The following is a 42792-nucleotide window of genomic DNA, read 5'->3' on the forward strand; positions in this document are numbered from 1 at the left end:
AACAACAATTGCAAACCTCCGAAGAGAAGTTCGCCAAGGCTTTCCACGCTTCGCCCGACGGTTTGCTGCTGTCCCGACAAAGCGACGGCCTGCTGATCGAAGTCAACGAAGGCTTCAGCCGTATCACCGGTTTCAACAGCGCCCTGTCGGTGGACCGCTCCACCCTGGACCTGGGGATCTGGGTCAATCTCAACGAACGCAAACAGATGCTCGACCTGCTGCAACGTGACGGTTATGTCAGGGACTTCAGCTGCCACATCCGGCGCAACGATGGGCAGATACGGCTCTGCGAAGTCTCCAGTCGCCCGCTGCCCATCGGCAATGAAGACTGCATGCTGACCATCGCCCGGGACATCACCGAACGCCATCTGATGCAGGAAAAACTGCAACAGGCCGCCACCGTGTTCGAAAGCACGGCCGAAGGCGTGCTGATCACCGATACGCAACAGCACATCAGCGCCGTGAACCGCGCCTTTAGCGAAATCACCGGCTATAGCGAAACCGAAGCCTTGGGCCATACGCCACGCCTGCTGGCTTCCGGCTTGCACGACAGCGCATTCTACGCCGCGATGTGGCACCAGTTGACGGCAGAGGGGCATTGGCAGGGGGAAATCTCCAATCGCCGCAAGAACGGCGAGCTGTACCCCAGTTGGCTGACCATCAGCGCGGTGCGCAACCGTGATCAGCAAATCACCCATTTCGTCGCCGTCTTCGCCGATATCTCCAGTCTCAAACACGCCCAGGCCAAGCTCGACTACCAGGCTCACCACGATCCACTCACCGGCCTGCCCAATCGCACGCTGTTCGAAAGCCGCTTGCTGACGGCCCTCAACAACCAGCAGGAAAACGGTGGGCAAGGTGCGGTACTTTTCCTGGACCTGGACCGCTTCAAGCACATCAACGACAGCCTGGGACACCCGGTCGGCGACCTGCTGCTCAAGGGCATCGCCGTGCGTCTGCGGGAGCAGCTGCGTGATATCGACACCGTGGCGCGGCTGGGCGGTGACGAGTTCATCATCCTGCTGCCTGGCCTGCAGCAGCCCAGCGACGCCGAACACATCGCCCTGAAGCTGCTGAACTGTTTCGCCGCCCCCTTCCAGGCCGGCGAACACGAGTTCTTCATCAGCGCCAGCATCGGCACCAGCCTCTACCCTCAGGATGGCTGCGACGTCGCCACGCTGGTCAAGAACGCCGATGCGGCGATGTACCGCTCCAAGGCCAAGGGCCGCAACCGGGTGGAAAGCTACACCCGCGACCTCACCGCCCAGGCCAGCGAGCGCGTGGCCATGGAATACGAACTGCGCAGAGCGATTGAACGTAACGAGCTGTCACTGTCTTTCCAACCGAAAATCAGCCTCACCGATAACCGGCTGGTAGGCGCCGAGGCCCTGATTCGCTGGACCCACCCGACGTTTGGCGACGTGCCACCGGAACACTTCATTCCACTGGCGGAAGAAAATGGCATGATCCTGCAGATCGGCGATTGGGTCCTCGAACACGCCTGCCGGCAGTTACACGAATGGAACAACGCCTACGAAAGCTTCGGTCCGCTGTCGGTCAACCTGGCCGGGGCGCAACTTCGCCAACCAAACTTGCTGGTACGTATCGAACAACTCCTGCGAGAGAACCATCTCAGGCCTGGTCTATTGCAACTGGAAATTACCGAAAACTTCATCATGAGCCAGGCCGAAGAAGCCCTGACGGTGCTGCATCAACTCAAGAAGCTCGGCGTGCAACTGGCCATCGACGACTTCGGCACGGGCTACTCCTCCCTGAGCTACCTCAAGCGCCTGCCGCTGGACATCCTCAAGATCGACCAGTCCTTCGTCCGCGGCCTCCCCGACGACCCCCATGATGTGGCCATCGTGCGGGCAATCATTGCCCTGGGCCGCAGCATGCAATTCACCATCATCGCCGAGGGCGTCGAAACCCTGGCCCAACAGCAATTCCTGGCCGAAGAAGGCTGCGAACAGATCCAGGGCTACATCGTCAGCCTGCCCCTGTGCGCCGACGAATTCGCCGCGACGTTTCTGCGTATGACCGTATCGGATTTTTCGGATAGCACAGCCGAGAAACCGTCGCTATAATCCGCGGCCTACTGAGGGCCTATAGCTCAGTCGGTTAGAGCAGAGGACTCATAATCCTTTGGTCCACGGTTCGAGTCCGTGTGGGCCCACCACCTTCAAAGCCGCGCAATGCGCGGCTTTCGTCTATCTGGAAAACACAAAATGGACATTTCACAGACGGTAAACGTCCACAATTCGTCCACATCACGATACTAACGGTTCAACCGATAGGTGTATTTCCTAGAGATCCAGCCTTCTACACCGTCCTCGCCAACCACCGAAACATGCAGCCAATCACGATTACTTAGATCCAACACTTCAAGCACTGCCTTATCAGGCAGGGTGATTGGGATAACCGCAGACTTGGTGCTGGGGCCTTCACGCAGTCGAACACCGACACCATCTACTAAACGGAATCCTTGGAGCATTTCAGCAGGCAAATCCGCTTCACACAGAAACTGTCTAACAGCCTTCCCCGCCTGATTAGCCGTTAGCCCCGGCAGAATCTTAGGCTGAAAGAAACACAGTTCCTGCCGAACGGCACCTTGGTTGCCAAGGTAAATCAGCCAGGCGATGAAAAGACTAATCACCCAATTGAGATAGTTTCGTTGTTCCCGGGGAAGACTTTCAGGGGAATCCCCACGCTGCAGGCACGCAACGATTTCACGCTCAAGCACAACCTCTTGCTTGGTAATGACCTTGGCATTACCGGACACAACAGCCGATAGCTGCACATCCCCCGAAACCTCCAGCAAACGCCCAAGATCACCAGTGCGCACGGATGCTAGGTATTCAACAAGCGGCGACTGCATCCGCTCAATAGATTGAGCCATGCCCCTGACAGCTCGAATTGCTCTTAGCGTTTCAGGAGATAGAAACAGTTCAGGAAGTTCCTGGAAGACACGCTGATAACTAGTGATCGAGTCACGCACACGCTGCATGGCCTTGACGGCGGGTGACTCCGAAATCATCCGCATTTGCTTAACCACATCCGAGTTCTGGATCTGGCGGAAAGCCTCAATCAGCTCGGGGCTAATCAAGCTTTCAACGAATGCCGCCTGAATTTTTCCGTTTTCAAACATAGTCCTTCGCTGCTCAGTAACCGAAGACACCTTTTCTTCCGCGCCCCCATTCTGCTCAGTTTCAGATGCTGATTTATCAATAGACTCGCTCATAGCTCCCTCTCTTTCACAAGCACTCACCGCTTTGCCAGCGGGTTGAGATTCACCACATCAGCCAGGTGCCCCGGGCTGAAATGCGCGTACTTCTGCGTCATCGCCAGGGTGGTGTGGCCCAGGACGCGCTGCAGGGTCAGGATGTCGCCGCCGTTCATCATGTAGTGGCTGGCGAAGGTGTGGCGCAGGACGTGGGTCAGCTGGCCGTCTGGAAGATCCAGCCCGATCTGTTCCACCACTTTGCGGAAAAAGTTGTAGCCAGGCCGAAACGGCAGCGCCGCCTGCAGCGCTTCCTGCAGATCCTTGGTGATCGGCACGGATCTGTTTTTGCTGCTTTTCGTCTTGCTGTAGTGGATCAACCCACTGCGCACCTGGCGCGGCTGCAGCGCTTCCGCTTCGCCCCAGCGGGCACCCGTGGCCAGGCACACCTGGGCGATCAGCCCAGCATCGGATTCAGTGGCCGCCAGGGCCGTCAGCAGCGTGTCTATCTGGTCGCCCGACAGGTATGCCATTTCGGCTTCATCGAACTTCAACGCCCGCACCTTCTCCAGCGGGTTTTCCCCTGACCATTCGCCCAAGCGCTCCAGCTCATTGAACACCGCACGCAGGTAGGCCAGTTCGTGGTTCAGCATGTTGGCGCTGATCGGCTTCGGCTTTTCGTCCGCCTTGCTTAGCCCGCGCCCTGGCTTCGCCCTGGTGTGCTTACCCTCGGCCCGCTCCGCGCGGTAGGTGGCAAAGTGGTTTGCGGTGAACTTGAACACCTTCGGGTCGCCCATCCGCTTGGCCATGGCCAGCAGCAGGGCCAGACGTTGCTCGCCCGTTTTGAGGTTCTGCCCGTGCAGGGTGTACCAGCGTTCGATCAGCTCAGACAGGCGGCGCTCGTCCAGCTTTGGTTTTTTCTCGAACTCACCTTTTGCACCATCACCCATGGTGCGATTGAAGAACACCTGGGCTTCGTTTTTGGTGCGGAACTTCCGGCGGATCCGGGGCCCGCTTCTGCCTTCTGGCCTGCAGTCAACTAGCCACCGCCCGTCTGGCTGCTTTTCGATGGACAAGGTGCTAAACCGGGCTGATCTGCCCGGCCTCCGGGGCGGTCTGGTCGGCCATCATCCACAGGGTGTATTTGCTGAACCGTGGGTGGGAGGTGACTTTGATCAGTTCCAGGGCGCTGATATCGCGCCGGCGGGCCAGTTCGTAGTTTTTGTAGGTATCCAGGCTGATGGCCACGGTGCTGGCCATATCGGATTGGGTCAGCTGCTCGGCCCGGCGGATCTGGCGCAGCTTTTCGCCCAGCGTCATTGCCCGATCACCGGGCTGATCTGGCCGCACTCCGGGGCCACTTCATCGGTGACCAGCCACAGCGCGTACTTCTTGAAGCGCGGGTGCATGGTGACTTTCAGCAGCTCAATCGAGCTGACAGATGCACGGCGGCCGTACTCGTAACCCTTCCATGTTTCGAGCTTGATCCCGGTGATATCGCATATCTCAGTCTGAGTGAGGCGCTCAGTCAGACGTACTTCCTTGAGTTTTAAGCCCAGCTCCATTCCCTTCTCCCCTTGACAATGTGCGTACGCACATAGAGCATGTGCATATGCCACACATTCAGGCATATACAGACACTGGAGCTTATCAAATGCACATCACCATCGACACGCCTTATGCATCAATCAAAGAGGCAGCACGTCGCACAGGAATGTCAGAGAGCTGGATTCGCAAAGCAATCAAGCAAGGAAAGCTGCTGATTCGCCAGAAGGACGAAAGCTCCGCCGAGGCGGTTCTGGTCAACATGATTCACCTGACGATGGAAGCTGCAGAGCAGGCCGAGCGCGTCCGCGCCGAGCAGGGCAGCCGCAAGTCCGGCACGCGCTAAGGGGGCCGGCACATGCAATTCGAGGATATCTATCGTCTGGAAGTGGTCGCCGCGCTCGAACACGACCACCAGCTGGACTTCAAGGACATTGGCGACAAGTACCTGCAGAAAGGGGTTTGCCCGGGCTGTGGTGAACGCACGCTGTACATCGCCCGCAAGCAGCCTTACCAGCTCAAGTGCAACCGGCTGAACGAATGCCAGTTCGAGGAAAAAACCCGCGAGCGTTACAGCTACCTGTTCGAGAACCTGAGCGAGCGTTTCCCGCGCACCGAGCTGAACCCCAATGCCACCGCCGACGCCTACCTGCAGCGCAACCGTGGCTTTGATATCAGCAAGCTGGCGGGCTGGTATGAGCAGGCCAAGCGCAGGGTAAAGCCCGGCGACTACCTGGCCGACACCGTGCGCTTTCCGCTGTGCGACGGGTACTGGGAACGCATCATTGACGCCAAGGCCGTGGCCGATAACGGCGGCGACAAAGCCGGCATCAAGTTCGGCATGAGCTACAAGGGCAACGGCTGGACGCCGCCTGGCCAGACCATCGAAAAGAGCGACCGCGTGTACATCGTGGAAGGCATCTTCCACGCAATCGCCCTGCACCTGGCCGGCTACAAGGTGATTGCCAGCATCAGCTGCAACAACTTCCCGTGGGCGCTGATCGAGGCCAACAAGGGGAAGCTGGTCACCTGGGTGATTGCCCTGGACGACGACAAGGCCGGTCGGTCGGTGATCCCCAAGTACCTGACCATGATCCGCAGCATGAAGGAAATCGGCTGGGTGGCCCTGGCCGGTGAACGCGACTGGGACGACGTGTACCGCGACGGCCAGCTGAACGACGAATTCATGGAAGAAGCCTGCTATCAGGGCCGCCTGTTCAGTGCCACCAGCGCGATGAAAAAGGCCTACCTGCTGTACACCAAAAAGCCCCGGGGCTTCTTTCTGGTGGAGTTCGGCAGCCGCTTGTTTTCCGCCCGCGTCAACCTGACCGAGCTGCAGAAGGATCTGGACGGCGACGACGTGGAAGGCCACCAGCCAGAGTTTGCCAAGCACACCACCATCACCCAGGTGGCCAACTGTGTGCCGAAGTTTGAGTACATCGAGAAGGACGCCACCACCAGCGAGCAGCGCTACTTCTTCCAGTTCAACTTCCCCAACGCCCGGCAGACCTGCAAGGAACCCCTAACACCCAGCGCCATTACCGACCCCCGCGGCTTCGCCAAGGCGATGTTCGAGCGCACCCCCGGCGGCATGTTTGAAGGCGGCGAGCGCGTGCTGACCATGCTGAAAAGTGAATGGTTCAAGGACGTGCGCACCGTCCGCACGCTGCCCTTTGTCGGCTATGACGACGTGAGCGGGGCCTACTGCTACCCCGGGTTCGGTTTCCACAAGGGCAACGAAGTGTTGGTGAACGACCACGGTTTTCTGGACGTGGGGGCCGACGGCTTGAAGACCTCGACCCGCAGCTACCCGGTGGTGCGCGGCAAGGACTTCGACCCCAGCTGGTTTGCCGACTTCCTGGCGGTGTTCTCCCTGAACGGCCTGGCCATGCTCGCCTGGTGGACGGGCACCCTGTTTGCCGAGCAGATCCGCGCCAAGCATGCCAGCTGGCCTTTCATGGAGCTGACCGGCGTGGCCGGATCCGGCAAGTCCACCCTGCTGCGTTTCCTGTGGCGCTTGGTCGGCCGCAAAGACGAGGAAGGCATTAAGCCAAGCGGCAGCGGTGCGAGCGCCATCGGCCTGCTGCGTGCGCTGGCCGGCGTCAGCAACCTGCCAGTGGTGCTGCTGGAGTCCGACAAGGAAACCATCGACGCCCACGGGCGGATCCTGACCGTGCAGTACAACTGGGACGAAATCAAACCCCTGTTCGACTACAAGGCCAAGCTGCGGGTGATGGGCGTCAAGAGCGCCAACAGCGACACCGAATCGCTGATTTTCCGGGGTGCGGTGTGCATTTCGCAGAACACCAGCGTGGACGGATCCGAAGCCATCCTGACCCGCATCACCTACCTGCACATGACCCTGGAACACCACAGCGCGGATCTGAAACCCCTGGCCGACCGCCTGAAAGCCATGGAAGTGGAAGACCTGGCCGGCTACCTGCGCGCGGTGCTGAACCGTGAAAAGGAGTGGCTGCAGCACTACTTCGAGGCCTTCCGGACGTATGAGCAACGCTTTCAGGCGCTGGGTGGCGTTACCCACAGCCGCATTGTGTTGTGCCACGCCCAGGTGATGGCCGCCGCCAAGGCCACCCAGGCGCTGTTCCCTGGCTGGACTGACCGCAAGCTGGAAGAACTGGCCAGGCACATGGAAAGCCGCGCCCTGGAGCGTCAGCAGCGCTGCAGCGCCGAGCATCCGACCGCCGCCCAGTTCTGGCAGATCTACCACTACCTGAACGAACAGGTGGTGACGATCACCGACGCCGACGGCACCCGCGAAGAGATCCGCGAAACGCTGAACCACAGCACCGATCGAGACGTGATTGCCATCAACCTCAACCACTTCCAGCAGGTATGCAAACAGGCCGGGCAGGAAGTGATCCCCAACGTGCTGCTGCAGCGCGCCCTGCGCCAGAGCCGCACACACCCCTTTATCGAAAGTAGGAAGGCCCACTCGAAGATCGAGCGCCGGAGCATCAACTGCTGGCTGTTTAAGAGGAAAGCCTGAGCAGTGGAATTCGTGGGGGTTCACCGGGGCCTGGGTGGGTTTCAAGCGGTAAGGCTCTGTTTCTGTGTAATCCCTTCATCTGTCTGGAATATCTGGAAGGTTTATAGGTAACCCAATGAATACAAGCACTTACAGCTGTTCAGCAACTCTTATGCCACTGGAAGGCGCTGGAAGGTTTTTCCTTCCACCACCTTCCACCGACCTTCCACTTTTTGCTTTTTCGGCTGAATCCGCTGAAAGCCACGCAGCACTAGGCGTCCAGAGCTTCCGCGCTGCGGCGACCTTCCACCACCTTCCACCCCAGGTGGAAGGCCGTGAAAAAAACCTGAGCCAGCAACCACGCGGGCTCCAGCGCACCACGACTACCGACCTTCCACTTATTCCAGACATGCAGGGGGACTTCCCGCCGCATTCCTTTTTTTGGGGGTGGCCATGGCCGAACTGAACCCCGACGACGAGCACCGCCGCGAGTGTCTGGCGCGCCACATGCTCCGCAACTGGACGTTCGACGAGATCCGCGACTGGCTGAAAAAGCCCAAGAGAACCGAGGCCTACCGCGAAGACATGCGGGCCAGGCTGAACCGACTGAAACAGGAGAACCGCAAACGATGAACGCAATCACCCAAGCCCCACAGCGGTGCCCGCTGGATGCCGAGGCAGCCCTGGACTTTCCCCGCTGGTGGCAGCGCGCTGCCGAACTGGTGGAGCTGCCGCTGGGCCAGCGCGGCCTGGACGTGGCCGGCACCGGCCTGGCGCAGTTGCTCAAGCGCCTGCAGGCCCTGGACACCCCGCGCCGCGCCCTGCTGCTGACCATGGCCTGCATGGCCAACCCACAGCGCGCCGACTGGCTGCAGGCCGAAGTCGGCATGCACGTCGGCCAACTGACCGCCGCCGACCTGGGCCCCGAGGTGTTCCAGACGCTGGTCGGCCTGCTGGCCACTTTCAAACCCGCCCCAAGCAACTGAAAAGGAGCCTCACCCCATGAATGAATTCAACCTGCGTGACCAGCTCGCCAAGCAGCAGGCCTATAAGGCGCAACGCCAGGCCCTGATCACCGTCGGCCTGCAGGCGCTTAACCGCCTGATCACCGTGGCGGTGCGCCCCACCGGCCAGGGCCGTGTGATCGGTCGCTTCCTGCTGGGCCTGTACAACGGGCCGGAGTACCCCTTTGACCTGACCGAGCTGCGCGGCCTTGACCTGGCCCTGTTCGAGGACTGCCTGCGGGTGCTGATGATGGATTACAGCCCCGAGGTGGAGATTCACGAACGGGTGCCGAACGGCTTCGCCATCTGGGCCGAGCTGGTGGCCATGTGGGCACCGAAGGGGGCGCGGGCGTGATCGTCTACTTCTGCGCGAACGGCATCAGCTCCGAGATGGGGCTGCCGTCTGTATATCTGGAGAACGCCCGGGCCGAGGATCTGGCCGAGCTGGCCGCCGGCATGTTCTGGCGTGAGCGCCAGGGCGAAGCCCCGTCGCTGGTGACGCTGATCCACCTGCAGGACGTGGACGGCAAAGACCTGGGGATTTTCGAGGTTCGGCGCGATATGCGCCCGATATTCACCGCCACGGCACTGCCGGCGGCGTGAAGGAACGGCGTCGAGGAACGGCGTCGAGGAACGGCAATTCCCCGACGCCAACCACCACTTAGGAGATACGTGAATGCAAGCACAAACCCTTAGCAGCAGCGCGGTGAAGGCTACCACAACCGCCTTTATCGGCCGTGCCCTGATTGGCTACCAACTGCAGCGCAGCCCCGCCGCGCGGATCCGCCTGGAGACTGCCGCCGACCTGGCCCGCCACCTGGGCCAGTTGAGCGACGGCGACGCCGCAGTGATAGCCGAGCAGCTGGCAAAGCCCTGCCGCCACCAATCCACCCCCGTCAATGAGGTTTCCCATGGCTAACCGCTTTCTCCGTGGTTGCGGCGAGGATCTGAAACGCCTGGTCAGCTTCGCCCAGTCGGCTGGCTGGGCCGTGCAGCAGACCCGGAAACTGCACCTGAAATTCACCAAGCCAGGCCGCCAGCCGGTGTTCACCAGCGGCACACCCAGCGACCGCCGCGCCTGGCTCAACGCCAAGGCGCAGCTGAGCCAGGCCGACAAGCTGGCAGGGGGTGCAGCGTGCTGATGCTGAACGGCCACGACGTGAGGGTGTGCGAGGCGCGGCTGCGCCAGGCACGTGCCCAGCTGGCGGTGCCGGCGACCTTCGACATGGTGGAGGCCACCCAGGTGGTGGAGCTGTACACCAGCTTCGGGGTGGTGCAGGTGCCGCTGCCTGCGGGGGAGTTCATCGTGGGGATGGAGGATCCAGCCGGGGTGCGCCGCTTTGGGGTGGTGCGTTTCGAGGGGATTCCAGACGACGAAGGCTGGCACGTCGACTAGGTTTAGCGGCTAAATTTCGGGGCGCAGATGCGCCCCTTTTTTATTGCCGCAATTAAGATACCAAACCCAATATTGGGATTTAATAAGCACGATATTAAAACACTATATCGAATATATTCCTGATCACTTAATCAGACTTCACACCTCTGCAACCCTTGCAAACCCTGAATTGTCCTTTTGTTCCTTTGTACTTATGTACTCGGTACAATAACTAATTACTTAATTATTTAACCGCTCGTCATTTCGCTATTTCGTTAATTAGCGATTCAGCTAAATTGACAACCCAACTTAGGAATTCAGAAAAGCCCTAGAAGCCCCACCTAGCAAGGGCTCAAACCCTAAGTTTGGAATTCAAAACCTTTCATTCCCTCACATCTGCAATCAAACGCGAAAGATAAAAAAAGTGCTTGACCGCACAAATTTTTAATAAGTAAAGTTCGCCCCGATTGAATCTGCCCAGCATGGAGTAAGCGGCAATGGACGAACAAAAAAACAGCGTTATAAATCCACGTGATGAAGTCGAGGAAGTGGCCCAGGTTATAAGTTTTCTTGGGCGCGTGATCGGCGCTGTTGCACTGGATGATTATGAGCGGGTGGGGGCGCAGGTGGTGGCCGAGTGGTCAGCCGAGCGGCTGCGGAATTGCTCCGCAGCGATGGGTCAGGCGGGCAGCGCGCCCAGTTGATCGAAAAGCTGGCGCTGTTGTGCCGGCGGGAGTTGGCGGAGGCGGTCGAACAGCAACTGGTCGATGGCCCCCGCAGCAGGCCGAAGGGCATGCGAGTAGGTGAGATTCATCACGAAGGTGTGCCCACACTTAGGGTCAAGGCACTGGCAGTACAGGCGGGCAAATTCCACCGACAGTTCGTCGCGTGACCCGATCCGGGCTTTCCCCTGACATTCCTTGCAGTAGATCCGCAACGTATCTCCCTCCCCCGAAGGTGTTCGCACGGACACTATTCTGCCACAACATCTAGTGGCTAACTGCATCAGCGAACCCAACCCGTCGATCTTGGCGCAGTACGGCATTGACCTGCAGGAACAGCTGGCAGATCGGCCGAATCTCGTTGTTGGTGTACACCCTGTCGATCTTTTCGATATCGCCAAAGCCCCCGGCATTCTCCGGCATGATCCCCGCCAGGGCGGGATTCATGCGCCAGGCCGCGATCACGTCCGCCCGGGTGATGTTCTTCACCCGCTCGAATTCGTCTTTGGTGGCCACGTCGCCCACGGGGATGATCTGAATGGCTTTCTCGCCGCCGTTGGGGATGTTGACGAACATCGAGCGGAAATTGCCCACGCCCTTGCTCGCGCTGATCTGCGCTTTCAGGGCGTCCTCGTCTTCTTCAGATAGGTCGGGATCGTTGGTGTAGAAGATGAACCCAGCGTGCGCGCCGTTGTTGTAGTACCGGCGACGGAACAGGGTGGCGGACTCATTCAGCAGCAGCGAATGCAGGCCGCCCAGGTAGTCGGGCACGCCGTACACGTCCTGTTCCACGTCGTAGTCCATGACGTGTTCCACCTCGTCTTCGGCAAAGTGCAGTTCCTGCCCGTTGGGCAGCAGCATCACGAAACCGCCACCCACTTTGCGCCGCATGTTGATTGCCGGCAGGTGCCGCAGCTCAAGCACCTGGCCGATGATGTTGCGCAGGCGCTGAAAGTACGCCTCACCGAACACCATAAAGTCGAGCGCGGCGCGCCCCATCGTCTGCGCGCTGCAGCCGGCCGATGGGATGAAGTCACGCAGCAGCAGGTTGCGCTTGAAGCGCGGAATGGTGCCGTGGTGGGCGTTGGCGCGCAGTAGCCTGGCCAGCCCGGTGCGTGACACCGGGGGCGTGTAAATGCGCCCGTCGTCGCTGGCGAACACGCCCAGGTACTCGCCCATGTTGCTGGCCAGTACCGATTCCGGAGCCCCGAACGTGAAGGCCCGCACGTGCTTGGATGGTTGCGCCTGATGTTGCTGCGTTTGCTCTGCCATGGCTGCCCTGTTCGAGTGTCGAGTAGCGGCTGCGACGCCGCTTGTTGGTGTTTAGGGGTTCGTGTGCCAGCGCGTGCATCACAGCCCAGGCCACGTCGGCATGGCCGGTGGCATCGGTGCGTGACGCGCTGTAGGTGATCTGGCCGCTGGCCGTGGCCCCGCGCTTGATCGTGAGGAAGGCGGCAGCGATATCGTTCCAGCCGGCGTCCCATTCGATGCGGCTGCCCTGGATCGTGTCCTGTGCTTTCAGTACCAGCGTGTTTTTGGTTTCGAGGCTGTAGTGGATCGGCGTGGCGCGCGGGAAGAAGTCGCGCACCAGATCGAACACCCCATAGCCCACCCCGGTGATGTCGATCCCGATGTGCTGCACGTTGAAGCGCTCGCACAGCTTCTTGACCTGGGCGGCCTGGTAGGTGAACGAATGCCCCCGCCAGCTGTGCTTCTCCAGAATCCGGAACCGCGCCCCGGGCTCCAAAGGCGGGGCCACCACCACGCAGGTGGCATCGTCGCGGGTGCGGCTGGGATCGTAGCCAAGCCACACCGGGCTGTTGCCGAAAGGCCGCTCTGCCTTCGGATCCGGATCGTAGTCAGCCCACAGGCTCTGGTCTGAGTAGCAGCGTTCGAGGTCGGCCAGGGTGAAGACGCTTTGCGTGCTGTCGATGAATTTGCACATGTACAGCTGGTCGAAGCGGTCTTCGTCGTTTTCGAGGCGCAGCCGGTCGATATCGAACAGATCACAGCCGCCGGCTGCCGCGTCTTCGATGGTGATTTTCTTGCGCCACTGGCCATCCGGACACAGCGCGCCCTTGTGAATGGCGGCCTCGCTCGGCCAGTCCTGCCCCAACTTTTTGCCGCGCTTGCTGTTGCGGAATTCCTCGCCCGTCCAGAACGGGTACGCCTGGTGGGTGACGGCGCTGGGGGTGGAAAAGTAGGTTTTGCGCCACTTCTTGTGCGAGGCCATGGCCCCGGCCAGGTTGTTCAGCTTCTCGAAATCGCGGATCCAGAAATATTCGTCAATGTAGACGTGGCCATGGTGGCCCTGGGCGGTGCTGCTGTTGGTGGAGAGAAAACGCAGCTCGGCCCAGGGCTTGCCGTCTTTGCTGAGCACGATGGGATTACCGGTCAGCTGCAGGCCGAACCATTCAGCGGCAAAGGCAATGATGTAGCTGCGGAAAATCTCGGACTGGGCGCGACTGGCGGACAGGAACATCTGGTTGTCACCGGTCAGCACCGCGTCCATAAACGCTTCGGCGGCGAAGTAGTAGGTCAGGCCCACCTGCCGGCTTTTTAGGATGTTGCGGATCCGTGCGGTAAGCGGGTTTTTCTTCGCCTCGAACAGCTCCAGCTGATAGCCGAACATCTTGCTGGTGAACTTCTCCAGAAAGTCCACTTCGCCCAGGCCGGTGACGTCGTTCTTCGGTTTCTTCTCCCGGCGCTGTTCGCCCCGCTCGCCCTTGTTACGGCGTCCACCGCGCTGCCCTTCGCCACCCTCGCCCCGCTCTGGCTGCGCCTCACTGGCGGCCGGGTGGGCAGGCTTGGCGCTCTGTTTCAGCAGCCGCTCGCGGATGGTGGTCAGGCGGTCGAGTTCGTCCAACTCGCCTTTGGCCAGGGTGCCCTGCTTTTCCAGCAGCAGGGTGATGCGCCGGCTGACGGCGGTCACCGGTTCCTCGTCCGTCAGCATCTCGTCCCAACCGCCACGGGCGATCCAGTAGTAGACGATCCGGACGTTGGGCAGCTTGAGCTGTGCCTGAATTTCGCGCGGTTTGCAGCGGCGCAGGTACAGACGCTTGGCGGTTTCTTTGACTTCGACTGAGTAAGGCATGGGCCGCAGTCTAAGCGGCAAAAAGGCCCGCAACGCGGCCTGTTATTCCTGACTATTCCTATTTTTATCAGCTAGTTATAGATCAATGTTAAAGCGTTTGTTTAGGTGATGGGCGATGCCTATGGTGGGGGCATCTGAACCCACACCAAGCGAACAGACGCCTATGCCCCGCTCCCTTGTATCTGATTGGAAACGTGTCGCCACCAGTGGAAAAACCATCGACGGCCGCACTATCGAAGTGCAGGAACTGCGCGATATGGCCGACACCTACGACCCGGCCACCTACACAGCGACGATCTGGTACGAGCACATCCGCTACATGGGTAGCCTGGGCACCGTCGCTGCCCTGAAAGCCGAGGACGTGGACGGCGGCAAGGTCGCTCTGTTCGCCCAGCTAAAGCCCAATGACCGCCTGCTGCAGCTGAACAAGGAAGCGCAAAAGCTGTTCAGCAGCGTGGAGATCAAGCCGAACTTCGCCGACAGCGGCAAGGCCTACCTGTCCGGCCTGGCCGTGACGGACGAGCCGGCCAGTCTGGGCACCGAAGAACTGCACTTTTCCCGCCGTGCCGGTGCTGGGAACCACTTCGGCAACCTCGAACCGCTGGGCGATTTGGCCCCAGTCGATTCCGACGAAGCCGCCGCCGTGTCCCTTCTTGCCCGCTTGTTTAGCGCCTTGGGCAAAGGCCCGACCGAATCCCCCGCAACCCCCAAAGACGAGAGCACCCCAATGGATCCGAAAACCGTAGAGGCCTTCACGGCTGCGGTGGACAAGCTCGAAACCGCCGCCACCAGCCTGGCAACGAGCGCCGCCACCTTTGCAGCCAAGCCGGCCACACCCGCACCGGCTGCAACCCCAGCCGCTGAGCCGGCCAAGGTCGAAGGCGAGCAAGCCCAGACCGTCAGCGCTGAGCAGTTCGCCACGCTGCAGAAAGGCCTGGAAAGCCTCACCACTATGTTCAACACCGCGCTGAATCAGGGCCAAGGCAAAGATGTGCCGGCAACCACTGGTGCAGTCGACGCCGATAAAGAGGTTGTTTACTGATGAGCCTGAGCACAGCAGCGCGCTTGCGTTTTAGCACCCTGGCATTGGCCATTGCGTCCACCTATGCCGTGGAATCCGTTCGTGAAGAGTTCAACGTCTCGCCGACCCACGCGCAGACCCTGAACGAAAAAATCACCCTCAGTTCGTCCTTCCTGCAGCGGATCAACGTGATCCCGGTCAGCGAGATCAAGGGCGAAAAAGTCATGCTGGGCGTCAATGGCTCAGTCACCGGTCGCACCAACACGACCAACGCCGACCGCGTAGCACGCAACGTGCTGGGCCTGGACGGCAACGGCTATGAGCTGTTCGAAACCCACAGCGACGTGGGGCTGAAATACGCCACCATCGACGCCTGGGCGAAGTTCAAAGACTTTGCCCAGCGCTATGCAGCCGCCGTTCAGAAACAGATCGGCCTCGACCGCATCATGATCGGCTGGAACGGCACCAGTGTGGCCGCCACCACTGACCGCGTGGCCAACCCGCTGCTGCAGGACGTGAACAAGGGCTGGCTGCAGATTGCCCGCGAACAGGCCCCGGAACAGGTGATGGCCCAGGGCACCAAGGCTGCCGGCAAGATCCAGATCGGCGCGACGGGTGATTACGCCAACCTCGACGCCCTGGTGTTCGACGTGTCGCTGATGATCGAAGAGGAATTCCGCGACGGTGGCGACTTGATTGCCATCGTAGGCCGCGACCTGTTGGCATACGACAAGGGCAAGCTGTACGCCAACCAAGGCGGAAAACCGACCGAGAAAGAGCGCCTCGAAATGGCCCAGGTGATTGCCACTTATGGCGGCCTGCCGACCTTCACCTGCCCGCACTTCCCAAGCAAGGGCGTAGTGGTCACCAGCTGGGACAACCTGTCTATCTACTTTCAGGACAGCAGCTGGCGTCGCCAGATCGTAGAGAACCCGAAGCGCTCGCAGGTTGAGGATTACAACAGCCGCAACGAAGGCTACGTGATCGAGCAGCTGGGCAAGTTCGCGGCTATCGAAGCCGCCGCCGTGGAGTTCGTATAACCATGATGAGCCCGGCACTTGCCCACAAGCAGCGCATGCTTGAGCAAGGCCGGTCTGCCAACCGCGCGGTGGCGTACAGCCCCGCAGCGGCCCTGGCAGGCCCGGCCAACGCGCAGAAACACCTGGCGCTGATGACTTCGGCCCTAGCCGAGGATCTGGCGCGCCTTTCCGATATGAATTCGATGGGCGACCGCCAGACCCTCAAGCGGGACGAGCTGCTGCCCAAGTACCTGGACTATGTGCAGCGCTACCGCGAGTCGGGCCTGAACCACCCCAATCAGGTGCTGATGCAGGTGCTGGTCTGGCTGTTCGACACCGAGCAGTTCGAGGCAGGCCTGGATCTGGCGCTGTTCGCCATCGAGCAAGGCCAGGAAATGCCCGAACGCTTCAAGCGCGACGTGCCCACCTTTGTGGCTGATGCGCTGATCGACTGGGCCGAAGCCGAGCACAAGGCCAAGCGCAGCCCCGAGCCGTACCTGTCGCAGCTGATGCCCTACGTGGACGGCTACTGGGCCGAGATCACCGCCGAAGAAGGCACCCAGCTGCCGACGCCCTGGAAGCTGTTCGAGCGCATCCCGGCGCGCTTCCACAAGCTGCTGGGGATCCTCGCCATGGAAACCGAGCAGTGGGCGGACGCCATCGACCACTTCGAGCGAGCGACCGCGCTTTATCCGGAAATCGGCGTGAAAACCCGTTCGGACGATGCCGCCAAGGCCCTGCGCAAGCAGCAAGCCGAGCAGGCCAAGGCCGACGAAAACCCGACCACCTAACCGACTACCCCCCCCAGCGGGGGCCTGCCGAAGCCATGGCCCTGTGCCAATGCCTGAAAGCAGCCACCCCCGCCCCTATTCGATGGACGGCCAGCAATGAGCTTTTCCGGCAAACCCACCACCCTGGTGGAACGCGCAATTCCCAACGACGGGTTCTGGCCCGACCTGGGCGTGAGCGAGTTCCAGACCGGCTACCGCCTGCCGGCGGAATACGTGGTGGATCTGCTGGCCGACGGGATCACCAACGCCATGGGCGAGGTGAACCGCGACCTGGCCAAGCGCAAAGCCGCCTGGCAGGCCGCTGGCATCAGCAACGTGGAAACCGCCGACACGCAGGTACTGCCGGAGCGCGCCTTCTACGCCGCCACCTACAAGCGCGCGGTGTACTGCCGCGCCAAGGCCCATCTGCTGCCGCAGTTCGCCACCATCAACCGCCGCGAATCCGCCGAGAACCTAGCCAAGGAAAGCACCGAAACCCGCGAGGTATTCCTGTCTTTCAGCCAGCAGGCGGTGCGCTTGATCCAAGGCCGTGGCCGCATCACGGCGGTGCTGCTGTGAACAAGCTGCGCGAACTCACCAGCCACCTGATCGAGCGCCGGCTAGTGCTGCCGGAACAGCTGGACAGCTGGGCCGAGCAGGTGACCCTGCCGCTGTACTGGAAGCACACCACGCAGGGCCTGCACATGGGCGACATGCGCTACCGCGCGGTGATCGTGCTGGAGCGCTTCGCCGACCACCCCGGCCGCCTGATGGCGCTGGTGGGTTCCTGGCTGGAAGCCAACGACCCAGGCCGAGAGGATGACGCGCTGCCGCCCCCCACTTTCGAGATTGACCAGTTGGACGCCGACACCGCCGACGTGGAGCTGCAGCTGGACTTCATCGAGCCGCAGCACCTGGCAGAGGATCCGGATGGCGAGATTGAAGCCTTCGGCAAGCGCTGGGCGTTCGTGCCGTTCGATCTGTGGATTGCCGACGACGGGAGGGTGACCGATGGCCGCACCGACCGTTGATTTTGACGTGCGCGGCATGCTGGACGCGCAGCAGACCATAGAGCTGTTGAGCCTGCCGGCGTCCAAGCGCCGCCGGCTGCTGAACAACGCCGCCAAGCGTGTGCGCACCCGCAACCGCAAACGCATTAGCGAGCAGCGCAACGTCGACGGGACGCCCTTCGAGGCGCGCAAGACAGGTGGCAAACGCAAGATGATGCGCGGCCTGGGCAAAACCCTGCAGGTGGTCAGTCTGACCGCCGACGAGGCGGTGCTGGGCTGGGGCAACCGGCTGGTGGCGCGCATTGCCGCCGACCACCAGCACGGCCGCCCGGAAACCATGAGTGCCGCGCGAATGCGCCGGCTGGGCAAAACCCCCGACTACAACGCCCCGGCCACCCGCCATCAGGCCCGCGCCCTGCTGAAAGCCGGCTACCGCATCCGCAACGGCAAGCGCTGGAAGCGCCCTTCCAACGGATGGATTCAGGAAAACCTCACCAGCGGCAGGGCGGGGCTGATCCTCGCCAAGCTGGCCGGCGACACCAAGAAACAGCGCTGGCAGATCGAACTGCCGGCCCGCGCCGTACTGGGCGCAGACACGCAGGACGTGCGCGAAACCGTGCGCACGGTGCTGCAGCAAACCCTCAACGCACCCCGATAGCGAGGCCTCGCATGGCTCAAGGCAAAGTCAGCGTCTACAACCTGAATCTGGGGCAAGGCCCAGTCACGGAAATTGAACGCTATTTCCTCTTTATTGGCCTGTCGGCGTCCAACGTCGGCGAGCTGATCCCTTTGAACACCCAGAGCGATCTGGACACCGAGCTGGGCGCAGCAGCCAGCGACCTGAAAACCCAGGTTGCTGCCGCTCGCCTGAACGGTGGCGATCGCTGGGCCTGCATGGCTCTGCCGATTGCCGCTGCAGCCGATTGGGAAACCGCGCTGGATGGCGCTATGCAGCAGGGCGTCACCGTGGAAGCGGTGGTGATCTGTTCGCCCGTGGCTACCGGTGCCGCGCTGGAAGCCCTGCACGCCAAGAGCGTGGCTATCAATAACCAGTATGGCCGCCGCCTGTTCATGATGGCCGCCACTGAGGGCATCGACGCGCTGCTGGACTGGAACGCCTATCTGGCAGAACAGCGCGCAATCACCAAGGACATTCTGGCCCCGCGTGTGCTGGTGGTGCCGCAACTGCATGGCAACGACCTGGGCGTGCTGGCTGGCCGCCTAGTCAATGCCGCCGTGAGCATTGCCGACAGCCCCATGCGCGTGGCCACGGGTGCCCTGCTGGGCCTCGGTGAAACCCCGGTGGACAAGGACGGTGTGCCGCTGCCATCGGCGATCCTGGCCGAGCTGGATAAAGCCCGCTTTTCGGTGCCGCAGACCTACCCGGATTACCCGGGCGTGTACTGGGGCGACGGCAACATGCTGGACGCGCCAGGCAGCGACTTTCAGGTGGTGGAATACCTGCGCATCACCGACAAGGCCGCCCGCCGCGTGCGGATCCTGCTGATCCAGCGCGTGGGCGACCGCCGTCTGAACAACACCCCCAACAGCATGGCCGCCAACAAGTCGGCACTGATGCGCCCGCTGCGGCAGATGGCGAAAACCGTGCTGTTCGCTGGCCAGCAGTTCCCCGGCGATATCGAGCCACCGAAAGACGACGACATCGTGCTGGTGTGGATGAGCAAAACCAAGGTTGAGGCCTACATCAAGTTGCGGCCGTACAACTGCCCCAAAGACCTGACCGCAAACATTGCCCTGGATCTTTCCAACGGCGACGAGGAGTAAGCACCCATGGCCCGAATCGGCGGCATGAACTTCGACGTGAACCTGGGCGATCTGCAGGTGCACATCGAGAAAGCGACCCTGGATATCACCGACAACACCGCAGTGGCACAGACCGGCGGTGTGCCGGATGGCCACGTGGATGGCGACGTTTCAGCCAGCGGCGAGTTCGAGCTGGACAGCTCCAACCTGTCGCTGCTGATCGAGGCGGCACGCCGCGCTGGCAGCTTCCGCAAGCTGGAACCATTCGACACGGTGTTTTTCGCCAAGGCTGGCGAGGACGAACTGCGCGTGGAGGCCTTCGGCTGCAAGCTGAAAGTGTCCAGCCTGCTGGATATCGACCCCAAGGGCGGCAGCAAGAGCACCCACAAGGTGCCGTTCGACGTCACCAGCCCGGACTTTATCCGCATCAACGGCGTGCCGTACCTCGACGCTAGCGAGATCGAGGGCCTGCGCTGATGGCTGACTGGGTAGACCGGGCGCTGGAGCGCGAGGAACTGGAACTGGAACGCGCCCTGGCCGCCCAGCTCGCCAGCGCCAAGCCTTCCGGCCCGAGCCTGCCCGAGTGCGCCGAATGCGGCGACGAGATCCCCGCCAAGCGGCAAGCGCTGGGAGGGGTTACCCGTTGCGTGCCATGCCAGACCACTTTCGAGAAAGGAACCCGCCGATGAAGACGAGCCCCTGGCCGAACTTCACCTACGCCGAATTGCGCTGCAAGTGCGGCAAATGTGGCAGCGATGGCAGCGAGATGGATCCGGCCTTTATGGCTGAGCTGCAGCAGCTGCGCACGCTCTACGGCAAGCCCATGGCGCTGAGCAGCGCCTACCGCTGCCCGCACCACCCAGCGGAGGCGAAGAAGCGCGAACCGGGCGAGCACACCACCGGCATGGCCGTGGACATTGCCTGCCGTGGTGCCGATGCGCTGCAGATCCTGCGCCTGGCCCTGACCCTGAAATTCACCCGCGTGGGCATCAGCCAGAAAGGTGCCGGGCGATTCATTCACCTTGGCACCGCGCCGGCCGGCGGACGCCTGCCCAGCCCGATGATCTGGAGCTACTGACATGCGCCGATCCACCGTTAATTCGCTGCTGTTGGTTGCCTTGTGCGGGGCCTGCATCTACACGCTGAGCGCCTGCAGCACCGCCAACACTGTGGGCACCGCAGCAGGCAGCCTGGTGCAGCGCTACTGCGACACGCCGAAGGCTGGCCGCGCGGTACTTCGCCACGCCATCGCCGCCAGCACCGCGCCGAACAAGATCCGCGTGGAGTGTGCCGCCGATGCCCTTTGAAAGTGATCTGGAGCTGCGCCACCACGCAGGGCAGGAACAGTGGGAGGTGATCCGCCCGCTGTTCTACGTCACCAAGGCCCGCCGCCGGGTAATTGTCCCGGTCGGCTACCGCACCGACCTGGCCAGCGTGCCGCGCTTCGCCTGGCGCATCGTGCCGCGCGATCACGAAGACGCGCGCCGGCCAGCCGTGGTGCATGACTACATCTACACCGACCTGACGCACCTTTACACCAAGGCAGAGGCTGACCGGATTTTCTACGAAGCCCTGCTGGAGGAAGGCATGCACAAGCCCATGGCTTGGCTCATGTGGTGCGCAGTCCGCATCGGCGGCCGTGGGAAATGGAGCAAGTAATGGAGCTATCCGCCACAGCCGTCAGCGTGCTGCTGATGCTGATCAACGCGGTGCTGACTGGCGTGGTGGGCTTTCAGGTTTACCTGTTCAAGCAAGTCAGCGCTGCGCGCCGCGAACACCTCGAATTCCGCATTGAAGTGGCTGAACGCTACGTGCGTGCGGAGTACATCGACAAGGCCATGGAGAAGCTGGAAGACCGGCTGGAACAGCGCCTGGAACACCTTTTTAACCAACCACCACAACGGAAAAGATCATGAGCGAACGCACCCCTATTGCGCTGGAAATCGGTGACAAGGAATTCACCTTCAACCTGACCCCGGCCGACGTGACCAAATACTTCAACGCCATCACGCAGAACAACAAGGTAGCCCCGTCCAACAACCTGCTGACCACCACCGTGGAGCCGGAGCAACTGGCCACCCTGCGCCCGCTGCTGGCCAACCCGATGCTGACCATGAAAGTGGCCGGCGCGCTGCTGGAAGAGTACGCACCGGACGTTGAAGTGACCGTAAAAAAGCGCTCGCCCGCGCTGACCGCCTGACCGAAGACGGCCTGGGCCAGTTAATGGCCCTGGTCGAACGCTGGCTACCTGGCGCACAGCCCACGGCAGACAACCTGGGCACCGCCAAGTGGCTGGAGGAAGAACACTGGCGCCGCATGGAGATTGCCGTAGCAAACGGCATCGCCAAGGCGCTGAACGGCTAACCACAGCAGGCACCACATGACCGCAGCCGCCACCAGCCATCTGGACTTTATCCTGCGCCTTGTCGATCAGGTGACAGCCCCTGCCGCGAAGGTCAGCAAGCAGCTGATGGACGTGGCCGAGGTCGGCAAAACCGGCTTTGTGCAAATGGGTGCGGGTGTGGCTGGCGTGGTCGGCACGGCCTACGCCCTGCAGGAAGCCATGGCCCCGGCCCTGGATCAGCAGCGCGCACTGGGCGAAGTGAAATCACTGGGCGTGGCCGAGGAAGCGCTGGACGAACTCAACCGCAAGTCGCTGGAATTCTCAGTGGCCTACGGCGAGAACGCCCAGGCGTTCGTCCGGTCGGCCTACGACATTCAAAGCGCCATCGCGGGCCTCACCGGCAGCCAGCTGTCGGCATTCACCAACGCTTCCAACGTGCTGGCCAAGGCCACCAAGGCCGACGCCGCCACGGTGACCAGCTACGTGGGCACCATGTACGGGATCTTCAAGAACCAAGCCGATGCCATGGGCAAAGCGGAATGGGTGGAGAACCTGGCAGGCCAGACGGCGCTGGCGGTGCAGATGTTCAAGACGACCGGCCAGCAGATGAGCGACGCATTCACCGCCGTGGGTGCCAACGCCACGTCGGCGGGTATCGGGCTGTCCGAGCAGGTGGCAATCCTGGGCACCCTGCAGGCCACCATGGGCGGTGCCGAAGCGGGCACCAAGTACAAATCTTTCCTGGCCGGCGTAGGCGCGGCCCAGGACAAGCTGGGGCTGTCGTTCACCGACAGCCAGGGCCGCATGCTGCCCATGCTGGACATTCTCGACAAGCTGAAAGGGAAGTTCGGCGACACCTTGACCGTGGCCGAATCCGACGAGCTGAAAAAGGCTTTCGGATCCGACGAGGCGGTGGGCCTGATCAAGCTGCTGATGGCCGACACCGCAGGCTTGGCCGGCAACATGGAGCAGCTGGGCAAGGTCAAGGGCATGGAGCAGGCCGAGAAAATGGCCCAGGCCATGGTCGATCCGTGGGAGCGCTTCGGCAGTGCGGTGGAGTCCGTGCGCATCGCTTTCGGCCAGGCCTTGCTGCCGGTACTGAACCCGCTGATGGAACGCCTGGCAGGCGGTGCCGCCACGCTGCAACGCTGGGTGGTGATGTTCCCCAATATCGCCCGCTGGCTCGGCTACATCACGCTTGGCGTGCTGGGCCTTGTGGCAGCTGCCGGCGCGCTGACAGTGCTGGGCGGCCTGTTCACCGTGCTGTCGGTGCTGGCAAGCCCCATCGCCCTGATCGTGATCGGCGTGGTGGCCCTTGGGGCTGCCGTGGTCGCTGCGATCATCTGGTGGGATGACCTGAAAGCCGCTTTCGGCGACACCGCATGGTTTCAGGCGCTGATGGTGATCATCACGCCCATCGTGCTGATGTTCAAAGTCTGGTGGGCGGTGATGGGCCTGCTGTGGCAAGGCGTGCAGCAGCTGTGGGCCTGGGGCGTGCAGTTCGTCACCTGGCTGGCTTCGTTTGAAGCTGCCGTGAGCGCCGGCAAAGCGGTGTGGGATGCCCTGCTGTGGGCGTTCTCCAACCTGTCGCCGTTCGCCATCCTGGGCAAGGCGCTGAAAGGCCTGATCGAGCTGCTGAACAGCATCCCGGGCGTGTCGATTGACACCAGCTTTGCAGACATGCCCGAGGTGCCCGGCGGCGTGGAGGCTATGAGCGCCGCAGAGAAGGCCAGCGCCGCGCAGAAGATGCAGCAGAGCATCAATGCAGCCATCCCCACCCTTTCGCCCAATCGCGCAGCAGCGGTGCCGCCAGGCGGCCTGCTGACGAGCATCCAGAACACCAGCAGCCAGAACAAGGGCACGCACATCGAAAAGATGGAGATCCACACCAGCAAACCCATGACCCCGCTGGAGCTGGAAAACATGATGGAGATGAGCGCCGGATGAGCCTCTACATAGACCTGCTGATTAAGGGCAACGACCTGGCCCTGGATCCGTCGCGCCAGCCGCTGCTGGTGGACGACCGTTCGAGCATCGCCCAGGACATTGCCCACCTGATCCGTGAAAGCGGCCTGTTGGTGACCCTGGTGGCCGAGCGCGACCGCTTCCGCCAGCGCGACTGCATCCAGCAGATGGAGCTGCTGGTGGAAGCCGACGTGCGCCTGGTGCCAGGAACCGCGCAAATCATCGAGCAGGCACCGGGCACGTATCTGGTGACCGCGCGCACTGTTGAATTTGGAGCCATTGAGGTGACCCTGTGACCGTAGATTTTAAGCAGGCGCTGAGTGACGCCGGCATTCCGACCACCGAAGCGGGCCTGCGCCAAGCTTGGGAAAGTGAGGTGGCCGCCCAAGGCAGTGCGCTGAGCAACACCAGCGCCTATTCGCCGTTTTGGCGCATCGTCACCGCGCTGGTGACCAAGCCCGTGCTGTGGCTGATCACTTTCATCAGCGGCACCGTGCTGCCGAACTTCTTTGTGAAAACCGCCGTGGGTGCCTGGCTGGACATGCTGGCCTGGGCGGTGAACGTGGAGCGCAAGGGCGCGACCAAGGCCAAGGGTGTGCTGCTATTCACTCGGCTGGCCGCTGGCGGCGCGCTGGAGGTGCCCGCCGGCACCGTGGTGCAGTCGGCTTCGATCAACGGGCACATCTACCAGTTGCTGACCACAGCAGCCGGCCAGTTCACCGATGGGATGATGCAGCTGGAAATCCCGGTGGAGGCGGTGGAAACCGGCAGCGGCTACAACCTGGCACCGGGTTATTACGCCATCCTGCCGGAACCGGTGCCGGGCATCGCCCAGGTGGCAAACGCCGACGGCTGGCTGACCAGCCCGGGCGCGGATCCAGAGCCCGACGACCAGCTGCGCCTGCGCGTGCGAAACCAGTTTTCCGCCGTGAACCAATGGCACACCGACGCGGTTTACCGCGCCATGATTGCCGCCTTCCCCGGCGTGCGCCCCGATGGGGTGTACTTCGAGCACGGCGCACCGCGCGGCCCTGGCAGCGCCAATGCCTACGTGCTGTTCGAAGCGGACGTGCCGGGCGAAACCTATCTGGCGCAGATCAACGCCCACATCCGCGACCAAGGCAACCACGGCCACGGTGACGATCTGCTGGCCATGATCATGCCGGAAACGCAGCACGCCATCAGCGTGGGGATCTGGCCGCGTTCAACCCTGACCGCTGAGCAGCGCACCACGCTGCAGGCCGAGGCCGCGCTATTCATCCGCGCCGCTTTCCGCGATAGCACGACGGCCGACTATCAGCCGACGCTGACCTATCCACAGTCGCGCTTTTCATTCAGCCGGCTGGGCGAGGAACTGCACCAACAGTTCCCGGGCATCGAGTCGCTGCACTTCGACAATGCCGACATTGTGTCGCAGTTGACCATCCCCCGGATCCAGAGCCTGGAGGTGGTGCTGCATGATTAAGCTCGGCCTGCCTTTCTGGCTGGACGGCCCGGAGCTGGCGAAGCTCAAGGCCGCCGCACAAGCCTGGTGGACAAAAGTGGAAGGCTGGCTGCGCTGGCCGCTGCTGCAGATGGACGCCGACACCTGCCACCTGACCATTCTCGACCTGCTGGCCTGGCAGCGCGATATCACGCGCTTTAAGGGCGAGCCCGAGGCCTTGTATCGGCTGCGGGTGAAGTACGCCTTCATCAACGCCGTGGACGCCGGCAGCACCGCCGGCATGAAACGCATTCTGCAGCGCCTGGGCGTGGGCTACGTCGAGATCGAGGAACGCCACCCCGACCGCGACTGGGACGTCGTGCTGCTGCAGCTGAGCAACACCCAGCTGGCCGAGAACCCCGAGCTTTTGCGCGTGCTGATTCAGCAATACGGCCGCACCTGCCGCCGCTATGACTTCGTGACCATCACCCCGGTGGTGCTGCGCGTGGTCGCCATCGACTTCAACGACGACCAGCAGACGCTGGTCGCCAGCCTGTAGGAGAGCCCCATGGGTGCCAGCATTACCCTTGCCGGTGAAAGCCTGATTGCGCAGAAACAAGGCGCGCAGCAGATCCTCACCGTGTCCCGCTTCATCCTGGCCAACGTGCCAGGCCTCGACCCAAACGGGCCGGTGGATCGAGCCGCCGGCAAGCCTGCTGCCGGGCAGATCGTCGGCACCTACGACGTGACCGACGCCGGCTACGTGAACCCCAATCAGGTGGTGTACAGCCTGATGCTGGGCAGCGATATCGGCGACTTCGACTGGAACTGGATCGGCCTGGAAACCGCCGAGAACGTTCTGCTGATGGTGGCCTACGTGCCCACGCAGCAGAAGCGCCGCAACATCCCGCCGCTACAGCTGGGCAACAACGTCACCCGCAACTTTCTGTTGGTATTCGACGGAGCCCAGGCCTTAACCGGCCTGACCATCGACGCCAGCACCTGGCAGCACGACTTCACCGTGCGCCTGGCTGGAATTGACGAACGCGAGCGCCAGAGCAACCGCGATATCTTCGGCCGGGCGTGCTTCTTCGGCAGTGCGCTGCAGCTAGAGAAAGTTGGCGGGGCGTATCAGCTCAAGCCGGGCACCGCCTACGTGGAAGGCGTGCGCCTGCAGCGCGCTGCCGCGCTTGCCGTGGTGCCGCCGGCATTCCCCACCACCGCGTGGCTGGACGTGGCTCTGCAGCGCGAGCTGAACGACGTGGTGACGAGCTGGAGCGTGGTCTGGGGTGCTGGGAAAGTGGATTACGTGGACAGCGCAGGCGTGCAGCACTACTGCGTGGCCATCGCGGATCTGCCGAACAGCAACACCATCACCGACAGCCGCCCGGTGGAGAACATCGCCGGGCCGCTGGTGGCGCACTTCGCCGCCCGCGTGGGCGACTACGCCGGCCTGCGCGCCCGTTCGACTACCAAGGACGACGTGGGCCTGGGCAACCTGCCCAACGCCAAAAGCGACGACCCAGCGAGCAACAGCAGCGAGATCCTGGCCACCACCAAGGCGGTGATGGCCGTGCTGAGTCGCGCCGTACAGAACGCCACCAACGGCGCAACCGACACGGCGACAGACTGGAACACCATCACCACGGCGGGGCTGTTTCCGCAGCTGCTTGGCGCAAACAACGCCAACGGCCCGGACAGTACGGCGAACGCCTACCGCTATGCCCTGGTGATCAAGCACGACACCAACGCACTGACCCAGCTGGCCCTCCCTTACACCGGGGCGCTGGAAGGTGAATTCGAGTGGCGCACCAAGTCCGGAGAGAGCTGGACACCTTGGCGTCGTATGCGTCACAGCGGCAGTGCCAAGGTGCACAGCTTCACAGCCAGCGTGACCCTGAACGCCGCTCAGGTAGGCACCGTGCTGCTGAACGCCACTGCGGGCAATCTGGTGTGCACCCTGCCAGCCTCGAACGTGGCGCTGGGTGTGGTGGATCTGATCGTGCGGCGCGTGGACAACAGCGCAAACCGCGTAACCATTCAGGCCGCCGGCACCGACAAAGTGAAGTTCCACACCCACCTGAACGCCGCCGGCTATGGGTTCTTCTATCTGATGGGGGCCGGCGACTGGTGGCACCTGCGTGCGGATGGTGCAGGGGGCTGGCTGCCCATCGGGCGCTTGGATCCCAGCGCGCTGGGCCGCCCGGTGTTCGAGACTACTACCGCTTTTCAACCCGGCGGATGGGGTGCGTTCAGTGGCCCGCTGATGCAGCGCGCAGAGTGGCCGTGGTTGTGGGATCACGCTCAACAGTCCGGCATGTTGACCGCCGAGGCCAATCGCACCGGCATGGAAGGTGGCTGGACAAGCGGCGATGGCGCGGCGACTTTTCGCGGGCCCGACGGGCGCGGGGAATTCCTGCGTCTGCTGGACGAATCCAGAGGTGTTGACCGCTTCGACGTCACCGGAACCTTGACCAACGGCAGCAACACCGTCAGCGCAGTGGTCTTCGACGGCAATCGCACTGCTGCTGGAATGAGCATCACCGGAACTGGTATTCCGGCCGGCACTACGATCATCGCTGTGGGTGCCAACACCCTGACCCTTTCCGCCAATGCGACGGCCAGCGCCGTGGGATTGACCCTGACCGTTGCTGGCCGCGTGGCGGGTTCCTCGGCTCCGGATGCCATAGCTAAGCACCGCCACCCGCAATACGAGTACGACAGCGGCAATAGCGTTCCCATCCCCGATGGTTCGAAAGCTTCTGACCTTAACGCCAATTACACCATTGGCTATGACCGTACTTCTCTAATCGGCTACTTCGGCGGCCCTGAAACTAAACCCCGCTCGCTGGCCTATCCGGGCCGGATGAAGCTGCTGTGAGGATCCCGCAATGTCTGTTATCTACCTGATCGGCAGCCTGGGCGAGCTGTCCGGGCCCTATGAACTGCCCACCATTCCGGGCCTGGGCGTGCAGTTACCGGCGAATGGCTTGCAGCTGGAAGAGCCTCTGCCGAGTCCGAGCCCAGGCTATGCCTGGGCGCTGGCAAACGGGGCTCCACAGCAGCTGGAATTCCACCTGGGCAACGTCTACGAAAAGGCTTCTGGTGCTGCGACGGAATGGCAGCAACTGGGCCCACTTCCAGAGCACCTGACGGATGCCCCTCGCCCTTCTGCTGAACACCGCTGGCTAGACGGCGCATGGCGACTAGACCCGAAGGCGCTTCACGACGCCAAAGTGCAGAACATCAATCACGCCTGCGAGGCCGCGATAACCTCAGGCTTCCAGTCTGATGCCCTTGGCACGCCACACCAGTACAGCAGCCAGCTGGACGATCAGCTGAACCTGACCGGTGCCATTCTGCGCGGCCTCGACATGCCCTACGCCTGCCGCGACGAGCAGGGCATGAAGGCCTTCCGGCTGCACACCGCCGCGCAGCTGCGCCAGGTGGGCGACGACTTCACCCTGTACAAGCTGCAGCTGCTGCAGCACGCCAACGAACTGAAACAGCAGCTGGATCTGGCACTGGAAGCCGGTGACGCCGACGCCATGGCGCAGATCCGCTGGGAGGCCGTACAGCCGTGACCTGGGCACCTGTGACCATGCGCTGGCCCGAGCAGGCCACCCAGTGGATGGGCGAGCTGTCGGCGGCCAAGGATCTTGCCGGCGGCGAGCTGGCCAGCACCGCCACACGCCTGGCTGGACTGGACGGCTTGGCCACCACCAACCCGGGGCCGGTCGGCGCTGCAGCACAGAGCGCCATTGCCGCCGGCCGCGCGGCGCTGGCTGGGCAACTGGGTGAAGCACCCGCGTGCCTGGCGGTGACCCCATTCCAGAGCGGCATCGGCCAGGGGCGTGGCCACCAGCGTTTTCTGTCGGCACCCAACCTGCTGACCCAGTTGGCCGGCAAGCTGGTGGACAGTTCCGACGCCGGCCGACCACAGGGGCCACAGTACGCCCTGTCGCTGATGTTCCTGGCCACCCGCTTTGACCAGCTGGCCGACACCCTGTCGCGCTTCAACGCCCTGCTGCCTGTGCCGGATCTGGTGCGCACCGAACGCCGCGCCCGTCACCTGGCGAAGCTGGAGGCGGAAAAGTGGGAAATGCCGAGCGCCGGCCCCTTGCCGCGCTGGGGTGCCTTGCCGCTGGAGCGCTGCACCGTGACCAAGGCCGCGAAACAATCCATGGCGGGCCAGCTGGCCGTGCTGGAGAGCTACGCCGCCGACAGCTCGCCACTGGCCGACCTGGCCGCGCTGGCTGGTCGCAAGGCGGCCCAGCAGCAAAGCCGTGATCAACAACTGGCGGATCTGCAGGCCCTGCTGGCCGGCGGCACCGCCGACAACAACATGCGCGCCCGCCTGATCGGCCCCGGTGACCCGTTCGAGCTGCGCACCGCCTTGCTTGAGGGTGACGCCCCTGGCCATGAGTGGGTGCTGAGTGCCGGCGTGGTGCTGGTGGGCTCGCTGGATGGGCTGAGCTTTGTTCGTGAATTGGTGGGCCTATGACCCTGCTACTGGATGGCCAGAAGGTGCGCGGCAAGGGGCTGAAAGTCTCGGCCAGCCTGCGCATCGAGTCCGACGATATGTCGGGCCAAACCAGCAACACCGACGCGGCGCACAAGGGCTTCAAGCCCAAGGCGCTGACCGTTTCGCTGATGATCCCCTTTGTGGATGCCGCCGACCTGAAACAGCTGATGAGCATGGCCGAAGCCACCGCCAACGGTGGCCAGCGCCGCGTCTATCGCATCGTGAACGACACCGCCGCCACCTTTGGCGTGCGCCAGGTGGAGTTCAGCGACAACCTGACCGCCCGCGAGGACGACAGCCTGGCCGCTTGGCGGGTGCAGTTCACCCTGACCGAAAAGCTGTCGACGGCCGAACGGGTGGAAACCCGCCGCCCGAGCAACCCGGTCAAGCAGCAGTCAGCGCCAGGGCAACCCGTGGCCAGCGCCGCCGCACCGGCCGCCGGCAACGACACGGCCACCGCCGCGCAGCCGGCTGAGCTGACCGGCTTCGAGGCCGTACTGAAACGCCTGGACGAGTCGCTGGCATGAAACTGCACAAGGTGTTGAGCATCGCCGGCAAGGTCTACCCGCTGGTGAAAGACGACGTGCGGCTGGATCTGCGCAGCCCTGGCCGGGCCAGCTTCACGATCAAGGCCGAAGCACCAGTGCGTGGCCTGGTGGTGTTCGACCTCGGCTACAACGAACGCGCCCTGCAGCGGCACTTCATCGGGCACGTGGAGCGCTGCACCCCGGCCAGCAGCCTGGAGCAGGTGCTGTTCTGCCGCGAGCTGACCAGCGTGCTGGCACTGCCCCTGCCCATGAATCTGCGCCACGTGGACATGCGCCAGGTGCTGGGCGAGATCACCGCGCGCACCGGCCTGCGCTTCCGAGTGCCAGACAAGCCCTATGCAAAGGTGAAGGCCCCTTACTTCTACAGCCTGGCCACCGGCTTCCAAGCCATGGACAGCCTCGCCCAGGTGTTCGGGATCCCCGACTACATCTGGCAGCAGCAGGGTGATGGCGAGGTATTCGCCGGCAGCTGGGCCGACAGCTACTGGGGCGCACGCGAACCGCTGAACCTGCCGCAGGAATTGTTCGACAGCTATCAGGGCAACCAGAGCGCCACCGTGGCCGCCCTTCCCGGGCTGCGCCCAGGCGTATCAATCAACCAAGGCGAGCGCATCACGTCGGTGACGCTTGCCAGCACGCAGATGGCCATCCGATGGAAGACGCAATCCAGCGCACAGTAGAGCGCCGCTTTCCCGAGCTGACCGGCGGTTACCACCTCCCCCGCTTCGGGCGGGTGGTGGCCGTGCCTGACGCACCAGAGGCGCAAGGCCTGTGCGACGACTTCCGCCCGCGCTTTGCCGTGGACGTGGAAGTGCTGCTGCCCGACGGCGAGCCAGATCCGGCCCTGCCCATCCTGCAGAGCGTGCCCCTACCGGTGCCAGGGGGCGGCCAGGAAGCCGGCATGTTCGGCTTTCCCGAGGAAGGCACCACGGTGGTGGTGTGCTTCGCCTACGGCCTACCCCACAAGCCCTTCATCACGCAGATCCTGGCGCACGGCCTGAGCCTGCCCCGCGTGCCCAAGGGTGACCAGCTGTGGCAGCACAGCGAGGCATGCCAGCAGCGCGTGGACGCCGACGGCAACTGGCTGCGCCAGACAGACGGGCGAATCCGCGATCAAGCCGTGGAGCGCCAGGTGGAGGCCCTGGACAACGCGGAGAGCTACCAGAGCAGCACCGTGGAAGTGGCCGACCATTCCACCGAGTCGGTGGGCGGCATCAAGAAAGTGGAAGCGCTGGGCGCGCTCAAGCTGCTGTCGGGTGGATCCGCCAGCCTGGCCGCCGTGGACGATCTGCATCAAGCCACCGGGCGCGATCTGAACCTAGTGGTGGGCCAGAAGCAAAACGCCACGGTGGGCGGCGACAAAAAAACGCAGGTGCAGGGCCAGTTCACCGAGCAGATCCAAGGCTTGCGCAAAAGCGTGAGCCAGGTCAGCCAGCACCTAGAAGCACCGAAAACCTGGGTAGGATCCAGCGGCGTGAACGTCCTGAAAGTGCTGTGTGATCTGATCGATCTGGTGGAGCAGATGAACATCCAACTGGCCAGCCACACCCACATTCCTGGGCCGATACCGAGCCCGACGGATGCCAACCAGTTCAACGCCAAGGCCGCCCAGGCCCTGCTGCTGGCGGGACAGCTGAAACCCATCACGCTCTAACCCGCAGACGTCCACCAAGCCCGCCCACTGGCGGGCTTTTTCATGCCATCAAGATCCTGCCGAGCGCCGATATCGAGTCACACGCGGCCGGAGGACGCTCGCCCCGGGAAAATTCCACTCGGCCAAGAAACCGAGGAAAGGAACGCACTTTTCCCCCTCCCGCCGACGGGCCTTGCGTGAATTTTTTGTGCAAACCTGGGTGGTGGTGAAAGAGGGGGTCGGGGCCAGCAGTGGCGCGGGCCTTGGCGGGTGATGGGTGTTTTCACGCTGTGAAAGGCTTTGCAAGGCTGTGTAAAACAGTACAGTCGAGAGTGTCCACATTGCGTCCACACCGTTGGAAAACATGTGCAGCATATTCAGCCATATAGCCCGGAAAACCCCATGCCATGGGCTTTTCCCCTGATGGCACGTGACGCTGACTGGGGCTCATAATCCTTTGGTCCACGGTTCAAGTCCGTGTGGGCCCACCATACTCAAAGCCGCGCATTGCGCGGCTTTCGTGTTTCTGGCGGAACCACTTCAGATACAGTCCTATGGTCCAAGGGTACAATTTAGGTACAGTGCTGGTTCGCCAGCCGCCTAGGAGCAACCTCTCATGGCTACTCTCGTCAAAACCCCTTCCGGCACCTGGAAGGCACTCATTCGTAAAAATGGCTGGCCCACTGTCGCCAAAACCTTCCGCACAAAGCGTGATGCGGAGGATTGGTCGAGGCGTACCGAAGAGGAAATGGTGCGTGGCGTGTACATCCGGCGTAGCGGCTCGGAGAAAATGACGCTAGAGGCTGCACTCAAGCGCTATCTGAGCGACATAACCCCCACCAAGAAGCCCAGCACTCAGCGTGGCGAAACCTCGAAAGCCAAGAAACTGATCGAGCACCTGGGCAAATACTCCATGGCTGCCCTCTCCGCTGAAATCATCGCCGGCTATCGCGACAAGCGCCTGAACGAACCCAGCCGTGGTGGAACCATAAGCAACAACACCGTTCGCCTCGAGCTGGCCCTATTAAGCCACCTGTACACGGTAGCGATTCAGGAGTGGGGTTTGGGCCTGACGTTCAACCCAGTGCTGAACATCCGTAAACCGAGTCCTGGGGATGGTCGTGACCGAAGATTATCGCCGGAGGAAGAACGCCTTCTGCTCGCGGCCGTGAATCAACATAGCAACCCTATGCTGGGCTGGATTGTTTGCATCGCTCTGGAAACGGGTATGCGCTCGTCAGAGATCTCATCCCTACGTCGTCCTCAAGTGGATTTGGCAAAGCGCGTCATACGCCTCTCAGACACAAAGAACGACGGCTCGCGCACCGTGCCTCTGAGCAAGCGTGCCACCGAAGTATTTAAAGCTGCGATGGATAACCCGGTGCGTCCGATCGACTGCAATCTGGTGTTTTTTGGTGAGCCTGGGAAGGACGGGAAGCGGCGGCCGTATACCTTCACCAAGATTTGGGGTCAGTTGAAGAAGAAACTCGATCTGCCTGATTTCAGGTTTCACGACCTGCGTCACGAAGCAGTGAGTCGGCTTGTCGAGGGTGGACTGTCCGACCAGGAGGTATCAGCTATCAGTGGTCATAAATCGATGCAGATGCTTAAGCGTTACACACACCTGCGAGCCGAAGACCTCGTCAGTAAACTGGACAAAATAACGAGACCCGGCACTGAAGTTTACTAGTTAAAATGGGGGATTTTGTCCACGCGCCCCCGCTTTCGGATCTTTTCTGTATGCGAAATTGCACTCTACTTGAGCACCTGACTGCATTCGTTCTGACCACCGATTGCATCGGATTTGACCAGCACGTTTGGTGACCATGATCGGCAGAGAACTGCGCATCACTGCCGGTCGTAACCGGCAGAATCGACCCAATGCAGCCCTTCGCCTCAAGTAGTTGCCCAGCGCTAGCTTCCCGTAGGAGAGCAAACGGCCAGTAGTGGTGGGTCGCCACAGGTCATGAAGATTGAGAGCGATGCTCAATAAGGTTAGCCTTGCAAATGCCTAACACTGCCGGCTAAGGAGATGTGCGTGAGTCCAAACGAGGAAGCGGAATCGATCAAGGCCTCGAATGTGATCGATATGGCAATGACATTTACTGCAATGATTCGTTTGTTTGAAAAAGACTCAAAGGAGAAAATCTCGGATCAACTTCACAAGTCTTTCAGACAACTCTCTAGAGTTTCCAATCACCAGGAATACGAACAAATACATTCTGAGTTTTGCAACTGGTTCGCAGGCAGGATCTCTACGGCACGCAAAACATTTAAAAATAAACCTGAGAAGCCGAGCAGGCCGGCATCGTATGGGCACGCCGCCAAAGTATTCGACATTTCAGTGAAGGTTTATGTGCATTACTGCCACTTACCGAATTCCAAAACCACAGTAATGTTGCTACCATTTCTTCATGGAGCAATCGACAATCCAATAATGAACATTCTAAAATCCAAATACCCGCTTGCTAGGATAAAAGCTAAAACAATTGCGACCCTTGAAATACTGGAATACAAAGCACTACAAGATCTGATTACCGAACACATTCAAGAAGAGTTTCAGGGCAAAATATTTCCAGTGCAATATGATGATATCATGTGGCATCGACTGAATCGGGGTGATGGGTCTAAGAAGCCCCTAAAAGTGCAGCGACCCGGTCGACCCGCAGCGCCAGCTTAAACGTGCCTAATTCGCATCGACCACCTCTAGTTTCTATACTTATATAGCATCTAGCCCGCCTTTGGACGTGAGAACTTACACGCCCTGCAACCTGCTAAAAATTACATCACTGCACGTAGTGTTTTTTCACACCGGCCTTCAGAATCGTGTTGATTCCTCGCTCGGTGAGCCAGCCAGCTTTTTCCAATTGTCGCTTCAAATTAGAATCAATGGCGATTGTCTGAGGGGTTATAGGAAGGATTGGTCGCCTCATTACCAGTAATTCCCGTAAGAAATCAGGCATAATAAATCGGCCTAGATCTATATGAAAAACCTCCCATTGAGTAGATTCATAATATCGTACCCACCGCTGATAATCAGCCTGTAGATGCATAGTTACAAGCTGCCGAGCAACGGCTTGAGAATCGTCGTCGCCAAACATTACTTCATGAACATGACTTTTGGCATTACTCGCTTCCACTTTTTCTAAATCAGCCTTGCTTGGCACAATGTTAGGTTCGGTCATGATTGATGCATATTGTGGGCGTTCTTTATGAGTAACAACCATCCGAGCATGCAGCATGCAGAAATACGCTGTAAGGTGCGTATGCTCTGTGATTGGCGAGCCAGCTCTTATCAAGCGAGACTGTATAAAATAATTATTTTCGTTTGCGCCCAGCATCTTCCCTTCTGCCGATTGACTCCAAAGTCGATCAACATAGAAGGCTTTATCAACCCTAACTGGGTCTTCCATTCCAAAAATGGATAATTTTCCGTCAGCGTTTGCCCACTCCTTGAGGTGCGCCTGCGGGATCACATGTTGAACTCTCGTGAATTGATGAGGATTGCTTAATTTTTCGCCATCCACCTCCAATACGTTAGGTTTTTCCGCAGGGCTATGATTTTTCTTGTACAAAATATACTCCCGTTATTAGCAGATTGAAGCATGGGCTGACTAATCAGTAGTAGTAATGCAAATGGGCGGTCTAGTCCATGCAATTACGCACTGTAAACGCAAATGTAAAAAGCGCCACCTATAAAAAGGGGCTTTTTATGCCTGAAATCGCTTACCTAAACTTTTCAGAACCGTCTCGGATCATGCTTTTTTAACAGCAGATCGTGCCACCGAGAATTAGCTTGCTACGTTGATTTCCGCCGCCTCCACTCCATTAGCATTGGTGCGAATGCCATAGCGAAGGCTGCGCAAAATAATCCGTTTGCAACCTCATCAAACACGGAAAGCTCAAACACACCGTCGACTAGCTTGGCAGCCAAACTCAGAGCCAACAGGCTACCTGGCCATCGAGCATACCGGAGCGCTTCGAACCTCAGATTATCCAGCATCAATAGGTTGAGACGGACGCTTTTACTCTCAGGTACCGGGGCCGAGACCACAGCAACAAGTTCAAGTAGATCCAGGGTTCGATCAGCTTCTCTAATCGTTTCCTGTATTTTGTGCAGTCGACGCTGGTAAACGGCGTCTCTCACCAAGTCTTCAGGCGGAAGGTCCTTCAGTTGATGCCATCTGAAGGACTCCACACCATACTCCCGTAACAGTGCTACCGAGGTATAGGGTCGCTGGAGTACTTGCAGGTATTGCCCGTCTAGCAGAGCTAACCACTCATCCTGCCGCCTTGCTGGCTCTATGAGCTGAATTCGTTTGGCAGCAGGATAATTCTGCTCATCAACCCAGGCAGCAATCGGTTTATTCCCATGAGTACGCATGAACGCAACACGATGCTTACCTTCATGCGCGGTCAATATGCCCAAGGGCTTGTACCAGGTGTAAAGAGCCTTGTTGGACCAGGTAAAGTTCGTCGAGTAGCTCTCAATCCTATCCGCGATCTCCTCTTCAGGGACGTGTTGAGGCTTCCCCTTGATGCTAGCCCCAAGGACATAGCGAGGATCAACAAGGGCTTTGAACCGCGCCGACTGGGATTCCTCCCAGTCGAGAAAAGGCACCACAATGCGTAGAAATGAATGCCCCCAAAAAGCGCAGGTACCACCACTGTCCATCCAGTCGTTTTGATACTCCTGCTCAAAATAATACCGGGAGCTCATGTCCATCGAGAACTTGATGGAGCACAACGCCCGTGAGGCTCCCATCATCCGATCAGAGACCTCAAGGGACAGAACCTCTACCTTGTCAGCCATTTCACTCACTTGCACACTCCCTGCTGCAACCACAATTAGACAAGGGAACAACAATGTCGCAAGACGACGAACTATTCCATGTGCAGTTGGGCAAGGACCATCCTAACTACCAAAGCGTTGCACTTCGCCGCAGGCCTGGCTACGCGAACTACGAGGTGGTAGAGGTCGACACGGAAAAGCTGATCCACTTTTCCAATCAGGACATACGGGGGTATGTGCTTTCACCAGTAGAGGATTGGCAACCGGCCAAGCGGGAAGGGATCTTTTGTTTCTTAGCACCGCCTGGGCCACGGGAGCAACCAGTCGAAATGCCGATCATCTCATTCAACGAGCGGGATGTCGTTCAATACGAACGAAAATGGCGGTTTTTTAAGAAGGCCGTCGTGTATCGCTTGAAATACATCGGGTACACAAACGGTCGCCATCGCACGCGCTACCTGTATTTTGCCGGAGCGAAGCGGATACCAGTGATGTGCCATATTTCGGAGGTCAACGCATTGAAGGCCCACTGCGCACCCTAGATCCGCGGCCGGCCTTCCAGACTTCACCGAAGCACGCCATTAAGACCGAATGCCTACGACATGCAGGAAACCGCCCCGCTCAGAGCCTTTCTGAACAGCATGAGCATCAAAAAAACCATCTTTTTGCCAAAAAAATGAAATTAATTATAACCCCTTGAATTACTAGCAATTTTGCAAACCACAAAAAACCAAGATATACCACGCTGGTAGTTATATGGCGACACACCGAATACCAAACTTATCTACCTTGGACAATCCGTGTCACCAACAAGTTTGACAGCAACTAACTTACGCTCAAAATCGTCTAACTTCTCCACGAACTTGCAGACTGCCGAGCGCTGCTCAACCTGCATCAACAAAGGTGAAACCACGATGAACACTGAAGCGTATTTGGTTGGAAAGTTTGGCGCACTAATGCAACTGTCTGATTTGGCCGAGTTACTTGGACGCTCGACAGATGGGCTAAGAGTTTCACTCTACTCGGACACCGACCTATCGAGAAAACTTAAACCCACAATGATACGGATCGGCCGTCGCATCTACTTTCGTACGCAGCAAGTCAATGTAGCACTACAGCTTGAAGCACCAAAAAGCGAAGCACACGTTCAATAATACTGACCTGAGGGAGATTTACTATGGGTCGGCAACGGACGATCAACGACAAGAAATTTTGGAACTCACCCAAGATGGCTGGGCGCACTCAAGAAGACCGAGCAACTCTCGTCTATCTATTAACATGTACCTCCAGCAACATTGTTGGTAGTTATTCTATCGTCCCAAGGATTGCTGCAGCAGAAATGGGATGGGACACAGAGTCACAATTCATGCCAGTACTGAAACGCCTCTGTGACTCTGACTTCATAAAATACGATGCCGAAACGAGCTTCGTGTGGGTTCGCATTTGGTGGGAGCATAACTCCCCGAAAATGGCGCTAGCGCCAACGCTACGTCAGAAGTCCATCAAGCAAATCAGAGAAATGCCTGCGCATTGGATATCAGACTATCTGGATGACATGGCGGAAAGACTGGAAGAGTCCGACGAGTATCGCGAGATGCTAATCCAGGAATTCCAAGCGTCGAACCAAAGCGCTAATCAGGGAGAAAACCACCGCTGTGACGCTACCGATAGGGTATCGATACCCCATCGCCAGCCCATGGACAGGCCTGTGGATGACTATAGCTCCCAGATCAGTGGAGAAAACACCAAGGCTGCCATCCACCCCGAAGCCGAGGGTAGCCGGAGAGGGAAGCCAGAAGGCCATGCCCAAGATAACAGGGTATCAGTACCCTATCTATCCCATATACCTAGGGGGGCGGGTAACTATAACCCTAACAATAACTATAAAAATAACTATACAACAACAGACCGCCTGATTTTCCCTCACGACCTGTCTCGGGCAGCACAGGCATCAATAGAAGAAGCCCTGCTACAGGTTTCAGATACAGACGCGCAAAAATTACTAGATGAGTTGGCGGCTGCGATTGCGTCCAAAAAAGTAAAGACAACCATCACTCAGTTATTCCACGGGCTTTTAAAAATTTACCACCAGGGAAAACTTCAACCTAGCAGTGGTGCAATAGCCATTGCAGACAAAAGGTCGCAGAATGGCGGTGTCGGGCAAGAAGCAATAGCAACTTTAAAAAGAAAGATGCTAATCAATTGACCAATGGAGCAACGACAATGCAGCTACAATTCAAGGAACTTGAAAACTACTGCGATAGCCTGGAGCACTCCGGCAACATCCAGGTCATTTTGCACGCGCATTATGCAAAAGGCTTCGCCCTGACTGTATCGGACGGCACAATCGAACATCCGGTAACGGATGAGCAAAACCATCCATATTGGTTCAGAACTGTAGAGATGGCATTGGATGAGCTTGCCAATATCCCCTACATATCAGACAAAATAATGATAGACCGCACATCCTGGTCATAAGCTCTACGCTGTAACGGAGAAGCACACTCATCAAGCAATCTTATTATTGAACGCAGTAAATTTAATACCCTAAGAATGCTTCAGCGTACTGGGTGCTGGGACTGAAAAGAAAGTCCCTGACAGGTGGGAACAGTAGCTCGATAGAAAGAGCCACCGGACAAGCAGCGGAAAGACGCGCCGTATAGACCACATCCCAAGGGCGCCACAAAAGCGCACTGGATACGGGCCTTAAACAAGCCCTGACTGGCGGGAAAAGTAGCTCGATAAAAAGAGTCGCCGGACGGCTGGAAAGACAGCACTGCGTTCGCCCCTACCCCAAGGAGCAACACAATGATCTCGTACCTTTACCTACCGATTCTCACCTTCTGCACGTTTGTTCTCATATCCATCCGCCGATACTGGGTGTGCGTAGACCGGCTCGGATACATGAAAGAGGTTTCTAAACGAGCGCCGTCGTTACTGCAACGAGACCTCATAGCCGCAGTACTTGCAATGGTGCCATTCGCAATGGCGGCCATTGACTGGTTCGGAATAACGCTTCCCCGCCAGTCAGCCCCGATCCCTCCAGATTTCGCTGCACTGCTCTCAGCCTGCTGCGTATGCGCCTGCATAGGCGCTCTCAACGATACCTTTGAACGCCTCGCAGGCAACTGGGCAGGAACGCGGGAAAGCGCTCTGCGTACAGTCGCGTCGCTACGGATCATTGATCAAGCAGAGCTGGCCGCAGCGCTGAATGTGTTCAGCAATCGCAGCGCGAAAGCCGCAAGCGCGGAACCAACCAGCAGCATTGGCCGGGAGGTGAAAAAATGAAAAGGGTTCCTGCTCTCCTGCTCATCACAGCTTCAATTCTCACGGGCTGCGAACGACAAGAATCTATTCAAACCGTCGATTGGTACAAGGCAAATACATCCGAGCGCTTGAAGCTGCTGGAGAGGTGCAAGGCCAGCCCTGGAGAGCTCTCTATCTCTGCGAGCTGCATCAACGCGTCATCGGCCGCGAATGCAATAACGCTGGAGCTACGCGGTTACAAACACCGCGAGCCAATCAATTTTTCTTCTCAGGGAAAATAGAATGACGACCACGACGGGAATATTCGAATGGATGGCGGGGAGCATGGACCAAACCCTCCAGACCTTCATAAGCGTGACGTCCAGCCGAGTCATCGATGACTTTTCACTAACGGTAACGCTTTGTGGAACGCTCTATTTGACCATGATGGGCTTTATGATGATCACCGGCACAATCGAGCAACCCGCATCCCATTTCCTCAAGACCTGCGGAAAGTTTCTGCTAATCAGCGGGCTGGCAATGAACGCAGACACGTATATGTCGTGGGTAGTGGAGGCACTACACGGCCTGGAAACAGGGGTTGCTTCTGCCTTTTCAGCTACTGGCGACTCAACGGTCTCAAGGTCTGTATTTCAGGTAGTGGACAAGGCCATGTCCGACGGCTGGGCAATAGGCGCCGATATTCTAACGAAGATGGGACTTCGTGCTGGGTACGACATCGGAATGATATTTTTTGATTTGTTGACCGCCATAATCGTATACGCGGCAACACTTATTATCGCGGTTCCAGCAGGGGCAATGATCATCGTTGCAAAGGGAATGCTGTCGATCATGCTCGGCATCGGGCCAATTTTTATCATGATGCTGTTGTTTGGGCAGTTCACCTCCAAATGGTTCGATAGCTGGTTCGCCCAGGTCATCACCTACATCCTGCAAATCGCACTGGTTGTCACGGTGCTCAGTTTCGGGATCAAGTTTTTCTCATCGCTAACGAGCGACATACTCGCGACACCCGGTGACTACCCGGTATCCACCTTCCTGGAGCTTTTGGTGGTGACGGTCGTTGTGCTGTACATGCTGCAGCAAGCCAATGCCGTCGCTGGCAGCCTTGCAGGGGGAATATCCAGCGCAGGGCTCACCCTACGTGGAATCGCAAGCGGTGCCGCCTCACCAATCACCAAAGGGCTCAACCGACAGTCCACACGCCGAGACATGCAGTCGGGGCAAATGGTCACTGCTGGACGCTTGAACCACCTCGCGGCCGGCAACACAGCCTGGAACCCAGCCTACCGACAGCACGTCATGCAGAACATGGGCAAAAACTGGGGGAATGCTACCGGGGGCAAAGTAAATCAGTAGCCCCTGACGTATGGCTCATCAGACCTCGCTTCGGCGGGGTCTTTTTCTGAGTACCTTCAACAAGCGGATGGCGGGTCAAGGGGTTGGTGCGGCCCGCAGGAGCGAAGCGACGAGGACTCGGCCCCTTGACGCGGCAGAAGCGACCAACGCTCACGGCATGGGTGTAGGGGATCAAGGCCGGAGGCCGCCCCTGCACCCTTGACGACAGAGGGCGACTCGCTCCCTTCCCGCTTGCGGGAAGGGCGGGGGGATGGGCAATCCAAAAATCCGTTAACCGATTGTAAGTAAACGACTAATAGTAAAAACAAGACAGTTTCAGCGCGCCTCTGATTCATGTTCAATCATAAGCCGCATCAAACCTGTCACGGACACACAATCCCACGGCATGCGAATGCAACACGACTATGAAAACTCCGCGCTCCGCTTGGGCAACCCCTTCGGTTGCATCCCGTGTCCGAACTTGCCGGACTGGCTGCGGGGGCAGGTACGGCGGGCCGAGCCCTTGACCTCCCCCTTGCCATAGGCTCAGCGCTTCCTGTGGCGTCAAGGGTCCGGCTACGCCCGGCATCCTCACCCGTTCGGTGCTCGCCTTCGGCTCCGCTCCGCATGCGGCTTCCGGTGCCGCCCTTGACACCACATCCAGCCAAAACCTTGATACTTTGAAACGCACCTGAGACCAGAGCGGACGCGCTCCTGCGTTCAACCAAACAGCGAGAAATCCACATGACCTCAAATAACCGAGAGCCAACGCAGCATCAAGAAAGCACCGAAATTGAAGCCGTTGATAGGAAGGATCTGGAGCATCAGATTTCTGAGGCAGAGCAGAACGAGCGAAAGAAAGCTGTCGCCTTTGCCTATGCGTCCATCGGCCTTTCTGGATTCGAAACCTCAGCAGAAATGAAACACCTTGGTCAGCGCTACATCACCGGCGAAATTGACCTGAACGAATTTGTCATGCTCTCGCAGAAGATGCGTCCTGACACGGACGATTCTCGGCCATCAGGAACGTAGTGAGCCTTGCTAAAAGCTTGTTCATGAACAAGATCCAATACGGTCAGATATCTAATGCAGGATAGGCAGATCGCCGGTTTTGTGTATATCACTACCCCACAGATGTCTTGTTCATGAACAAGAACTAAAGCGAGTGAAGATCTAGTGCAGGTTAGGCGTTCGCCGAGAATGTGACACCCACTACACCCCGTCTTCCTCCTCCACCACCTGAGGTGGTCTCAATCGTTCTGCTCTCCCCTCATCACTAAGGCAACAAAGGCGTAGGTGGACTAGTGCAGGATAGGAAGACGCTGTAACTTCGTATGCGTCCGGCCATCACGCCTTGCGTGATTAAACCGGCTGCCACCTATGCGGCAGCAACTGATCGACTTCACTCGCACGCTGCGTCGGCAGGC

General features: G+C 59.9%; 54 protein-coding genes and 1 tRNA gene (1 of these 55 cut by a window edge). 46 read left to right on the forward strand and 9 right to left on the reverse strand.

Annotated features, from left to right (window positions below; genetic code table 11):
• A protein-coding gene (locus tag FBX99_RS22195; protein ID WP_144931545.1) for a bifunctional diguanylate cyclase/phosphodiesterase crosses the window boundary here: on the forward strand, positions 1-2087 show its 3' portion. Its footprint begins 1657 nt before the window's first position; only the last 2087 of its 3744 coding nucleotides appear in the window; its start codon lies beyond the left edge, outside the window; the stop codon is at positions 2085-2087.
• Positions 2088-2102: 15 nt separating this feature from the next.
• Positions 2103-2179, forward strand: a tRNA-Ile gene (locus FBX99_RS22200).
• 99 nt (positions 2180-2278) lie between these two features.
• Here FBX99_RS22200 and FBX99_RS22205 read toward each other — a convergent pair.
• The 4 genes from FBX99_RS22205 to FBX99_RS22220 are packed head-to-tail and all read right to left on the reverse strand — an operon-like array spanning position 2279 to position 4785.
• Entirely contained in the window at positions 2279-3241 is a 963-nt protein-coding gene (locus tag FBX99_RS22205; RefSeq protein ID WP_145132899.1) for an SH3 domain-containing protein, read from the reverse strand.
• Positions 3242-3264: 23 nt separating this feature from the next.
• A complete protein-coding gene (locus FBX99_RS22210) occupies positions 3265-4296 on the reverse strand; it encodes a tyrosine-type recombinase/integrase (RefSeq protein ID WP_145132901.1) in 1032 nt (343 codons plus the stop codon).
• A 4-nt stretch (positions 4297-4300) separates the two neighbouring features.
• A complete protein-coding gene (locus tag FBX99_RS22215; RefSeq protein WP_145132903.1) occupies positions 4301-4540 on the reverse strand; it encodes a helix-turn-helix transcriptional regulator in 240 nt (79 codons plus the stop codon).
• Entirely contained in the window at positions 4537-4785 is a 249-nt protein-coding gene (locus FBX99_RS22220; protein WP_145132905.1) for a helix-turn-helix transcriptional regulator, read from the reverse strand. Before FBX99_RS22220 ends, FBX99_RS22215 begins: the two co-directional genes overlap by 4 nt.
• Before the next feature lie 89 nt (positions 4786-4874).
• On the opposite strand from FBX99_RS22220, the gene FBX99_RS22225 reads away from it, so the two are divergent.
• The 10 genes from FBX99_RS22225 (at position 4875) to FBX99_RS22270 (ending at position 10834) form a co-directional block, all read left to right on the forward strand.
• The gene (locus tag FBX99_RS22225; RefSeq protein ID WP_145132907.1) at positions 4875-5111 is read left to right on the forward strand and encodes a hypothetical protein; all 237 of its coding nucleotides are present in this window, start codon (positions 4875-4877) and stop codon (positions 5109-5111) included.
• Between the two features lie 12 nt (positions 5112-5123).
• Entirely contained in the window at positions 5124-7772 is a 2649-nt protein-coding gene (locus tag FBX99_RS22230) for a toprim domain-containing protein (RefSeq protein ID WP_145132909.1), read from the forward strand.
• 432 nt (positions 7773-8204) lie between these two features.
• Entirely contained in the window at positions 8205-8384 is a 180-nt protein-coding gene (locus FBX99_RS22235; RefSeq protein WP_145132911.1) for a hypothetical protein, read from the forward strand.
• On the forward strand, positions 8381-8737 hold the full coding sequence (locus tag FBX99_RS22240; protein ID WP_145132913.1) for a hypothetical protein: 357 nt from the start codon (positions 8381-8383) through the stop codon (positions 8735-8737). The genes FBX99_RS22235 and FBX99_RS22240 overlap by 4 nt, the downstream gene beginning before the upstream one ends.
• Before the next feature lie 16 nt (positions 8738-8753).
• Positions 8754-9110 (forward strand): hypothetical protein, encoded by a 357-nt coding sequence (locus tag FBX99_RS22245; RefSeq protein WP_145132915.1) that lies wholly within the window; start codon positions 8754-8756, stop codon positions 9108-9110.
• Positions 9107-9358 (forward strand): hypothetical protein, encoded by a 252-nt coding sequence (locus FBX99_RS22250; protein ID WP_143491884.1) that lies wholly within the window; start codon positions 9107-9109, stop codon positions 9356-9358. The genes FBX99_RS22245 and FBX99_RS22250 overlap by 4 nt, the downstream gene beginning before the upstream one ends.
• Before the next feature lie 73 nt (positions 9359-9431).
• Positions 9432-9674, forward strand: a complete 243-nt coding sequence (locus FBX99_RS22255) for a hypothetical protein (RefSeq protein WP_145132917.1) — start codon at positions 9432-9434, stop codon at positions 9672-9674.
• Positions 9667-9897 carry a hypothetical protein gene (locus tag FBX99_RS22260; RefSeq protein WP_145132920.1) on the forward strand — a complete coding sequence of 77 codons (231 nt, stop codon included), beginning with the start codon at positions 9667-9669 and terminating at the stop codon, positions 9895-9897. Before FBX99_RS22255 ends, FBX99_RS22260 begins: the two co-directional genes overlap by 8 nt.
• Positions 9891-10151: a hypothetical protein gene (locus FBX99_RS22265; RefSeq protein WP_178112034.1), complete on the forward strand. Its 261-nt coding sequence runs from the start codon at positions 9891-9893 to the stop codon at positions 10149-10151. Before FBX99_RS22260 ends, FBX99_RS22265 begins: the two co-directional genes overlap by 7 nt.
• Positions 10152-10627: 476 nt before the next feature.
• Positions 10628-10834: a hypothetical protein gene (locus tag FBX99_RS22270; protein ID WP_145132922.1), complete on the forward strand. Its 207-nt coding sequence runs from the start codon at positions 10628-10630 to the stop codon at positions 10832-10834.
• Here FBX99_RS22270 and FBX99_RS22275 read toward each other — a convergent pair.
• The 3 genes from FBX99_RS22275 to FBX99_RS22285 are packed head-to-tail and all read right to left on the reverse strand — an operon-like array spanning position 10810 to position 13946.
• Positions 10810-11067 carry an ogr/Delta-like zinc finger family protein gene (locus FBX99_RS22275; RefSeq protein WP_087835764.1) on the reverse strand — a complete coding sequence of 86 codons (258 nt, stop codon included), beginning with the start codon at positions 11065-11067 and terminating at the stop codon, positions 10810-10812. The genes FBX99_RS22270 and FBX99_RS22275 overlap by 25 nt on opposite strands.
• 52 nt (positions 11068-11119) lie before the next feature.
• Positions 11120-11974, reverse strand: coding sequence for a phage portal protein (locus FBX99_RS29280; RefSeq protein ID WP_256664111.1), 855 nt, complete (start codon positions 11972-11974; stop codon positions 11120-11122).
• Positions 11886-13946: a terminase large subunit domain-containing protein gene (locus tag FBX99_RS22285; RefSeq protein ID WP_145132926.1), complete on the reverse strand. Its 2061-nt coding sequence runs from the start codon at positions 13944-13946 to the stop codon at positions 11886-11888. The genes FBX99_RS29280 and FBX99_RS22285 overlap by 89 nt, the downstream gene beginning before the upstream one ends.
• Positions 13947-14109: 163 nt before the next feature.
• On the opposite strand from FBX99_RS22285, the gene FBX99_RS22290 reads away from it, so the two are divergent.
• The 27 genes from FBX99_RS22290 (at position 14110) to FBX99_RS22420 (ending at position 34648) form a co-directional block, all read left to right on the forward strand.
• The gene (locus FBX99_RS22290) at positions 14110-14988 is read left to right on the forward strand and encodes a GPO family capsid scaffolding protein (protein WP_145132928.1); all 879 of its coding nucleotides are present in this window, start codon (positions 14110-14112) and stop codon (positions 14986-14988) included.
• Entirely contained in the window at positions 14988-16007 is a 1020-nt protein-coding gene (locus FBX99_RS22295; RefSeq protein ID WP_145132930.1) for a phage major capsid protein, P2 family, read from the forward strand. Before FBX99_RS22290 ends, FBX99_RS22295 begins: the two co-directional genes overlap by 1 nt.
• 5 nt (positions 16008-16012) lie before the next feature.
• Positions 16013-16777 carry a phage terminase small subunit gene (gpM, locus tag FBX99_RS22300; protein ID WP_145132989.1) on the forward strand — a complete coding sequence of 255 codons (765 nt, stop codon included), beginning with the start codon at positions 16013-16015 and terminating at the stop codon, positions 16775-16777.
• 96 nt (positions 16778-16873) lie between these two features.
• Positions 16874-17335, forward strand: a complete 462-nt coding sequence (locus tag FBX99_RS22305) for a head completion/stabilization protein (protein ID WP_145132932.1) — start codon at positions 16874-16876, stop codon at positions 17333-17335.
• A complete protein-coding gene (locus FBX99_RS22310) occupies positions 17332-17787 on the forward strand; it encodes a phage tail protein (RefSeq protein WP_145132934.1) in 456 nt (151 codons plus the stop codon). The genes FBX99_RS22305 and FBX99_RS22310 overlap by 4 nt, the downstream gene beginning before the upstream one ends.
• A complete protein-coding gene (locus FBX99_RS22315) occupies positions 17768-18424 on the forward strand; it encodes a phage virion morphogenesis protein (protein WP_145132937.1) in 657 nt (218 codons plus the stop codon). The genes FBX99_RS22310 and FBX99_RS22315 overlap by 20 nt, the downstream gene beginning before the upstream one ends.
• An 11-nt stretch (positions 18425-18435) precedes the next feature.
• On the forward strand, positions 18436-19551 hold the full coding sequence (locus tag FBX99_RS22320; RefSeq protein ID WP_145132939.1) for a DUF2586 domain-containing protein: 1116 nt from the start codon (positions 18436-18438) through the stop codon (positions 19549-19551).
• Positions 19552-19557: 6 nt separating this feature from the next.
• Complete coding sequence (locus FBX99_RS22325; RefSeq protein WP_087835755.1) at positions 19558-20007, forward strand: DUF2597 family protein; 450 nt, start codon at positions 19558-19560, stop codon at positions 20005-20007.
• A complete protein-coding gene (locus FBX99_RS22330; RefSeq protein ID WP_145132941.1) occupies positions 20007-20219 on the forward strand; it encodes a TraR/DksA C4-type zinc finger protein in 213 nt (70 codons plus the stop codon). Before FBX99_RS22325 ends, FBX99_RS22330 begins: the two co-directional genes overlap by 1 nt.
• Complete coding sequence (locus FBX99_RS22335) at positions 20216-20608, forward strand: D-Ala-D-Ala carboxypeptidase family metallohydrolase (RefSeq protein ID WP_145132943.1); 393 nt, start codon at positions 20216-20218, stop codon at positions 20606-20608. Before FBX99_RS22330 ends, FBX99_RS22335 begins: the two co-directional genes overlap by 4 nt.
• Position 20609: 1 nt before the next feature.
• Positions 20610-20837, forward strand: coding sequence for a hypothetical protein (locus FBX99_RS22340; protein ID WP_145132945.1), 228 nt, complete (start codon positions 20610-20612; stop codon positions 20835-20837).
• Positions 20827-21189, forward strand: a complete 363-nt coding sequence (locus FBX99_RS22345) for a DUF1353 domain-containing protein (RefSeq protein ID WP_145132947.1) — start codon at positions 20827-20829, stop codon at positions 21187-21189. Before FBX99_RS22340 ends, FBX99_RS22345 begins: the two co-directional genes overlap by 11 nt.
• Positions 21189-21446: a hypothetical protein gene (locus FBX99_RS22350; protein WP_087835750.1), complete on the forward strand. Its 258-nt coding sequence runs from the start codon at positions 21189-21191 to the stop codon at positions 21444-21446. Before FBX99_RS22345 ends, FBX99_RS22350 begins: the two co-directional genes overlap by 1 nt.
• Entirely contained in the window at positions 21443-21730 is a 288-nt protein-coding gene (locus tag FBX99_RS22355) for a putative phage tail assembly chaperone (RefSeq protein WP_145132949.1), read from the forward strand. Before FBX99_RS22350 ends, FBX99_RS22355 begins: the two co-directional genes overlap by 4 nt.
• Positions 21731-21753: 23 nt before the next feature.
• A complete protein-coding gene (locus tag FBX99_RS28955) occupies positions 21754-21894 on the forward strand; it encodes a hypothetical protein (protein WP_178112032.1) in 141 nt (46 codons plus the stop codon).
• Positions 21895-21910: 16 nt separating this feature from the next.
• A complete protein-coding gene (locus FBX99_RS22360; RefSeq protein ID WP_145132951.1) occupies positions 21911-23821 on the forward strand; it encodes a phage tail tape measure protein in 1911 nt (636 codons plus the stop codon).
• On the forward strand, positions 23818-24135 hold the full coding sequence (locus tag FBX99_RS22365; protein WP_145132954.1) for a DUF2590 family protein: 318 nt from the start codon (positions 23818-23820) through the stop codon (positions 24133-24135). The genes FBX99_RS22360 and FBX99_RS22365 overlap by 4 nt, the downstream gene beginning before the upstream one ends.
• Positions 24132-25304 (forward strand): baseplate J/gp47 family protein, encoded by a 1173-nt coding sequence (locus tag FBX99_RS22370; protein WP_145132956.1) that lies wholly within the window; start codon positions 24132-24134, stop codon positions 25302-25304. Before FBX99_RS22365 ends, FBX99_RS22370 begins: the two co-directional genes overlap by 4 nt.
• Positions 25297-25821, forward strand: a complete 525-nt coding sequence (locus tag FBX99_RS22375) for a phage tail protein (RefSeq protein ID WP_087835745.1) — start codon at positions 25297-25299, stop codon at positions 25819-25821. Before FBX99_RS22370 ends, FBX99_RS22375 begins: the two co-directional genes overlap by 8 nt.
• A gap of 9 nt (positions 25822-25830) precedes the next feature.
• Entirely contained in the window at positions 25831-28143 is a 2313-nt protein-coding gene (locus FBX99_RS29285) for a phage tail protein (RefSeq protein WP_256664109.1), read from the forward strand.
• Between the two features lie 10 nt (positions 28144-28153).
• Positions 28154-28846, forward strand: coding sequence for a hypothetical protein (locus FBX99_RS22390; protein WP_145132958.1), 693 nt, complete (start codon positions 28154-28156; stop codon positions 28844-28846).
• The gene (locus FBX99_RS22395) at positions 28843-29766 is read left to right on the forward strand and encodes a hypothetical protein (protein ID WP_145132960.1); all 924 of its coding nucleotides are present in this window, start codon (positions 28843-28845) and stop codon (positions 29764-29766) included. Before FBX99_RS22390 ends, FBX99_RS22395 begins: the two co-directional genes overlap by 4 nt.
• Positions 29763-30314 carry a DNA-binding protein gene (locus FBX99_RS22400; protein WP_145132962.1) on the forward strand — a complete coding sequence of 184 codons (552 nt, stop codon included), beginning with the start codon at positions 29763-29765 and terminating at the stop codon, positions 30312-30314. The genes FBX99_RS22395 and FBX99_RS22400 overlap by 4 nt, the downstream gene beginning before the upstream one ends.
• The gene (locus FBX99_RS22405) at positions 30311-31015 is read left to right on the forward strand and encodes a hypothetical protein (RefSeq protein WP_145132963.1); all 705 of its coding nucleotides are present in this window, start codon (positions 30311-30313) and stop codon (positions 31013-31015) included. The genes FBX99_RS22400 and FBX99_RS22405 overlap by 4 nt, the downstream gene beginning before the upstream one ends.
• Positions 30988-31989, forward strand: coding sequence for a hypothetical protein (locus FBX99_RS22410; protein ID WP_145132965.1), 1002 nt, complete (start codon positions 30988-30990; stop codon positions 31987-31989). Before FBX99_RS22405 ends, FBX99_RS22410 begins: the two co-directional genes overlap by 28 nt.
• 595 nt (positions 31990-32584) lie before the next feature.
• Positions 32585-33658, forward strand: coding sequence for a site-specific integrase (locus tag FBX99_RS22415; protein ID WP_145132967.1), 1074 nt, complete (start codon positions 32585-32587; stop codon positions 33656-33658).
• Between the two features lie 348 nt (positions 33659-34006).
• Complete coding sequence (locus FBX99_RS22420; RefSeq protein WP_145132969.1) at positions 34007-34648, forward strand: hypothetical protein; 642 nt, start codon at positions 34007-34009, stop codon at positions 34646-34648.
• Between the two features lie 106 nt (positions 34649-34754).
• Here FBX99_RS22420 and FBX99_RS22425 read toward each other — a convergent pair whose 3' ends face one another.
• Both FBX99_RS22425 and FBX99_RS22430 read right to left on the reverse strand, forming a co-directional pair.
• Positions 34755-35543 (reverse strand): hypothetical protein, encoded by a 789-nt coding sequence (locus tag FBX99_RS22425; RefSeq protein ID WP_145132971.1) that lies wholly within the window; start codon positions 35541-35543, stop codon positions 34755-34757.
• Between the two features lie 224 nt (positions 35544-35767).
• Complete coding sequence (locus FBX99_RS22430; RefSeq protein ID WP_145132973.1) at positions 35768-36790, reverse strand: hypothetical protein; 1023 nt, start codon at positions 36788-36790, stop codon at positions 35768-35770.
• Positions 36791-36834: 44 nt separating this feature from the next.
• Between FBX99_RS22430 and FBX99_RS22435 the strand changes: the two genes are divergently transcribed.
• From FBX99_RS22435 to FBX99_RS22470, 7 genes are all read left to right on the forward strand, one after another.
• The gene (locus FBX99_RS22435; protein ID WP_145132975.1) at positions 36835-37302 is read left to right on the forward strand and encodes a hypothetical protein; all 468 of its coding nucleotides are present in this window, start codon (positions 36835-36837) and stop codon (positions 37300-37302) included.
• 635 nt (positions 37303-37937) lie between these two features.
• On the forward strand, positions 37938-38966 hold the full coding sequence (locus FBX99_RS22445) for a hypothetical protein (protein ID WP_145132979.1): 1029 nt from the start codon (positions 37938-37940) through the stop codon (positions 38964-38966).
• Positions 38967-38983: 17 nt separating this feature from the next.
• Positions 38984-39238 carry a hypothetical protein gene (locus FBX99_RS22450; protein WP_102370024.1) on the forward strand — a complete coding sequence of 85 codons (255 nt, stop codon included), beginning with the start codon at positions 38984-38986 and terminating at the stop codon, positions 39236-39238.
• Positions 39239-39568: 330 nt separating this feature from the next.
• Positions 39569-40048 (forward strand): hypothetical protein, encoded by a 480-nt coding sequence (locus FBX99_RS22455; protein WP_145132981.1) that lies wholly within the window; start codon positions 39569-39571, stop codon positions 40046-40048.
• A complete protein-coding gene (locus FBX99_RS22460) occupies positions 40045-40308 on the forward strand; it encodes an EexN family lipoprotein (RefSeq protein ID WP_145132983.1) in 264 nt (87 codons plus the stop codon). Before FBX99_RS22455 ends, FBX99_RS22460 begins: the two co-directional genes overlap by 4 nt.
• 1 nt (position 40309) lies before the next feature.
• Positions 40310-41386, forward strand: coding sequence for a type IV secretion system protein (locus FBX99_RS22465; protein ID WP_145132985.1), 1077 nt, complete (start codon positions 40310-40312; stop codon positions 41384-41386).
• A gap of 723 nt (positions 41387-42109) precedes the next feature.
• Positions 42110-42397, forward strand: coding sequence for an antitoxin VbhA family protein (locus tag FBX99_RS22470; protein ID WP_178112030.1), 288 nt, complete (start codon positions 42110-42112; stop codon positions 42395-42397).
• The last annotated feature ends 395 nt before the right edge of the window (positions 42398-42792 follow it).

Origin of the sequence: Pseudomonas sp. SJZ074 (genome assembly GCF_007828215.1) — a bacterium.
Lineage (GTDB): Bacteria > Pseudomonadota > Gammaproteobacteria > Pseudomonadales > Pseudomonadaceae > Aquipseudomonas.

Excerpts from the sequence above, each read along its gene's own strand:
- FBX99_RS22205 (WP_145132899.1), bottom strand. The coding sequence starts at position 3,241 with ATGAGCGAGTCTATTGATAAATCAGCATCTGAAACTGAGCAGAATGGG.
- FBX99_RS22215 (WP_145132903.1), bottom strand. The coding sequence starts at position 4,540 with ATGACGCTGGGCGAAAAGCTGCGCCAGATCCGCCGGGCCGAGCAGCTG.
- FBX99_RS22220 (WP_145132905.1), bottom strand. The coding sequence starts at position 4,785 with ATGGAGCTGGGCTTAAAACTCAAGGAAGTACGTCTGACTGAGCGCCTC.
- FBX99_RS22225 (WP_145132907.1), top strand. The coding sequence starts at position 4,875 with ATGCACATCACCATCGACACGCCTTATGCATCAATCAAAGAGGCAGCA.
- FBX99_RS22230 (WP_145132909.1), top strand. The coding sequence starts at position 5,124 with ATGCAATTCGAGGATATCTATCGTCTGGAAGTGGTCGCCGCGCTCGAA.
- FBX99_RS22235 (WP_145132911.1), top strand. The coding sequence starts at position 8,205 with ATGGCCGAACTGAACCCCGACGACGAGCACCGCCGCGAGTGTCTGGCG.
- FBX99_RS22240 (WP_145132913.1), top strand. The coding sequence starts at position 8,381 with ATGAACGCAATCACCCAAGCCCCACAGCGGTGCCCGCTGGATGCCGAG.
- FBX99_RS22245 (WP_145132915.1), top strand. The coding sequence starts at position 8,754 with ATGAATGAATTCAACCTGCGTGACCAGCTCGCCAAGCAGCAGGCCTAT.
- FBX99_RS22255 (WP_145132917.1), top strand. The coding sequence starts at position 9,432 with ATGCAAGCACAAACCCTTAGCAGCAGCGCGGTGAAGGCTACCACAACC.
- FBX99_RS22260 (WP_145132920.1), top strand. The coding sequence starts at position 9,667 with ATGGCTAACCGCTTTCTCCGTGGTTGCGGCGAGGATCTGAAACGCCTG.
- FBX99_RS22270 (WP_145132922.1), top strand. The coding sequence starts at position 10,628 with ATGGACGAACAAAAAAACAGCGTTATAAATCCACGTGATGAAGTCGAG.
- FBX99_RS22285 (WP_145132926.1), bottom strand. The coding sequence starts at position 13,946 with ATGCCTTACTCAGTCGAAGTCAAAGAAACCGCCAAGCGTCTGTACCTG.
- FBX99_RS22290 (WP_145132928.1), top strand. The coding sequence starts at position 14,110 with ATGCCCCGCTCCCTTGTATCTGATTGGAAACGTGTCGCCACCAGTGGA.
- FBX99_RS22295 (WP_145132930.1), top strand. The coding sequence starts at position 14,988 with ATGAGCCTGAGCACAGCAGCGCGCTTGCGTTTTAGCACCCTGGCATTG.
- gpM (WP_145132989.1), top strand. The coding sequence starts at position 16,013 with ATGAGCCCGGCACTTGCCCACAAGCAGCGCATGCTTGAGCAAGGCCGG.
- FBX99_RS22305 (WP_145132932.1), top strand. The coding sequence starts at position 16,874 with ATGAGCTTTTCCGGCAAACCCACCACCCTGGTGGAACGCGCAATTCCC.
- FBX99_RS22315 (WP_145132937.1), top strand. The coding sequence starts at position 17,768 with ATGGCCGCACCGACCGTTGATTTTGACGTGCGCGGCATGCTGGACGCG.
- FBX99_RS22320 (WP_145132939.1), top strand. The coding sequence starts at position 18,436 with ATGGCTCAAGGCAAAGTCAGCGTCTACAACCTGAATCTGGGGCAAGGC.
- FBX99_RS22325 (WP_087835755.1), top strand. The coding sequence starts at position 19,558 with ATGGCCCGAATCGGCGGCATGAACTTCGACGTGAACCTGGGCGATCTG.
- FBX99_RS22330 (WP_145132941.1), top strand. The coding sequence starts at position 20,007 with ATGGCTGACTGGGTAGACCGGGCGCTGGAGCGCGAGGAACTGGAACTG.
- FBX99_RS22335 (WP_145132943.1), top strand. The coding sequence starts at position 20,216 with ATGAAGACGAGCCCCTGGCCGAACTTCACCTACGCCGAATTGCGCTGC.
- FBX99_RS22340 (WP_145132945.1), top strand. The coding sequence starts at position 20,610 with ATGCGCCGATCCACCGTTAATTCGCTGCTGTTGGTTGCCTTGTGCGGG.
- FBX99_RS22345 (WP_145132947.1), top strand. The coding sequence starts at position 20,827 with ATGCCCTTTGAAAGTGATCTGGAGCTGCGCCACCACGCAGGGCAGGAA.
- FBX99_RS22350 (WP_087835750.1), top strand. The coding sequence starts at position 21,189 with ATGGAGCTATCCGCCACAGCCGTCAGCGTGCTGCTGATGCTGATCAAC.
- FBX99_RS22355 (WP_145132949.1), top strand. The coding sequence starts at position 21,443 with ATGAGCGAACGCACCCCTATTGCGCTGGAAATCGGTGACAAGGAATTC.
- FBX99_RS28955 (WP_178112032.1), top strand. The coding sequence starts at position 21,754 with ATGGCCCTGGTCGAACGCTGGCTACCTGGCGCACAGCCCACGGCAGAC.
- FBX99_RS22360 (WP_145132951.1), top strand. The coding sequence starts at position 21,911 with ATGACCGCAGCCGCCACCAGCCATCTGGACTTTATCCTGCGCCTTGTC.
- FBX99_RS22365 (WP_145132954.1), top strand. The coding sequence starts at position 23,818 with ATGAGCCTCTACATAGACCTGCTGATTAAGGGCAACGACCTGGCCCTG.
- FBX99_RS22375 (WP_087835745.1), top strand. The coding sequence starts at position 25,297 with ATGATTAAGCTCGGCCTGCCTTTCTGGCTGGACGGCCCGGAGCTGGCG.
- FBX99_RS29285 (WP_256664109.1), top strand. The coding sequence starts at position 25,831 with ATGGGTGCCAGCATTACCCTTGCCGGTGAAAGCCTGATTGCGCAGAAA.
- FBX99_RS22390 (WP_145132958.1), top strand. The coding sequence starts at position 28,154 with ATGTCTGTTATCTACCTGATCGGCAGCCTGGGCGAGCTGTCCGGGCCC.
- FBX99_RS22400 (WP_145132962.1), top strand. The coding sequence starts at position 29,763 with ATGACCCTGCTACTGGATGGCCAGAAGGTGCGCGGCAAGGGGCTGAAA.
- FBX99_RS22405 (WP_145132963.1), top strand. The coding sequence starts at position 30,311 with ATGAAACTGCACAAGGTGTTGAGCATCGCCGGCAAGGTCTACCCGCTG.
- FBX99_RS22410 (WP_145132965.1), top strand. The coding sequence starts at position 30,988 with ATGGAAGACGCAATCCAGCGCACAGTAGAGCGCCGCTTTCCCGAGCTG.
- FBX99_RS22415 (WP_145132967.1), top strand. The coding sequence starts at position 32,585 with ATGGCTACTCTCGTCAAAACCCCTTCCGGCACCTGGAAGGCACTCATT.
- FBX99_RS22435 (WP_145132975.1), top strand. The coding sequence starts at position 36,835 with ATGTCGCAAGACGACGAACTATTCCATGTGCAGTTGGGCAAGGACCAT.
- FBX99_RS22445 (WP_145132979.1), top strand. The coding sequence starts at position 37,938 with ATGGGTCGGCAACGGACGATCAACGACAAGAAATTTTGGAACTCACCC.
- FBX99_RS22450 (WP_102370024.1), top strand. The coding sequence starts at position 38,984 with ATGCAGCTACAATTCAAGGAACTTGAAAACTACTGCGATAGCCTGGAG.
- FBX99_RS22455 (WP_145132981.1), top strand. The coding sequence starts at position 39,569 with ATGATCTCGTACCTTTACCTACCGATTCTCACCTTCTGCACGTTTGTT.
- FBX99_RS22460 (WP_145132983.1), top strand. The coding sequence starts at position 40,045 with ATGAAAAGGGTTCCTGCTCTCCTGCTCATCACAGCTTCAATTCTCACG.
- FBX99_RS22465 (WP_145132985.1), top strand. The coding sequence starts at position 40,310 with ATGACGACCACGACGGGAATATTCGAATGGATGGCGGGGAGCATGGAC.
- FBX99_RS22470 (WP_178112030.1), top strand. The coding sequence starts at position 42,110 with ATGACCTCAAATAACCGAGAGCCAACGCAGCATCAAGAAAGCACCGAA.